Origin of the sequence: Rummeliibacillus suwonensis, from assembly GCF_007896435.1 — a bacterium.
Taxonomy (GTDB): Bacteria; Bacillota; Bacilli; order Bacillales_A; family Planococcaceae; genus Rummeliibacillus; species Rummeliibacillus suwonensis.
Genome location: NZ_VCBL01000003.1, coordinates 149487 through 207157, shown reverse-complemented (window position 1 = coordinate 207157; position 57671 = coordinate 149487). Strand labels below are relative to the sequence as shown.

Sequence of the window (57671 nt, the reverse complement as noted above, 5' to 3'; positions counted from 1 at the left end):
TGTATTGATCCGTTTGTTGTAATACTTCAGCATCTACATTTGGTACTGGAATGAACGACCCTATACGGAAAACCACCAACATCAAAAGGGTGAAAATGATTTTATTTCTTATATCTCTCACGCTCATAAAGTTAGAGATTGTTCGAAACATTAAATCACCTCAATGTTTCCGCCGACATTTTCAATTGCTTCTTTTGCAGATGTAGAGAATTTATGAGCTTTGACTGTAAGCTTTTTATCAAGAGTTCCGTTACCAAGAACTTTAATGCCTGCTTTTTCTTTACCCACAACACCAGTTTCAATAAGTAAAGCTGGTGTAACTTCTGTGCCTTCTTCAAAACGATTTAATGCATCAAGATTTACGATAGCGTATTCCTTGCGATTAATGTTAGTGAATCCGCGTTTTGGTAAACGACGAAAAATTGGGTTTTGACCACCTTCAAATCCAGGGCGTACACCGCCGCCTGAACGTGATTTTTGACCTTTTTGTCCTCTACCTGAAGTTTTACCATTACCAGTCGCAATACCACGGCCAACACGGTTACGTTCTTTGCGTGAACCAGCTGCTGGTTCTAACTCATGAAGTTTCATTAGATGGCACCTCCTTGTATTTAAATTTAAGATTATTTTTCAGTAACTGTTACTAAGTGAGCAACTTTAGTAATCGCACCGCGAATAGCTTCGTTGTCAGCATGTTCAACAGTTTGATGCATTTTACGTAAACCTAGTGCTTCAATTGTTTTACGTTGAGCTGGTTTAGCACCAATTAAACTTTTAGTGAGGGTAATTTCTAGTTTATTTGACATGTTATTTCCCTCCCTTAACCTAATAGTTCTTCTACTGATTTACCACGAAGTTTTGCAACTTCTTCAGCTTGTTTTAATTCAGATAAACCTTTAATAGTTGCACGTACCATGTTGATTGGTGTGTTTGAACCTAAAGATTTAGATAGAATATCAGTAATACCAGCAAGTTCAAGTACGGCACGTACTGGACCACCAGCGATAACACCTGTACCAGGAGCAGCAGGTTTGACCATGATATGACCTGCACCAAAGTTACCAATTACTAAGTGAGGTGTAGTACCACCAACACGTGGAACTTCAATAAGGTTTTTCTTAGCATCTTCTACAGCTTTACGAATAGCATCAGGTACTTCTTGTGCTTTACCAGTACCAAAACCTACATGACCATTACGATCTCCAACTACAACTAATGCAGTAAAGCGGAAACGACGTCCACCTTTTACAACTTTAGCAACGCGGTTAATTGTAACAACGCGTTCTTCAAGTTCTAGATTGTTTGCGTCAATATTAAGACCCATGAAAAGTATACCTCCTTCTTATTAAAATTCTAAACCGTTTTCGCGAGCAGCTTCAGCCAAAGCTTTTACACGTCCATGATATAAATAACCACCACGGTCAAATACAACAGCTTTGATATTTTTTTCTGCAGCACGTTTAGCGATTGTTTCACCAATTTTTGTTGCAGCTTCCACATTGCTTGCAGCACCTTCAAAATCTTTATCCATAGTTGAAGCTGAAGCAAGTGTTACGCCTTGAGTATCGTCAATGATTTGAGCGTAAATGTGTTTATTTGAACGGTATACATTTAAACGTGGACGTTGTGTAGTACCTGAAATTTTAGCACGTACGCGAGCATGACGTTTTTTACGAACTTGATTTTTATCTTGTTTCGTAATCACAAAGGTTCACTCCTTTCTAACGCTTAAGCAGCATTATTTACCTGTTTTACCTTCTTTACGGCGAACATATTCGCCTTCATAACGAATCCCTTTACCTTTATATGGTTCTGGCGGACGTACGTCACGAATGTTTGAAGCAAGAGCTCCCACTTTTTCTTTAGAGATACCTTTAACGACTACTTTAGTGTTAGAAGGTACTTCAAATTCTAAATCTTCTTCTGGTGTGAATTCTACTGGGTGAGAGTAACCAACGTTCAATACAAGTTTTTTACCTTGTAATTGAGCACGATAACCAACCCCAACTAATTCTAAAGATTTAGCGAATCCTTCAGAAACACCTGTAACCATGTTAGCAAGTAAAGCACGAGTTGTACCATGAATTGTACGGTGTTCTTTAGATTCAGAAGGACGTGATAAAGTGATCACATTACCTTCTTGTTCGATTTTAATATCTTTGCTAAAAGCACGAACTAATTCGCCTTTTGGTCCTTTTACAGTTGCTACATTCTCAGCATCAATTGATACAGTAACACCTGCAGGTACCTCGATTGGCTTTTTACCTATACGAGACATTTAATGTTGCACCTCCATTCCTTTGTTGCTAATTACCAAACGTATGCTAAAACTTCGCCGCCAACTTTTTTAGCGCGAGCTTCTTTATCTGTTAATAAACCTTGTGAAGTTGATACTAAAGCGATACCTAGACCGTTCAACACTTTAGGCACTTCATCAGTTTTCGCATAAACACGTAGACCTGGTTTAGAAATACGTTTTAAGCCTGTAATAACACGTTCATTATTTTGACCGTATTTTAAGAAGATACGGATAATACCTTGTTTGTCATCTTCAACATATTCAACGTCACGAACGAAACCTTCACGCTTAAGAATTTCAGCGATTTCTTTTTTAATATTAGAAGCTGGAAGCTCTAATTTTTCGTGACGGACCATGTTCGCATTACGAATGCGTGTAAGCATATCTGCAATTGGATCTGTCATAGTCATTACAATTTACCTCCTTCCCAAATTAGGGGATTACCAGCTGGCTTTTTTAACGCCAGGAATTTGTCCCTTGTAAGCAAGTTCACGGAAACAAATACGGCAAAGTTTAAATTTGCGGTATACAGAGTGTGGACGGCCACAGCGTTCACAACGAGTATATTCTTGAACTTTATACTTTGCACCACGTTGTTGTTTAATGATCATTGATTTTTTAGCCACGTTCTCGCCTCCCTATATTATTTTTGGAATGGCATACCGAATTGTGTTAACAACTCGCGAGCTTCTTCATCTGAGTTCGCAGTAGTAACGATAACGATATCCATACCGCGTACTTTTGAAACTTTATCATAGTCGATTTCAGGGAAGATTAATTGTTCTTTCACTCCAAGAGTGTAATTGCCGCGACCATCAAATGCTTTTTTAGAAATCCCATGGAAGTCACGTACACGTGGAAGAGAAATAGAAATTAATTTGTCCAAGAAGTCATACATACGTTCACCACGTAATGTAACTTTTGCACCGATTGGCATGCCTTCACGAAGACGGAAGCCTGCAATTGATTTTTTAGCTTTAGTAACAACTGGTTTTTGACCAGTAATTAATGTTAATTCTTCAACAGCAGCATCAAGAACTTTTGAGTTTTGAACTGCATCACCAACACCCATGTTGACAACAATTTTTTCAACTTTTGGTACTTGCATTGTTGAAGTATATCCAAATTTACTCATAAGAGCTTTAGAAACTTCATTTTCATATTTTTCTTTTAGGCGGTTCATGTTTGTACCTCCCTTCTCTTTTAAACTTATTTATCGATTACTGCACCTGATTTTTTTGCTATACGAACTTTTTTGCCATCTTCTACTTTATAACCTACGCGAGTCGGCTCGCCAGATTTAGGATCGATTAGCATTACGTTCGAAACGTGAATTGCTGCCTCTTGGCTGACAATTCCACCTTGTGGATTAAGTTGGTTAGGTTTCACATGTTTTTTTACGATGTTAACACCTTCAACTATTACACGGTCTTTTTTAGGAAAAGCAGCTAAGATCACACCTGTTTTTCCTTTATCTTTACCTGTAATAACCACTACTTTGTCGCCTTTTTTAACATGCATTCTGTCGCACCTCCTTGATTGGCACTGTCATGTAATTAAAGAACTTCCGGAGCTAATGAAACAATTTTCATAAAGTTATTATCACGTAATTCACGTGCTACTGGTCCGAAAATACGTGTTCCGCGTGGTGATTTATCATCACGAATGATTACACATGCGTTTTCATCAAATTTGATATAAGTACCGTCTTTACGACGAACACCGCTTTTCGTACGAACGATAACAGCTTTAACTACTTCGCCCTTCTTGACAACGCCTCCTGGTGTTGCTTTCTTAACTGAACATACAATAACATCACCGATATTAGCTGTTTTACGTCCAGAACCACCAAGTACTTTAATAGTTAGTACTTCTTTTGCACCTGAGTTGTCGGCAACTTTCAAACGAGTTTCTTGTTGAATCACTTAGGTTACCTCCCTTCGGATGTATATTCCGAAATATATTAGATAATAACCGCTTTTTCTACAACTTCAACTAAACGGAAGCGTTTAGTAGCTGATAGCGGACGAGTTTCCATGATGCGTACGATATCTCCAACTTTAGCTACGTTGTTTTCATCATGCGCTTTGAATTTTTTAGAGTATTTTACACGTTTACCATAAAGCGTATGCTTCTTGTAAGTTTCAACTAAAACAGTGATTGTTTTGTCCATTTTGTCAGAAACTACGCGACCTGTGTAAACTTTGCGTTGGTTACGCTCAGTCATGCTTGCAAACCTCCTCTTTATCAGTTATGTGCACTGATTTCTCTTTCGCGAATCACAGTTTTCATTCGCGCAATCGCTTTGCGTACTTCACGAATGCGAGCTGTGTTTTCTAATTGACCAGTCGCCAATTGGAAGCGAAGGTTGAAAAGCTCTTCTTTCAGTGATTTTACTTTTACTTCGATTTCTGCAGTTGTAAGTTCACGGATTTCATTAGCTTTCATTAGATTCACCACCAATTTCTTCACGTTTAACAATCTTACATTTAACAGGTAATTTATGTGCTGCTAAACGAAGTGCTTCACGAGCAACTTCCTCTGAAACGCCACCGATTTCAAACATAACTCTACCTGGTTTTACTACGGCTACCCAACCTTCAGGAGCACCTTTCCCTGAACCCATACGTACTTCAAGAGGCTTTTTAGTGTATGGTTTGTGTGGGAAGATATTAATCCAAACTTGACCGCCACGTTTTGTATAACGAGTCATAGCAATACGTGCAGCTTCAATTTGGCGGTTAGTAATCCAGCTAGCATCTAATGCTTGTAAACCAAATTCCCCAAATGTTACTTTAGTGCCGCCTTTTGATTGACCACGCATTTTGCCACGATGTACACGACGATATTTAACGCGTTTTGGCAATAACATATTATTTGCCTCCTTCCTCAGAGTTCTTCTTAACTGGAAGGACTTCACCACGATAGATCCATACTTTAACACCTAATTTACCATAAGTAGTGTCAGCTTCTGCATGAGCATAATCAATGTCAGCACGAAGAGTATGAAGTGGAACAGTTCCTTCGCTGTAGTGTTCAGCACGAGCGATATCAGCGCCACCTAGACGCCCAGATACTTGTGTTTTAATACCTTGAGCACCTGCACGAATTGTGCGTTGGATTGCTTGTTTTTGTGCACGACGGAATGATACACGGTTTTCTAATTGGCGAGCAATATTTTCAGCTACTAATTTAGCGTCAAGATCAGCACGTTTGATTTCAACGATGTTGATGTGAACGCGTTTACCAGTCATTTCGTTAAGGTTTTTACGAAGTGTTTCTACTTCTGTACCGCCTTTACCGATAACCATACCTGGTTTCGCTGTGCTAATTGTAATGTTGATTTTATTTGCAGCACGTTCGATTTCAACTTTAGAAACCGATGCTTCTTTTAAACGAGTTTCAATGAATTTACGAACTTTAATGTCTTCGTGAAGTAATGTAGCATAGTCTTTTTCAGCGTACCATCTAGATTCCCAATCACGAATGACACCGACACGTAATCCTATTGGATGTACTTTTTGTCCCACGTATTATCCCTCCTTCTTCTCAGATACCACGATTGTAATGTGGCTTGTACGTTTGTTAATAGCGCTTGCACGTCCTTGAGCACGTGGACGGAAACGTTTTAACGTTGGACCTTCGTCAACGAATACTTCTGAAATTACTAAGTTATTAACATCTAAATCATAATTGTGTTCAGCGTTTGCAACTGCAGATTTTAGTACTTTTTCTACTACAGGAGATGCTGTTCTTGGAGTATGACGTAAAATTGCAACCGCTTCGCCAACTTGCTTGCCTCGGATTAAATCAACTACTAAGCGGACTTTACGAGGAGCAATTCGAACTGTGCGAGCAATAGCTTTAGCTTCTTGCATCAGGATTTACCTCCTCTCAAATTAGCGTACTGAAGTTTTCTTATCATCTGCACCATGTCCTTTGAAAGTACGTGTTGGTGCAAATTCGCCTAGTTTATGACCTACCATATCTTCAGTCACGTATACAGGCACGTGTTTACGTCCATCATATACAGCGATTGTTAAACCGATGAAATTCGGGAAGATTGTAGAGCGGCGAGACCAAGTTTTAATCACTTGTTTTTTTTCTGAATCTTGTTGAGCTTCTACTTTTTTCATTAAGTGTTCATCAACAAAAGGCCCTTTTTTCAAGCTACGACCCATTTTGGAACCTCCCTCCGTGATCCTACCACGGCTCTCTTGTTGAACCGTAGTCTAATCACATTATTTTTTGCGACGACGAATGATAAGTTTGTCGGATTTGTTTCTCTTATTACGAGTTTTGTAACCAAGTGCTGGTTTACCCCAAGGAGTCATTGGTGATTTACGTCCTACAGGAGCTTTACCTTCACCACCACCATGTGGGTGATCGTTAGGGTTCATAACAGAACCACGAACAGTTGGGCGTTTACCTAACCAACGAGTACGTCCAGCTTTACCAAGGTGAATAAGTTCATGTTGTTCATTACCAACTTCACCGATAGTAGCACGACATGTACCTAGGATCATACGAACTTCGCCAGATTGAAGACGAACGATTACGTATTTACCTTCTTTACCTAAAACTTGAGCAGATGTACCAGCAGAACGTACTAGTTGACCACCTTTGCCAGGTTTTAATTCAATATTATGGATTGTTGTACCCATTGGGATGTTTGATAATGGTAGAGCGTTCCCTACTTTAATATCAACTTCTTGACCAGATACAATTGTCATTCCAACTTCTAGACCTTTTGGTGCTAGAATATAACGTTTTTCACCATCAGCATAGTTGATTAATGCGATGTTAGCAGATCGGTTTGGATCATATTCGATAGTAGCAACGCGTCCTGGAATGTCATCTTTTACACGTTTGAAATCAATGACACGATATTGACGTTTGTGGCCACCACCATTATGACGAACAGTGATTTTACCTTGGTTATTACGACCAGCTTTGCTTTTTGTAGATTCTAACAAAGATCTTTCAGGTTTGTTAGTAGTAATCTCAGCAAAGTCAGATGATGTCATATTACGACGACCATTTGAGGTAGGCTTATACTTTTTAATCGCCATTTGTGTTCCCTCCTTCTTTATTGTTCATATTGAACGATCAATTACTTTTCAAATAATTCGATTTCGCCTTCAGATAATTTTACAATTGCTTTACGACGTTTGTTTGTGTAACCACCAAAGCGTCCAACGCGTTTGTATTTACCTTTGTAGTTCATAATGTTAACTTTTTCAACTTTAACGCCAAAAATTTCTTCAACAGCGTCTTTTACTTCTGTTTTGTTGGCACGAGTGTCAACTTCAAAAGTATATTTGTTTTCTGCCATTAGTTCTGAAGAACGCTCAGTAATGACAGGACGTTTTAATACTTCACGTGCTTCCATTAACCAAGCACCTCCTCAACTTTTTGTACAGCTGCTTGAGTGAATACAACTTTATCATGACCTACAAGATCAAGAACGTTGATTCCAGCAGCAGTTAGAACTGTTACACCTGGGATGTTACGAGCAGATAATGCTACATTTTCATCAAGGTCAGCAGTTACAAATAATGCTTTAGATTCGATAGAAAGATCAGTAAGAACTTTCACGAATTCTTTCGTTTTTGGTGCTTCTAATTTAAGAGCATCTAAAACTACGAAATTTGTTTCAGCAACTTTAGAAGATAGTGCTGATTTAAGAGCTAAGCGACGAACTTTTTTAGGAAGTTTATAGCTGTAGCTACGAGGTGTAGGACCGAATACAGTACCACCGCCACGCCATTGTGGAGAACGGATAGAACCTTGGCGAGCACGACCTGTACCTTTTTGACGCCATGGTTTACGACCACCACCAGCAACTTCTGAACGGTTTTTAACTTTATGTGTACCTTGACGTAGTGAAGCGCGTTGAGCGATTACAGCGTCAAATAATACTGATTGATTTGGTTCAATTCCAAAGATTGCATCATTTAAATCGATTTCACCTACAGAAGAACCTGTTTGACTAAGTACGTTAACTTTTGTCATTCCTGTTTCCTCCTTTCTTCGAAAAATTAGTTAGATTTAATAGCAGTTTTAACTGTCACTAATGCTTTACGAGAACCAGGAACATTACCTTTAATAAGTAGCAAATTACGTTCAGCATCAATTTTAACAATTGTTAAGTTTTGAATTGTTACTGTGTTGCCACCCATTTGACCAGGTAATCTTTTTTGTTTAAATACGCGGTTTGGAGCAACTGGTCCCATTGAACCAGGACGACGGTGATAGCGAGAACCATGAGCCATAGGTCCACGAGATTGTCCGTGGCGTTTGATAACACCTTGGAAACCTTTACCTTTCGTAACACCTGTTACATCTACTACATCGCCTTCTGCGAAAATTTCAACTTTGACTTCTTGACCAACTTCGTACTCAGCTAAGTTTACATCGCGAATTTCGCGGATGAAGCGCTTAGGAGTAGTGTTTGCTTTAGCTACATGCCCTTTTTCAGGTTTGTTTGAAAGTTTTTCACGTTTATCATCGAAACCGATTTGGACTGCTTCGTAGCCGTCTGTTTCAACTGTTTTCTTTTGAAGTACTACGTTTGGAGCAGCTTCAATAACAGTTACAGGGATCAAATCACCATTCTCAGCAAAAACTTGCGTCATACCGATTTTTCTACCTAAGATTCCTTTGGTCATTCGTCACACCTCCTGTGGATTTTATCATTTTATTTTACTTTACCATTATAGTTTGATTTCAATATCAACGCCTGATGGTAAATCTAATTTCATTAACGCATCAACAGTTTGTGGTGTTGGGTTAACGATATCGATTAGACGTTTATGAGTACGCATTTCAAATTGTTCACGAGAATCTTTATATTTGTGAACCGCACGAAGAATAGTGTAAACAGATTTTTCAGTTGGAAGTGGTATCGGACCTGATACACTTGCACCTGAGCGTTTAGCAGTTTCCACAATTTTTTCAGCGGATTGATCGAGAATCTTGTGATCATATGCTTTTAAACGAATACGAATCTTTTGTTTTGCCATTATTTTCCCTCCTTTTCGCCTATTTCCTAGACATTCTCCACGGAAATTTCCCACACACTCGCCATGGCAATGCGGCCGGGTGTGCCGGCAACCTCCCGCTTCATCGCAGTCAAAGACCAACATTTATCATTATACACATATCATAATGAATAAGCAAGGAATTTCACTATATTCTTTTCAATGTTGGAGATTTTCTTGACTCTTCTTTAATGCTCTGTTTTCACGTTTCTCAGTATATTAAATATTATTGATTTTGACAATGATTTTATATTCTTTTTTCGTCATACATTTTTTCGAAAATCTTCTGAAAAATTATTGATGGAATAACTTATTTTGAACATACAAAAAGCCATCCCGTGTGCACTCGGGATGACTTTATAAAAAATAATGATCGATTGTTATCTAAAATTATTTTTCGATAGCTGATACGACACCTGAACCTACTGTACGGCCACCTTCACGGATTGAGAAACGTGTACCTTCTTCAATAGCGATTGGGTGAATCAATTCGATATTCATTTTAGTGTTATCGCCAGGCATTACCATTTCAGTACCTTCTGGTAAAGTGATAACACCAGTTACATCAGTTGTACGGAAATAGAATTGTGGGCGGTAGTTAGAGAAGAATGGAGTATGACGGCCACCTTCTTCTTTTGATAATACATAAACTTCAGCTGTAAATTTAGTATGTGGAGTGATTGAACCTGGTTTAGCTAATACTTGTCCACGTTGAATGTCTTCACGAGCAACACCACGTAATAAAGCACCGATGTTATCGCCTGCTTCAGCATAGTCTAATAATTTACGGAACATTTCAACACCAGTTACAGTTGTTTGTTTAGTATCTTCTGAAATACCTACGATTTCAACTACGTCACCAACTTTTAATTGACCGCGTTCTACACGACCAGTAGCAACTGTACCACGACCAGTAATAGAGAATACATCTTCAACTGGCATCATGAATGGTTTATCAGTTTGACGTTCTGGAGTTGGGATATATTCGTCAACAGCGTCCATCAATTCAACGATTTTTTCTTCCCATTTTGGATCTCCTTCAAGAGCTTTAAGAGCAGAACCTTTGATGACTGGAACATCATCGCCAGGGAAACCATATTCAGATAATAGGTCACGTACTTCCATTTCAACTAATTCTAGTAATTCTTCATCGTCTACCATATCACATTTGTTTAAGAATACTACGATGTAAGGTACACCAACGTTGCGTGATAAAAGAATATGTTCACGAGTTTGTGGCATTGGACCATCAGCAGCAGATACTACTAGGATCGCACCATCCATTTGAGCAGCACCAGTGATCATGTTTTTAACATAGTCAGCGTGTCCTGGGCAGTCAACGTGAGCATAGTGACGTTTTTCAGTTTCATATTCAATGTGAGAAGTATTGATAGTGATACCGCGTTCCTTTTCTTCAGGAGCGTTATCGATTTGATCGTAAGATTTAGCTTCTCCACCTAATTTTTTAGAAAGAACTGTAGCGATTGCAGCAGTTAAAGTAGTTTTACCATGGTCAACGTGTCCAATTGTACCAATATTACAATGTGTTTTAGAACGATCGAATTTTTCTTTAGCCATTTTAAATTGCCTCCTCAGTGTTTTAAGTTTTGATTTATAGCTTATGCACCTTCAAGAAATAGAGGCCTACTTCTTAAAGATGACATAGCTTACATGTTATTTATACTTGATAAGTAGGTAAAATTCAATCAAAAAATGATGGAATCTTATTCACCTTTGTTTTGTTTAATGATTTCTTCACTAATAGATTTTGGAACTTCTTCATAATGGTCAAACACCATTGAGAAAGTACCGCGACCTTGTGTAGCTGAACGTAAAGTTGTTGCATAACCAAACATTTCAGCAAGTGGAACCATTGCACGAACAACTTGAGCGTTACCGCGAGCTTCCATACCTTCTACGCGACCACGGCGAGAAGTGATGTTACCCATAATATCACCAAGATATTCTTCTGGCATTACAACTTCTACTTTCATAACTGGTTCTAATAGAACTGGGTTACATTTAGAAACTGCATTTTTAACTGCTAGTGAAGCAGCCACTTTAAATGCCATTTCATTTGAATCGACATCATGGTAAGAACCATCGAATAATTTTGCTTTTACGTCGATTACTGGGAATCCGGCAAGTACACCATTTTGTAAAGCGTCTTTAAGACCTGCTTCTACAGCTGGCACATATTCACGAGGAACTACCCCACCAACGATTCCATTTTCAAACTCGAAGCCTTTACCTGTTTCGTTTGGTTCAAACTCGATCCAAACGTGACCATATTGACCACGACCACCAGATTGACGTACGAATTTACCTTCAACTTGGGCACCAGTGCGGAATGTTTCACGATAGGATACTTGTGGAGCACCTACGTTAGCTTCAACTTTGAATTCACGTTTCATACGATCAACGATGATATCTAAGTGAAGTTCACCCATACCAGAGATGATGGTTTGACCAGTTTCAGTATCCGTATGTGCACGGAAAGTAGGGTCTTCTTCTTGTAATTTTTGTAAAGCTTGCCCCATTTTATCTTGGTCAGCTTTTGATTTTGGTTCTACAGATAAAGAAATAACTGGTTCTGGGAATTCCATAGATTCAAGAATAACTAAATTATTTTCATCACATAGGGTGTCACCAGTAGTAGTTGCTTTTAAGCCGACAGCAGCAGCAATATCTCCTGCGTATACTTTGTCGATTTCTTCACGGTGGTTAGCGTGCATTTGTAGGATACGACCTACACGTTCACGTTTACCTTTTGTAGAGTTTTGTACGTATGAACCTGATTCAAGAACACCAGAGTACACACGGAAGAAAGTTAATTTACCAACATAAGGGTCAGTCATAACTTTGAATGCTAATGCAGCAAATGGTTCTTCATCTGAAGAATGACGTACGATTTCTTCGTCACCGTCCACTGAAGTACCTTTGATAGAAGCTACGTCAGTTGGAGCTGGTAGATAATCAATTACAGCATCTAGCATTAATTGAACACCTTTGTTTTTGAATGCAGTACCACAAGTTACAGGGAAGAATTCTACTGATAAAGTAGCTTTACGAATAGCAGCTTTTAATTCTTCTTTTGTAATTTCTTCACCAGAGAAGTATTTTTCCATCAAATCTTCGTCTAGTTCAGCAACCGCTTCAATTAACTTTTCATGATATTCTTGTGCTTGTGCTTTGTATTCTTCTGGAATTTCACCAATTTCAGCGTGAGAACCATCATCGCCTTCTTTGTAGAATGTTGTATTCATTTCTACAAGGTCGATGATTGCGTGGAATTCATCTTCAGCACCAATTGGTAATTGGATTGGGTGAGCATTGGCTTCTAAACGTTCATGCAAAGTTTTTACAGAATATAAGAAGTCGGCACCGATTTTATCCATTTTGTTAACAAATACGATACGTGGTACGCCGTATGTTGTAGCTTGACGCCATACAGTTTCAGTTTGTGGTTCTACACCTGATTGTGCATCAAGTACAGTAACAGCACCATCAAGTACGCGAAGAGAACGTTCAACTTCAACAGTGAAGTCTACGTGTCCTGGTGTGTCGATGATGTTAACTCGGTGACCTTTCCATTGAGCTGTTGTAGCAGCAGAAGTGATTGTAATACCACGTTCTTGTTCTTGCTCCATCCAGTCCATTTGAGAAGCACCTTCATGAGTTTCACCAATTTTGTGAATCTTACCAGTGTAATAAAGGATACGCTCAGTTGTTGTTGTTTTACCAGCATCAATATGAGCCATGATTCCTATATTACGAGTTTTCTCAAGAGAGAACTCTCTAGCCATGCTGTCTTTCTCCTTCCATAATGGATTAAGATTAAATTGCGATTACCAACGGTAGTGAGCGAACGCTTTGTTTGCTTCTGCCATTTTGTGCATATCTTCGCGTTTTTTAACGGATGCACCAGTATTGTTAGAAGCATCTAGGATTTCGTTAGCTAAACGTTCTTCCATCGTTTTTTCACCACGAAGACGAGAATAATTTACTAGGTAACGAAGACCAAGTGTTGTACGACGTTCTGGACGTACTTCTACTGGTACTTGATAGTTGGCACCACCTACACGGCGAGCACGAACTTCAAGAACTGGCATCACATTGTTTAATGCAGCATCGAATACTTCTAGTGGATCTTTACCTGAGCGTTCTTTGACTAATTCAAAAGCTCCGTATAAGATTTTTTGAGAAGTACCTCTTTTACCATCTACCATCATTTTATTGATTAAACGAGTTACTAGTTTTGAATTATAAATTGGATCTGGTAACACGTCACGTTTGGAAACAGGACCTTTACGAGGCATTTGTTTTCCTCCTTTCAGTTAAAAACTTTTTTTCATTATTTTTTTTCTTTTGGTTTTTTAGCACCATATAAAGAACGAGATTGCATACGACCGTTTACAGCAGCAGTATCCAATGCACCACGTACAACGTGATAACGTACCCCTGGTAAGTCTTTTACACGACCACCACGAATAAGAACAACACTGTGTTCTTGTAGGTTATGACCTTCACCAGGAATGTAAGCATTCACTTCGATTTGGTTTGTTAAACGCACACGAGCATATTTACGTAATGCTGAGTTTGGTTTTTTAGGAGTCATTGTACCAACACGTGTACAAACACCGCGTTTTTGTGGTGAGTTAACATCAGTCAATGATTTTGCAAAGCTGTTATAGCTTTTGTTCAATGCTGGTGATTTTGATTTTTTACTTTTGGATTGGCGAGGCTTACGTACTAATTGGTTAATTGTAGGCATCGATTTTTCCTCCCTTCATCATAATTCTTAAATCCACACATCCAGGTGGTTCATTTTAAGGCAAAAAACAAAGCCTTTGCGTAATCATCGCAAAAACTGTTATTCAGCGATCGCACAAACTGCAGCATCTACATGAATTCCGCAGGCTCTACCGAGTTCTCTTTTCGAGTCTACTAATACGACGGGAATGCCCTTATTTTGTGCTAATTGCACTGCGCGCTTGGTCATTCGAACGTCTGCATCTAGAGCAACGAAAACTTCAGTAACATGACCAGTCTGTAATGCTTTAACTGTTTGTTTCATACCAACGATTGTTTTGGTAGCCTGTTTGACTTTTTCATAAGACATTTGCATATCCTCCGAAATGATAGACAATCAACTATCAACCTGAAATATAATACCATTCATATTGACCATTGTCAATAATTTTATTCAGTGCTTAAAGTCAATAAATGATTTGAAAAAATTTTTCAAGGAGAAGTGATTAGCTTCTCCTTGAAAGTTTAACTACTACTCAGCAGCAAGTGTTTCTTCGGTTTTTTCTTCTTTAGGTTCTGCAATTTTAATTTGACGATAACGTTGCATACCTGTACCAGCTGGAACAAGTTTACCTAAGATAACATTTTCTTTAAGACCAAGTAATTCATCACGTTTACCTTTAATTGCAGCGTCTGTTAGGACACGTGTTGTTTCTTGGAATGATGCAGCAGATAAGAATGATTCTGTTTCAAGCGAAGCTTTTGTAATACCAAGGATAACCGGACGACATGTTGCAGGGATCTTTCCTTCCTGTACGGCTTCAGCATTTGCTTCAGAGAATTGGTGGATATCAAGTAAAGTACCTGGAAGTAATTCTGTTTCACCAGCTTCGATAACACGCACTTTACGAAGCATTTGACGAACCATTACTTCGACGTGCTTATCACCAATTTCAACCCCTTGCATACGATATACTTTTTGAACTTCTTTTAATAAGTATTCTTCTACAGTTGAAACATCTGTTACTTTCAATAATTCTTTAGGGTCAATAGAACCTTCTGTAAGAATTTGACCATGTTTTACTTCATCGTTTACTTGTACTTTTAAACGTGCATTGTAAGGAGCCAAATATTTACGAGTTTCTACTGCACCTGTAACTGTAATTTCTTTTTGACCTTCGCGAACTTCATCAATTTCAGATACAACCCCAGCAATTTCTGTGATGACAGCTTGCCCTTTAGGGTTACGTGATTCGAAAATTTCTTGAATACGTGGAAGACCTTGAGTGATATCGGCACCTGCCACACCACCTTGGTGGAATGTACGCATGGTTAATTGTGTACCTGGTTCACCGATAGATTGAGCAGCAATGATACCAACTGCTTCACCCACTTCAACTTTGTCACCAGTTGCTAAGTTCATACCATAACATTTTTTACATACACCATGTTTTGTATTACATGTAAATGCAGAGCGGATGGTTACTTCTTCGATACCAGCTTCAGCGATTTGACGAGCCAATTCTGGTGTGATCAATTCATCTCTAGCTACAATTACCTCATTCGTTTCTGGATGGCGAATGGTTTTCTTAGCATAACGACCAGTAACACGTTCTTCTAATGTTTCGATGATTTCTGTTCCTTCTTTTAAAGAAGTAATAGTCAAACCACGGTCAGTACCACAATCATCTTCACGAACAATAACATCTTGCGCAACATCCACTAAGCGACGAGTAAGATAACCTGAATCGGCTGTTTTAAGGGCTGTATCGGCAAGACCTTTACGAGCACCGTGAGTAGAGATAAAGTATTCCAATACCGTTAAACCTTCACGGAATGAAGATTTGATTGGAAGTTCGATAATACGACCAGCCGGGTTAGCCATCAGACCACGCATACCAGCAAGTTGAGTGAAGTTAGATGCGTTACCACGGGCACCAGAGTCACTCATCATAAAGATTGGGTTATCCGCAGGAAGTGAGTCCATCAATTTAGATTGGATTTCATCTTTTGCAGCACTCCAGAATGAAATAACACGATCATATCGTTCTTCTTCCGTAATTAAACCACGACGGAATTGCTTCATTACTTTATCTACTTGTTCTTGTGCATGATGCAAAATTTCTTGTTTACCAGGTAATACGATGATATCTGAAATACCAATTGAAATACCGGCTTTAGTAGAATAGTGGAAACCAAGATCTTTTAGACGGTCAAGCATTTTAGATGTTTCAGTAATATGATAACGAGCAAATACTTCAGCAATGATTTTACCTAGATATTTTTTCGTAAATGGTTTAATAATTTCTTGAGCAGCTATGTGTTCTTTCACATTAGTTGTAGTCGGAACAAAATATTTATCTGGTGTTCCATTTTGTAAGTTTGCAGTTGTTGGCTCATTGATATATGGGAAAGCATCATCAAGGATTTCATTGAAAATAACTTTACCTACCGTTGTAATCAATAACTTTTGGTTTTGTTCTTCAGTAAATGTTTTATTGTTTAAAGAAGAAGCTTTGATCGCGATCCGAGAATGCAAATGTACCTCGTGATTTTGATAAGCAATATTTAATTCTTCTGGTCCGAAGAAAATTGTACCTTCCCCAACAGCACCTTGACGTTCAAGTGTTAAATAATAGTTACCTAATACCATATCTTGAGAAGGTGTTACAACTGGTTTACCGTCTTTAGGGTTCAAAATGTTTTGTGCTGCAAGCATTAATAAACGTGCTTCAGCTTGTGCTTCAGCTGATAATGGAACGTGAACCGCCATTTGGTCACCATCGAAGTCGGCATTATATGCTGTACATACTAATGGGTGAAGGCGAATTGCTTTTCCTTCCACCAAAGTTGGTTCAAACGCTTGGATACCAAGTCTGTGAAGAGTCGGTGCACGATTTAGTAATACAGGGTGTTCCTTAATGATATCTTCAAGGACATCCCATACTTCTGGATGCATACGTTCAATTTTACGTTTTGCTGATTTAATGTTGTGCGCTAAACCGCGTTCAACAAGTTCTTTCATCACGAAAGGTTTAAACAACTCGATTGCCATACCTTTTGGAAGACCGCATTGGTACATTTTCAAATATGGACCTACTACGATAACAGAACGACCGGAATAGTCAACACGTTTACCAAGTAAGTTTTGACGGAAACGACCTTGTTTCCCTTTTAACATATGTGAAAGAGATTTTAATGGACGATTACCAGGACCAGTAACTGGTCGGCCACGACGTCCATTATCGATTAAAGCATCTACTGCTTCTTGAAGCATACGTTTTTCATTTTGAACAATGATTCCAGGTGCTCCAAGATCAAGAAGGCGTTTTAAACGATTGTTACGGTTAATGACACGACGATACAAATCATTTAAATCGGATGTTGCAAAACGGCCACCATCTAGTTGCACCATTGGGCGTAATTCTGGAGGAATTACAGGTAGTACATCTAAAATCATCCATTCAGGGCGATTACCTGAGTGGTGGAATGATTCAACAACTTCTAATCGTTTAATAGCACGCGTACGACGTTGACCTTGAGCAGTTTTCAGTTCCTCTTTAAGAGCTTCTGATTCTTTATCAAGATCAATTTCTTGAAGTAATTGTTTGATTGCTTCTGCACCCATTGCTGCTTCAAAAGTATTACCATATTTTTCACGATATGCACGGTATTCTTTTTCTGTAAGCAATTGTTTTTTCTCAAGCGAGGTATCTGCTGGATCAATTACTACATAGGAAGCAAAGTAGATTACTTCTTCAAGTGCACGAGGTGACATATCTAAAATCAGTCCCATACGACTTGGGATACCTTTAAAGTACCAAATATGTGAAACTGGAGCAGCTAATTCAATATGGCCCATACGTTCACGACGCACTTTTGCACGTGTTACTTCTACACCACAACGGTCACAAACTACGCCTTTATAGCGTACACGTTTGTATTTACCACAATGACATTCCCAGTCCTTTGTAGGTCCGAAAATGCGTTCGCAGAACAAACCGTCTTTTTCTGGTTTAAGTGTACGATAGTTAATAGTTTCTGGTTTTTTGACTTCTCCATAAGACCATGAGCGAATTTTATCAGGTGAAGCTAAACCGATTTTCATATACTCAAAATTATTAACGTCTATCAAGGAGCCTACCTCCCTTTATTATGAAGTCTTAAATGACTTTTCTTAGCTCGACGACTGATTTATTGATAAAACAGGAAGGAGGACAGCCCATAAATGATCTGTCCAACATCCCCAATACTGCAAATATAAATTATTCAGGAGACACTACTGATGCTTCTTTATCACTGTTTGAAGTAATATTAAACGAATCATTTGGTTGAAGATCGTCATCCTCACTATCACGTAATTCAATTTCTTCATCATTGATTGTTAGCATTTTCACATCTAAACCTAAAGATTGAAGTTCTTTGATTAATACTTTGAAAGATTCCGGAACACCTGGTTCGGGGACGCTTTCACCTTTAACGATAGCTTCGTAAGTTTTCACACGTCCTACTACGTCATCGGATTTTACAGTTAAGATTTCTTGAAGCGTATAAGCAGAACCATATGCTTCAAGAGCCCAAACTTCCATTTCACCGAAACGTTGTCCCCCGAATTGCGCTTTACCACCAAGCGGTTGTTGCGTAACGAGTGAGTAAGGACCTGTAGAACGAGCATGAAGTTTATCATCGACCATGTGAGCCAGTTTGATCATATACATAACCCCGACGGATACACGGTTATCAAATGGTTCACCTGTACGTCCATCATAAAGAATCGTTTTACCGTCACGATTCATGCCAGCTTCTTCCATCGTTTTCCATACATCTTCATCTGTAGCACCATCGAATACAGGTGTTGCCATATGAATTCCTAAGTAACGAGCAGCCATACCTAAATGCAACTCTAAAACTTGTCCGATATTCATACGAGATGGCACACCTAATGGATTTAACATGATGTCAACTGGAGTACCATCTGGAAGGAATGGCATATCTTCTTCAGGTAAGATACGAGAGATTACCCCTTTGTTACCATGACGTCCAGCCATTTTGTCCCCAACGCGGATTTTACGTTTTTGAACAATATAGACACGAACCATTTGGTTAACACCAGGAGATAATTCATCGCCATCTTCTCGATTGAAGACTTTAACATCAAGAACAATACCACCAGCACCGTGAGGAACACGTAAAGAAGTATCACGAACTTCACGAGCTTTTTCACCAAAGATCGCATGTAGTAAACGTTCTTCAGCAGTTAGTTCGGTCACACCTTTAGGAGTTACCTTACCCACTAAAATATCGCCATCATTTACTTCAGCACCAATGCGGATAATACCACGTTCGTCAAGGTTACGTAACGCTTCTTCTCCGACATTTGGAATATCACGAGTAATTTCTTCAGGTCCAAGCTTTGTATCACGAGCTTCAGATTCGTATTCTTCGATATGGACAGAAGTATAAACGTCATTTTTCACAAGGCGTTCGTTCATAATAACGGCATCTTCATAGTTATAGCCATTCCAAGTCATAAATGCTACGACTACGTTTCGACCAAGTGCTAATTCTCCGCGTTCCATTGAAGGACCATCTGCAAGAATATCACGCGGTTGAACACGTTCGCCCACTTTTACTAATGGACGTTGGTTGTAACTTGTACCTTGGTTAGAACGTACAAATTTTTGTAATTTATATTTTGTTAAATCGCCTTTTACTTCTTTACCATCAATGACTTCAATACGACGCACATGAATGGAACGAGCTTCAACGTGTTCAACAATACCTGCATATTTTGCAACTACTGCAGCACCTGAGTCACGCGCATTTACATGTTCCATACCAGTACCAACGAATGGAGCTTCCGGATTTAACAAAGGAACTGCTTGCCGTTGCATGTTGGCACCCATAAGAGCACGGTTTGAGTCATCGTTTTCTAAGAATGGGATACATGCTGTTGCCGCAGATACTACTTGTTTTGGAGATACATCCATGTAGTCGATTGTTTCACGTTTGAATACAGAGTTATCACCACGGAAACGACCAACAACTTCTTCTTCAGTAAAAGAACCATCAGGATTTAATGGTGAGTTTGCTTGAGCAACTACATAGTTGTCTTCTTCGTCTGCAGTCAAATAATCAATATGATCCGTTAAACAACCTGTTTCAGGATCTACACGTCGATATGGTGTTTCAATAAAACCAAATTTGTTCACTTTCGCATAACTTGAAAGTGAGTTGATCAAACCAATGTTTGGACCTTCTGGCGTTTCAATCGGACACATACGACCATAGTGAGAATAGTGAACATCACGTACTTCAAAACCAGCACGTTCACGTGTTAAACCACCAGGTCCTAGAGCTGATAGACGACGTTTATGCGTTAATTCGGCTAGCGGATTTGTTTGGTCCATGAATTGGGACAATTGAGAACTACCAAAGAATTCTTTAATAGCTGCAATTACTGGACGAATATTGATTAATTGTTGCGGTACGATAGACGCCGTATCATTGATAGACATGCGTTCACGTACGACACGTTCCATACGAGATAGCCCGATACGGAATTGATTTTGTAGAAGTTCACCTACAGAGCGTAGACGACGATTACCTAAATGGTCGATATCGTCTGTGCCTCCTACACCGTACAACAAATTAAAGAAATAAGAGACAGATGCTACTACATCAGCAGGAGTGATATGTTTCACTTCTTCAGCAACATAAGCATTACTGATTACTTTTATAATTTTTTGTGATTCGTCATTTGGAGCGTAAATTTTAATTTCTTGAAGTTGAATATCATCTTCAAGCACGCCACCAACTTTAGAAACCGTTTTGAAGCCAACACCGTTTTCTAAATATGGGATTAAACGATCTAATACACGACGATCGATTAATGTTCCAGCTTCCACTAAAATTTCGCCTGTTTCAGGATCCGCTAAAGTTTCAGCGATGGTTTGGTTGAATAGACGATTTTTGATATGAAGCTTTTTGTTCATTTTGTAACGACCAACATTGGCTAAATCATAGCGTTTTGGATCGAAGAAACGAGAATACAACAGATTTTTTGCGCTTTCTACTGTTGGTGGTTCACCAGGACGTAGACGTTCATAAATTTCTAATAGCGCTTTTTCTGTGCTATCTGTATTATCTTTTTCTAATGTGTTACGTAAAAATTCGTTATCACCGATTAATTCGATGATTTCTTGGTCAGATGCGAAGCCTAATGCACGTAAAAGCACTGTGATCGGTAATTTACGTGTACGGTCGATACGAACATAAACGACATCTTTTGCATCTGTTTCGTATTCAAGCCAAGCACCACGGTTAGGAATGACTGTTGCACCAAAACCTTTTTTACCGTTTTTATCTGTTTTATCATGGTAGTATACACTTGGTGATCTTACTAATTGTGAGACAATAACTCGTTCTGCGCCGTTGATAATGAAAGTACCAGTTTCTGTCATAAGCGGGAAATCGCCCATGAATACTTCTTGTTCTTTCACTTCTTCTGTTTCTTTGTTAAGAAGACGTACTTTTACACGTAATGGTGCTGCATAAGTCACATCACGTTGTTTACATTCATCGACATCATATTTTGGTTCTCCGAGATTGTAGTCGACGAATTCCAGTGATAGATTTCCTGTAAAATCTTCAATCGGCGAAATGTCACGGAACATTTCACGCAAACCTTCTTCAAGAAACCACTCGTTAGATGCAGTTTGAATCTCAATCAGATTCGGAAGTTCTAGCACCTCTTTAATACGCGCAAAGCTTCTACGCTGGCGGTGTTGTCCGTACTGAACTAGTTGACCTGTCAACTCATTCACCCCTCATAAAGCGATAATAGATCTTTCAGAAATCATATAAATGTTGTATGATAACGAAAGACAAAAAGAAAACGAGTTCGTTTGAGCTCATTTTCGATTAACTAAAGTTAAATTCGAAAGCTCTTGCTATTACATTCTCAGTCAATAGGCAAACGCCCTCAAATTAATATTTTTGCATTGTATTATATTATCACAGCGTTTTTGTCAAGTCAATCCATAAGTTTTAACAAATTTATTTTATTGCTTTGATAATCCAATATCCTTTTCTCTTTTCTACTATTTCCACTTCCGAAAATTTTAATTTCAAATGTTCTATAGTAGATGGCGCACCCTGTTTTTTCTGAATGACAATCCATAATTCGCCTGAATTTGCTAGTTTTTCATGAGCTTCGTCATAAAATTTAAAGATTGTTTTTTTTCCTGCTCGAATCGGAGGATTTGTCAAAACAGCAGCGATTTGTTCTTCCTGAACAGATGAAAGTGCATCACTCTCATAGATCTGTACATTTTGAACCCCGTTCAATTCAGCGTTTTTCTTTGTTAGATGAACCGCTCGTTCATTAACATCCATCATATGAATTATACGATTCGGATAACTTTTTGCAATTGACAATCCAATCGGTCCGTATCCACAGCCTACATCTAAAATACATCCTGCAACAGCTGGCATCTCAAAACTATCAATTAACACACGGGAACCAAAATCTACTTCGCTTTTACTAAAAACCCCTGCATCTGTTTCAAAAACAAAAGAAAATCCCCGAAGTGTAAAATTCCATCTACGCGGTTTGCTCTCTACTTGAGGCTTTTTGGAATAATAATGTTCTGACAAGAATAATACCCTCCATCATCTAAAGGTAAAGAAAAAGCCCGCCAGAATTGACGAGCTTTTTACAATCAATAGAAATTATTTAACTTCTACAGATGCGCCAACTTCTTCAAGTTTAGCTTTGATTTCTTCAGCTTCTTCTTTAGCAGCGCCTTCTTTAAGAGCTTTAGGTGCATTGTCAACTAATTCTTTAGCTTCTTTAAGACCTAAACCAGTGATTTCACGAACCACTTTGATTACTTTAATTTTTGAATCTCCAGCTCCAGTTAAAACAACATCAAATTCTGTTTTTTCTTCTGCAGCAGCAGCAGCGCCACCAGCAACTGCTACAGGAGCAGCAGCAGTAACTCCAAATTCTTCTTCGATTGCTTTTACTAAATCGTTTAATTCAAGAACTGTCATAGCTTTAACAGCTTCTAAGATTTGCTCTTTACTCATTATAAATTTCCTCCTATACAAATGTATATTTTATATGATATTCATTCTTCAAAACTAAGCAGCAAAAAATATTAAGCGCCTTGTTCTTCTTTTTGTTCTGCAACAGCTTTTGTTACAAGAGCTAAATTGCGGATTGGTGCTTGAAGTACAGAAAGTAGCATAGATAGTAAACCTTCGCGAGATGGAAGTTCTGCCAATGCTTTAATTTCTTCAACACTTGCGTATGCACCTTCGATTAAACCAGCTTTAATTTCTAGTTGTTCATTTTCTTTCGCAAATTTGTTGATAATGCGTGCTGGTGCAACAACATCTTCTGCAGAAAATGCAATTGCGTTAGGGCCTGTAAGAACTTCATTCAATTCTTCATGGCCGACTTCTGTAGTAGCACGGCGAACTAAAGTATTTTTATATACTTTTAATTCCACGCCAGCTTCACGTAATTGTTTACGTAGTTCAGTAACTTGAGCTACTGTAAGTCCGCGGTAGTCAACTACTACTACGGATGCTGCACTTTTAAATTTGTCAGCGATTTCTTGAACAACAGCTTGTTTAGCTTCAACTGCTTCGCTCATCTTGACACCTCCTATAAGAATGGGTCATTTATACCGACAAAAGAAAAGCCTCTTGCCATAGTAGACAAGAGGCGGAAATTCATCATCTAAAATAAGAATCCGAGTTCCTTTGACCTCGGTAGGATGATTAAGCGATGTTCTATCGCCCCTACGGTCTACGGTACAAATGGATGATTCACAACGCTATCCATCATAACAAATGATAAATACTTTGTCAATCAAAAATTATTTAGCTGCTGATAATGGATCAACTTTAATAGATGGCCCCATTGTAGTAGTTACATGTAAAGATTTGACGTAAGTACCTTTTGCTGCAGCAGGTTTTGCTTTAAGGATTACGTCAATTAAAGTTGATAAGTTTTCAGCTAATTTGTCAGCTTCGAATGATACTTTACCAACAGGAGCGTGAATGATACCTGCTTTATCAGCACGGTATTCAACTTTACCAGCTTTAATTTCATTAACTGCTTTTGTTACATCAAAAGTAACTGTACCCGTTTTAGGGTTTGGCATTAAGCCTTTAGGTCCTAATACACGACCGAGTTTACCAACTTCACCCATCATATCTGGAGTTGCAACGATTACATCAAAGTCAAACCAGCCTTGTTGGATTTTTTGGATATATTCTGCATCGCCTACGTAATCAGCACCAGCTGCTTCCGCTTCTTTAATTTTTTCACCTTTAGCGAAAACTAAAACGCGTTGAGTTTTACCAGTACCATTTGGAAGTACAACTGCTCCACGAATTTGTTGGTCATTTTTACGAGTATCGATGTTTAAGTTAAATGCTACTTCAACTGTTGCATCAAAGTTAACAGTGCTTGTTTTTTTAGCAAGTTCAGCTGCTTCAGCAACTGTATAAAGTTGGTTACGTTCAACTAATTTAGCTGCATCTTGCAATTTTTTACCTTTTTTAGCCATTTTATATTTCCTCCTTGATTGTGGTTGTAACGGATTAAAACCTCCCACGAATAAAGGCTGCGCGTTTCAAATATCACTATAAGAAACAATCGCAACCTCCAAAAACAATACTTTATCAAGTAATGGGATTAGTCTTCGATCACAATACCCATGCTACGTGCAGTACCTTCTACCATTGACATAGCAGCTTCTACTGATGCTGCATTTAAATCAGGCATTTTTGTTTCAGCAATTTCGCGTACTTTATCACGTTTCACTGTAGCTACTTTCTTACGGTTCGGTTCACCTGAACCTGATTTAATACCAGCTGCTACTTTAAGTAATACTGCTGCTGGTGGAGTTTTTGTAATGAAAGTGAATGAACGATCTTCAAATACAGAAATCTCAACTGGGATAATTAACCCTGCTTGATCTGCAGTACGAGCATTGAATTCTTTACAGAATCCCATGATGTTAACGCCTGCTTGACCCAATGCAGGTCCTACCGGTGGTGCTGGGTTTGCTTTACCAGCTGGGATTTGAAGTTTTACAACTTTAACAACTTTTTTAGCCACGAGACACACCTCCTTAAGTCCGTGATGTGGTAATTGGGTTGCCCCTCCCACTCAATATCTGTCTGTCGGCTTAATCCGATAACATTAAAAATTACTATATCACATGTGATAGATTTTCACAGTATGACCTATGAAATGATACCACTTTTTAAAATGCAAGGCAAGTGCCTTATATTTAAACTTTTAGGACTTGATCAAAATCAAGTTCCATTCTCGTTTCGCGTCCAAACATATCCACCGTTACATTGACTTTACCCTTATCAGTAATAATCTCATTAACGATTCCTTGGAAATGAGCAAAAGGTCCTTCTAGAACTTCTACTAGGTCACCAACATTAAAATCTAGATCAACATTTGCTTCGTTTTCACCCATTTGTTGTAGAATTGATTCAACTTCTTCAGGTAATAATGGTGTTGGTTTTACCCCACCACCTGAGGAACCTATGAATCCGGTAACACCTGGTGTATTACGAACAACATACCAAGCATCATCTGTCATCACTAGTTCGACTAGAACATAACCTGGGAAGGTTTTGCGCATATATGTTTTTTTGCGACCGTCTTTTATTTCAGTTTCTTGTTCTTCCGGAATAATGACACGAAAGATTTTATCTTGCATCCCCATTGTTTCAACACGTTTTTCTAGGTTTGCTTTTACTTTGTTTTCATAACCTGAATAAGTATGAACGACATACCAATTTTTCTCCATAATAGATAGGACTGTTCGTCCTTCCCTCCTTTTCTAAAAGGCAAAATGAAAAAACCCGTTACAACACACGGGCTATCCAAACATATTAATTTTATTAAATCACAACTCTAAATACCAGCGCAATAATTTAGAAACACCTAAATCAATTACCATGAAAAATGCAGCCATGAACAATAAAGTTGTCACAACAATAATTGTATATTTCGTCAACTCTTTACGTCTCGGCCAACTTGTTTTTCTCATTTCCGATAGAACACCACGGAAAAATTTACCTAATTTTCCCATCCAACCAAACCTCCGAATATAATTATCTATAACGAATTGTATTATTTAGTCTGTTTATGTAATGTATGCTCATTACAATGCGAACAATATTTTTTAAGTTCCATTCTCTTTGAGTTGTTTTTCGCTACGGGCACATGATAATTTCTAGCCCCGCATTTCTCACAGCTTAGAGCGACCTTTTGTACCATGGTTATCACCTTTTACGGATTTGTCCTTTTAAAAGCCTATCATCTATTATACAAGCTGTCAACTAACCCCTTAACCTTATAAAACTACTATTCTACTTCTAGATGGCGCTCTAATTTTCGCTTAATGCGTTGCAATGCATTGTCGATTGACTTTACATGACGATCTAATCGTGCAGATATTTCTTGATAAGAACATCCCTCTAAATAAAGGGCCAAAACTTGACGCTCTAAACTACTCAATACTTGACTGATTTTTTCTTCTAGACGATTAAACTCTTCGCGATGAATCATTAACTTTTCAGGATCATCTATAGTCGCCCCCGTAAGCATATCCATCAATGTTTTTGCCGATTCTTCTTCAAATATGGGCTTATCTAACGAAACATATGAATTAAGTGGAATATGCTTCTGCCTTGTAGCTGTTTTAATCGCAGTAATAATCTGACGCTTGATACAAAGTTCGGCAAAAGCTTTGAAAGAAGCCAGTTTATCATCTTTAAAATCTCGAATCGCTTTATATAATCCAATCATACCTTCTTGCACAATATCTTCTTTATCAGCACCAATTAAAAAATAAGATTTTACTTTTAAACGCACGAATGGCTTATATTTGTTGATCAGAAAATTCAATGCCTCTGTATCCCCATTACGTGCCAACTCTACTAATTGCTCATCCATCAAATTTTTTAATTTTTGATGCTGAACATGTAAATGATCACTTGTTAACAAAGTATCACCCCAATTGTGCGAACTATTTAGAAACAGTATAACGGAATTGGAAAATATCAGTCAATCGATCATTTATTCCCTCTCCGCATTTTTTCGAATTTTTCTAAAACTTCATCTGATAACGGTATTTTAGAACTCGGTCTTTGAACCTGAATTTTTTTTACTTTTTGAGAAATTTGAGTACGTACATTTTGCAATTCGATTTCAAATTCACGGGCTGATTTTCGCAAAGCCCCGTTTCCAAATATAACATTTTGCTCAGCCATATCTGAAGTAGCTACATAAATTTTGCTCCGCTTATTGGCCAGTTCTGCTGTAAGCTTTTCAATACGGTCATCTGCAGTTTCTTTTGCTCTAGTATAAATGATTTCGACATTATGTTGCTTTACCTTTGTTGCAGTACCAGGGACTAGATATGCATCAAAAACGACGATGACACGCATTCCTGAATAGGCTTGATAGTCTGCCATTAACTCTATCAGTCGATCTCTTGCATCTATTAGCTTATGTTTTTTTAATATTTGTAATTCCTTCCATGCACCAATAATGTTATAGCCATCAACTATGAGTATGTTCATCAGCAGTCACCTTAAACTTTTTGACGTTTACGGAATACTTCATACATCAATAAAGAAGCAGCTACAGAGGCATTTAATGATGTAACATGACCTATCATCGGTAAATTGTATAGAAAATCGCACTTTTCTTTTAAGATACGGCTCATGCCACGACCTTCGCTACCAATAATGATAGCAAGTGGAATTGTGGCATCCATTTGACGATAATCGATAGATCCTTTTGCATCTGTACCTGCAATCCAAACACCACGTTCTTTTAACTCTTCCACCGTTTGCGATAAATTGTTGACACGCACAGTTGGAATATATTCAATAGCACCCGTTGAAGCCTTAGCAACAACCGCTGTTAAACTAACCGAACGGCGCTTTGGAATAATAATACCATGCGCACCAACGGCATCAGCTGTCCGCATAATGGAACCCAGATTATGTGGGTCTTCTAATTCATCCAAAATGATGAAAAACGGATCTTCTCCTCGCGCTTCCGCCAATTTAAAAAGATCATCTAATTCCGCATAATTATAAGCAGCTACAGAAGCAACAATCCCTTGGTGATTTTCAGAAGATAATTGGTCAATCTTTTTCTTTGGAACGAATTGTACGATTATGCCACGTTCTTTTGCTAAATGAAGCAATTCGTTAATACCACTTTTTTTGACACCTTCTGCGATCCAAATCTTATTGATATCTCTTGTAGATCGAAGTGCCTCAAGTACTGGGTTTTTTCCTGCAATGATTTCTTTTGATGATTCAGCCATTTTTCGACACCTCTCTCTTATTTTCGACTATTTGAATAGCATATCGGATAATCCCATCAACGCGTGCCTGTTGCCCTGTTAAGTATAAAAAACCAAGAACTGCTTCAAAAGCCGAGCTATAATTATAGGTTTGGACATCTGTATTTTTAGGTACAGAACCTGATTTAGCATTACGGCCGCGTTTTAACACAGCCATTTCTTCTTCTGTAAAATAATGCTCATCTATCATTTGATGAATGACCATGGATTGTGCTTTTGCAGAGACATAATGTGTTGCCTCACGATGAAGAATATTAGGTTTCACACGTCCAGCTCTAAGTAAATGTTCACGAATGGCTATTTCTAATACTGCATCGCCCATATACGCTAAAGCTAGTGCATTCAACTGTTTTACATCTGCATGACGAAGTTCTCCCACTTCATTGACCTCGTTTCCATCGAACGCCTTGGCGCGTATCTTCTAAAATAATATTCATGTCTTTTAGTTGATCCCGAATTTCATCAGCCCGTTTAAAATCACGATTTTTCCTTGCTTGCTGACGTTCTTCTATTAATGCATCAATTTCTTCATCCAACAACTCTTCTTTTTCTTCAAGTTTAATACCTAGCACATTGGAAAGCTCATTTAATGTATGGATAAATGCTTTTAATATTTCTTCGTTTGTATTCGTCTCATTGAGATATTTATTGGCCTCTGTAGATAGGCTAAATAGAGCTGCAATTGCATTTGCCGTATTAAAGTCATCATCCATTGCCACTTCAAAATTTTGACGTTCTTGCTGAATGGCATCTAACCAAGATTGTTCTTTTTCACCTAAATTAGCAGTAGCATTTAGGCGGTATTTTAAGTTGTTATAAGAAGTACGGATACGTTCCAAACCAGCTGCCGCTGCCTCCACTAGATCTTGTGAAAAATTAATAGGATGACGATAATGGACTGACAGCATAAAGAAACGTAATACTTGTGGGTCAATTTGTCGAATAATGTCATGTACTAAGATAAAATTACCAAGAGATTTTGACATTTTCTCGTTATTGATATTAATATAACCGTTATGCATCCAATAACGGGCAAAAGTTTTACCAGTATAAGCTTCTGATTGGGCGATTTCATTTTCATGATGGGGGAATGTCAAATCTTGACCACCTGCATGGATATCAATCGTATCACCAAAATGACTGTGTACCATGACAGAACATTCGATATGCCATCCTGGACGACCATCGCCCCAAGGACTATGCCAGAAAATTTCACCAGGTTTTGCCGCTTTCCAGAGTGCAAAATCTAGTGCATCTTCTTTCTTTTCCCCTGCTTCAATTCGAGCGCCAATTTTCAAATCATCAACAGATTGATGTGATAATTTACCGTAGTCTTTAAATTTCCGAGTACGATAATACACATCCCCTTGAGATTCATAAGCATAGCCTTTTTCAATCAGCACACCAATGAATTCAATAATTTCATCCATATGTTCTGTTACACGAGGGTGTACATCTGCTTTTTGACATCCAAGAGCTGTAATATCCTCAAAATAAGCTTTAATAAAACGTTCTGTTAGTTCTGAAACTTCTTCTCCTAACTCATTTGCCGCTTTAATAATTTTATCATCCACGTCCGTAAAGTTGGAAATATAAGTAACTTTATAACCGCGATATGTTAAATAGCGACGCACTGTATCATAAACGATAACAGGACGTGAATTTCCTATATGAATGTAGTTGTATACAGTTGGACCACATACATACATTTTAACCTTACCTTCTTCAAGAGGTACAAATGGTTCTTTTTCACGTGTTAATGAGTTAAAAATTTGAATACCCATGAGAAATTATCTCTCCTTTTTCGTCTGCTCAAGTTCTCTATTTAAAGCGCTGACTCTTTGTTCAATTTGCTGGATACGATCTCCAACGGGATCTGGGATATTTTGATGGTCTAGCTTTTGTTCATGATTTACACGGATACCATCTTGGATCACGACTTTCCCCGGAATACCAACAACTGTAGCATTAGCAGGCACTGGTTTCAAGACAACTGAACCAGCACCAATTTTACTATTCTCTCCAATTGTAATAGAACCGAGTACCTTTGCACCAGTGGCAACTAATACATTATCTTCTAGCGTAGGATGTCTTTTGCCTTTTTCTTTCCCGGTTCCCCCCAATGTTACACCTTGATACAGGGTGCAATCATCTCCGATTTCGCAAGTTTCACCAATGACAATCCCCATGCCATGGTCAATAAAGAAGCGACGACCGATTTTTGCACCTGGATGAATTTCGATACCAGTAAAGAAACGACTAGTTTGTGAAATAACTCTTGCTATAAAATAAAGTTTATGTTTATAGAAAGCATGTGCAATTCTATGCGACCATATTGCATGCAAACCTGAATAAGTTAATACCACTTCTAGTGTACTACGAGCTGCTGGATCATTTTCAAAAATTGTTGCAATATCTTCTTTTATTCTTTTAAACATGTAAAAGCCTCCTTTTTCACATAGAAAAAAGCACCTCTATCTAACGAAGACAGAGGCGCTTCAATACGCGGTTCCACTCTGGTTGAAAGCACAACAAAACACTTTCCACTCTAATGTCCATAACGGTAACAACCCGGCTTAAGCCTACTTATTCGTGAACGTTAACGAGGTACGTCCCACTTTTATTTCAGCTTAGCACTCAGAGGTGCATTTCTGTTTTACATTGGCTCAGATCACTTTCAGCCGGTGATGATCCTCTCTTTAGAGCATGTGCCACATACTTCTCCTCTTCAACATTTTTATCATTTACTAGCTTAATTGTACAGTGAGGTAGAAAAAAAGCAACTAAAATTATTTTACATATTTTCCAACACGATTTAGCACGGTTTCTTTACCAAGTAAAACAAGTGCATCGTTTAGTTCTGGTCCATGCATTTCGCCAGTAGTTGCCACGCGAATTGGCATATAAAGATTTTTACCTTTATGTCCTGTTTCTTTTTGCACAGCTTTGATCGCTTTTTTGATCTCTGCCGGTTCAAATGTTTCTAACGCTTCTAGTTTTTCTTTAAACGCAGCCATAACTTCTGGCACCTGTTCTCCAGCTAAAACTTCTTTTTCGTCATCATTAAAATCAAGTTCTTCTGTAAAGAACATTTGAGATAATTCTACAATTTCAGCACCATAACTCATTTGTTCATGATACAGTCCGATTAACTTATCAGCCCATTCCAATTCTTCATCTGTTGGATTTTCTGCTACTAAGCCTTCTTTTTGTAAGAATGGTAAGCAAAGTTCAACCACTTGTTCATGAGATAATTTTTTCATGTATTGGTTATTCATCCATTTTAATTTATGCATATCATACATTGATGGTGATTTAGAAAGTCGTTTTTCATCAAACTGTGCGATCAGCTCGTCCATTGTAAAAATTTCCTCTTCACCTTCTGGAGACCAACCAAGTAATGCCAAGAAGTTTAACATGGCTTCTGGTAAATAACCAAGTTCTCTATATTGAGAGATGAATTGGATAATGGATTCATCTCGTTTTGAAAGCTTTTTATGATTTTCGTTTACGATTAATGTCATATGGCCGAAACGTGGTGCTTCCCAACCAAAAGCATCATAAATCATTAGTTGTTTAGGTGTATTAGATAAATGTTCTTCTCCACGGAATACGTGTGTCATTTCCATTAAATGATCATCAAGTACAACCGCAAAGTTGTATGTTGGAATACCATTTGCTTTTACAATTACCCAGTCACCAACATCCTTTGATTCGAACGTTACTTCACCACGAATCAAATCATCAAATTGATAAGTAACATCTTCTGGTACACGGAAACGAATGGTATAAGGTATACCAGCTGCTTCCTTTTCAGCGACTTCTTCAGCAGATAAGTAGCGACAAGTCCCCTTGTACATTGGAGCAGCAACACCTTTTGCGCGTTGTTCCTCACGATCAGCTTCTAATTCTTCTGGTGTACAGAAACATTTGTAGGCTAATCCCCTATCGATTAATTTTTGAGCATATTCTGTGTAAATGTCTAAACGTTCCATTTGACGGTAAGGAGCATATGGACCACCAATAATTGGTGACTCTACTGGGTGAATACCTAACCAGGCCAAGTTTTCAATTTGTGATGATTCACCATCCTCGATGTTACGAGCCACGTCTGTATCTTCAATACGAAGAATAAAATCCCCATCATAATGTTTTGCATATAAGAAATTAAATAGAGCTGTACGTGCGCCACCAATATGTAAATGTCCTGTTGGGCTTGGTGCATAACGAACACGAACTTTGTTAGTCATGATTAAAATCCTCCTATTTGTCGGTCAAAAATTCAACTTTTTTCATTTTACCACTGCAAGTATAAAAATTAAAGAAAGTCAATTTTTAATAAGTAAAATGGTTGCCAATGTGGCTATTCCTTCTTCACGACCCGTAAATCCTAGCTTTTCTGTTGTTGTTGCTTTTACATTCACTTGTGAAGGTTCCGCATGTAAAAGTTCTGCAATACGTTTTCGCATTAGCTCAATATATGGGGCTAATTTCGGGCGTTGTGCCATAATCGTACAATCTACATTGCCTAAAGAGTAGCCTTTATCCTCCACCATTTTCCAAATATACGCTAGTAATTGGGCAGAATCTGCATCCTTAAACTCAGGATCAGTGTCTGGAAAATGACGACCGATGTCTCCTTCTCCTATCGCACCAAGCGCTGCATCGGTTACAGCATGTAACAATACATCCGCATCTGAATGACCAAGTAATCCTTTATCATGGGGAATGGTAATCCCTCCAATGATTAATGGACGTCCTTCAGCAAACGCATGTACATCAAACCCTTGTCCTACTCGAAACATAGTTAACCTCCTATACGTTGATTTAGAATGGCCTCGCCAATTACTAAATCCTCCTTAGTAGTTATTTTAACGTTTTCATAGCTACTTTCAACCATATATACAGATTGTCCTAAACGTTCGACAAGCATTGCTTCATCCGTTCCTAAGAAATGATCTTTTTCTGCTTGTTGTTCTGCACGCTTTAATACTTCAAAATCAAATGCTTGGGGCGTTTGAATCATCCATAAACTAGAGCGATCCACTGTTTCTTCAATAACACCATCTTTTACTCGTTTCATCGTATCCTTTGCGCGAACGCCTGCTATTGCTGCCCCTTTAGTATATGCTGTGTCCACTAACTGATGAATAATCGATCTCGTTATAAAAGGTCTCGCTGCATCATGTACCAATACAATTTTCCCATCTTCCACCTTTTTTACACAATTATTAACGCTATATTGTCTTTCTGAACCCCCATCAACAAGCGCTTTTACTTTTGTAATATGATATTTTGTCAAAAGCATTTCAATATACGAACGCTCTTCTGATTTTACAGCCAACCATATTCCCTTACATTCCTCATCTTGTTGAAATACTTCCAATGTATGTATCAAAATCGGCTTTTGATGTAATTCTAAAAATAATTTATTTTGACCCGCAGCCATTCGTTTGCCACTGCCTGCTGCCGGTAATATAACATCATATTGCATGGTTTCCTCTCACTTCCTCGCCTCATCATAAAAAGGACAAGGCATTTTTGCCCTGTCTCTTTTTATATTTTTAGTTTTACATATGTGCGTCCATTTCATCAATACTTTTTTGAGTTTAAAAATACAATCATCAACTGATTTCCGCTATTAGATAACTTGCCTTCCAACAAATCTAGCCACCCTTAGCTAGATTTAATATACGAGAAAAGCAATCATAGCGGGTAACAGCAGCAAATGTTGAATTACGCTATTCTTCCGCTTTGTTTGGGTTTCGCAAAAATCATACGACCTGCCGAAGTCTGTAACACGCTCGTTACTGTCACAACAATTGTTTGACCAATATAAGATTTACCTTCCTCAACAACAATCATTGTACCATCATCTAAATAAGCGACACCTTGGTTGTGTTCCTTGCCATCCTTGATCACAACCACATTCATTTCTTCACCTGGAATAACAACCGGTTTCACAGCATTAGCTAAATCATTTATATTAAGCACTTCCACATTATGCAGATCACACACTTTATTTAAATTAAAATCATTTGTTAAGATTTTTCCACCCATTTTTTTAGCTAAACGCACTAATTTCAAATCAACCTCTGGAACATCTTCGAAATCGACTTCCGTGATCAAGACCTGTGAAGCTCTTTCTTCCTGTAGTTTTCTTAAAACATCAAGACCACGGCGTCCCCTCGTACGTTTTAATGTATCAGACGAATCAGCTATATGTTGCAATTCTGTCAATACGAATTGGGGAACAACCAAAATCCCTTCCACAAAACCCGTTTCAGAAATATCCGCTATACGCCCATCGATAATAACACTTGTATCTAAAAGCTTATACAAGGAACTAGAAAAATCCACTTCCTCTGTAGATTTTTTTCTCAAACTATTATGGGATCTGCCTGATGTAAAAACATTGATCAATTCATCACGTTTTTTAAATCCCACTTGGAACCCCAAATATCCCAGTACAATTGACAGTAATATCGGTAAGATAGTTGTGATAATCGGAATCTTTACACTGTCGATCGAAAAACCGATCAAATAAGCAACGATTAACCCAATGATTAGCCCCAAAGTACCAAACAATAAATCTCCACTAGGTGCCTTCAATAATTTTTCTTCCATCCATCGAATAAATTTCACAAAATAATCTGAGAACAAAAATGAACAGCCAAATAATATTAAAGCACCAATGGCAACTGAAGTATACGGATTATTTAACCATGGGTTTGAAGATAAATGAATCAGTTTGTATAATGGCGGTAAAATAAATAAACCCATCGTCCCTCCGATAAAAAGAAACGCAATTTGAATAATTTTTTTAAGCATTTAACGCACCTCCCCAAGTGGTTTCATTATACATAGTTTCTCTGATTAACGCCTTGAATAGCTATTAACACGATTTAATTTCATAAAAATAGCTGCACAGCCGACAATAGCTTAAAAACTTGTGATAGTTTATAACTCTTTAAAACTCAACTTTAACGCTTGGTTTACTGTATCTACTCCAAGTACTTCGATATCGCTTGGATAATCCCAGCCTTCTAGGTTCGATGATGGAATGATAGCTCGTCTAAAACCTAATTTAGCAGCTTCTTGGACCCTCTGCTCGATACGTGAAACACGGCGTACTTCCCCTGTCAGCCCTACTTCCCCGATGTAGCAATCCATTGGCTTTGCCGCAACATCTCTAAAACTAGAGACAATGCTCACTAAGATAGCTAAATCAATAGCAGGTTCATCTAATTTAACACCGCCCGCCACTTTAATATAGGCATCCTGTGCTTGTAATAGCATACCCATTCTTTTTTCTAACACTGCCATCAACAGCGATATACGATTCTGATCCACACCTGACGCCATTCGTTTTGGATAATTAAAGCTTGATGGCGTTACGAGAGCTTGAATTTCTACTAAGATAGGTCTTGTTCCTTCCATCGAAGCAACAACCGTCGAACCTGGTGCTCCCTGCGAACGCTCTTGTAAAAATAATTCAGATGGATTCAATACCTCTTTTAAACCGTTCTGAAGCATCTCAAAAATAGCAATTTCATTTGTTGAACCAAAACGGTTTTTTTGACTGCGTAATATACGATACGTATGATGGCGTTCACCTTCAAAGTATAATACGGTATCCACCATATGCTCTAAAATACGCGGTCCTGCAATTTGACCTTCTTTTGTGACATGACCAACTATGAAGATAGCAATATTCTTGGTCTTTGCGATTCTCATAAATTCTGCTGTACACTCTCGAACTTGAGATACACTTCCTGGTGCACTTGTTATATTTGGATGGTAGACTGTTTGAATGGAGTCCACAATCACAAACTTTGGTTGTACCTCATCGATTGTTTGATTTAAAAATTCCAAATTGGTTTCTGAGTAAATATATAACTCGGGTGACTTAACACCAAGACGTTCTGCTCTAAGCTTTGTCTGATGAATCGATTCTTCTCCAGATATATAAAGGACACGGTGACCCTTATTAGATAATAGAGCGGATACCTGCAGTAATAATGTAGATTTACCAATACCCGGATCTCCACCGATTAATACAAGTGAACCTGGTACTACTCCACCTCCTAGGACGCGATTTAACTCTTTAAGTTCCGTTTTAACTCTTGGCGCTTCTGCTGATTTTACAGAAATAATGGGGGCAGCCTTTTGCGAAACATTCACAGAATGCTGAAACGCACCTCTAGGGCCTTTCGAAATAACTTCTACTTCTTCAACCATCGTATTCCATTCGCCACAGCCTGGGCACCTGCCAAGCCATTTGGGTGATTCATATCCACATGAATTGCAAAAGAATTTTGTCTTCTTTTTGACCATTTTTTTCTCCTTATATTGTAGTTTTATTCTCAAATTAACAGATTCAATTATCTCCAGTAAAAGGTGAAGGAAACTCCTATTGGATGAAATTGCACTTTATTACCTTATATTATAAAACAAGGCATCCCAAATTTCGCATTTGGAATGCCTTTTTACGGCGTACATGGCCTTTTGTCAAAATACGTTCATTATTTCGTTACGAGTTCTTTTACATTTACAACGAATTGATCATCTTTCACATCAAATACAACACGTTGACCTGTTAACACCGTACCTTTTAAGATTTCTTCAGAAAGTCGATCTTCTACATGTTTTTGAATAGCTCGACGTAATGGACGTGCCCCATATTGAGGATCATAGCCTTCCTTCGCGATCTTTTCAATAGCGGCTGGCGTTAACTCAAGTGTAATATTTTGTTCTTCCAATCGTTTTGTTAAGGTTTTTGCCATGAGAACAACAATTTGGCTTAACTCTTCTTTTTCTAATGAATGGAATACGATCATTTCGTCAATACGATTTAAGAACTCAGGTCGGAATGCTTTTTTCAATTCTTCCATCATCACGTTTTTCGCAGTTTCTTGACTTTGAGTTGCGCTTTGTGCACCGAATCCAAGAGACTTACGATATTTTAACGCTTCTGCACCAATGTTAGAAGTCATGATTACTACTGTGTTACGGAAATCAACTACACGGCCTTTTGAATCTGTCAATCGACCATCATCAAGCACTTGTAAAAGGATGTTGAACACATCTGGATGTGCTTTTTCGATTTCATCAAGTAAAATAACAGAATATGGTTTACGACGAACTTTTTCCGTTAATTGACCACCTTCATCAAAGCCTACATATCCTGGAGGTGAGCCGACAAGACGTGAAGTCGAATGTTTTTCCATATATTCAGACATGTCAATTCGGATCATCGCGTCTTCATCACCGAACATAACTTCTGCTAATGCACGAGCAAGCTCCGTCTTACCTACACCTGTTGGACCCAAGAAGATAAATGAACCAATTGGACGTTTTGGATCTTTTAACCCAGCGCGTGCTCGACGAATAGCTCTTGAAATGGCTTCAACTGCTTCACTTTGGCCCACAACACGTTTGTGTAGTTCTTCTTCAAGATGTAGTAGTTTTTCAGATTCTTCTTGTGCTAGTTTTGCAACTGGCACTCCTGTCCACATCGATACAACTTCCGCAATATCATTGACTGTTACTTTTGATTCTGATTTACCTTGTGCTTCTTTCCATTCTTTTTTAGTCGTATTCAACTTGTCTTTGAGCTTTTGTTCTGTATCACGCAATGATGCGGCTTTTTCAAATTCTTGTGATTGAACTGCAGCCATTTTCTCGGAATGGATAGAATCCAATTGCTGTTCTAATTCTTTCAAATCAGGCGGTGTTGTAAATGAACGTAAACGCACTTTTGAACCTGCTTCATCGATTAAATCAATGGCTTTATCTGGTAAGAAGCGGTCTGAAATATAACGATCTGACATTTTAGCAGCTGCTTCAATCGCTTCATCTGTAATTTTGACACGATGATGTGCTTCGTAGCGATCACGTAATCCTCTAATAATTTGAATAGCTTCTTCCACAGTAGGTTCATCCACTTGGATCGGTTGGAAACGACGTTCAAGTGCTGCATCCTTTTCAATATACTTACGATATTCATCTAATGTCGTAGCACCGATACATTGTAATTCACCACGTGCAAGAGATGGTTTTAAAATATTAGATGCATCGATTGCTCCTTCTGCGCCACCTGCACCGATTAATGTATGCAATTCATCGATAAATAAGATCACATTACCTGCTTGACGGATTTCATCCATTACCTTTTTCAAACGATCTTCAAATTCACCACGGTATTTTGTACCTGCTACTACCGTTCCCATATCTAAAGTCATGACACGTTTATCACGCAATGTTTCTGGAACTTCATTGTTAACAATTTGTTGGGCTAGACCTTCAGCGATGGCTGTCTTACCTACACCAGGTTCACCGATCAATACAGGGTTATTTTTTGTTCGGCGTGATAGCACTTCGATGACACGTGTAATTTCCTTGCTACGTCCAATAACAGGATCTAAACTGCCTTCTCTAGCAATTTGTGTAAGATCACGCGCTAAGCTATCCAAAGTCGGTGTATTTGCAGCTGGAGCCGCATTCGTATTCGCTTGCGGATGATCGCTACTACCTAAAAGCTGTAATACTTGTTGACGAGCTTTGTTTAGACTGACACCCGCATTGTTTAAAACTCGTGCTGCTACACCTTCGCCTTCACGGATTAATGCTAAAAGTAAATGCTCTGTACCAATATAGGAATGACCTAATTTACGTGATTCATCAACCGATAACTCGATAACCTTTTTAGCTCTAGGCGTATAATGAACGATTGGGCCAACATTCTTTGTACCAATTCCTACTAATTCTTCAATACCTTCTTCAATCATTTCAGGACTTACATCGATCGCTTCAAGTGCTTTGGCAGCAATTCCACCACCCTCGCGAATCAGTCCTAACAATATATGTTCAGTACCAATTGCCTCATGTTTCATGCGAATTGCTTCTTCTTGAGCAAGTTGCAAAACCTTTTGAGCACGCTGTGTAAAACGATTATACATCATAAAAATTCTCCTCCTCTTCAACGCTTAATTAGAATCTGTATCATTTAACTGCAATTTTTCTCTAATGATGGATGCACGATAAACATCTCTTTCATTGGCTTGGAGTGTTGTACCTGCATGTTGTTGTAAAAAACCTGGTTGCATGATTAACATACACTCATTTAATACTTTATCGGGGATCGATGGTATTAACCCTAAATCGATACCTAATCGCACATTTGATAAACAATTGGCGGCTTCTTCGCTCGATAAAATTCTGGCATATCGCAAAACACCTAAAGAACGATTCAACCGATCAGATACTGCAATGGATGCATGTTCTAATAATGCTCGTCGTGCACCAATTTCCTTTTGAACGATTTGTTCAGCCACACTTTGCAAATCTAAAATAATATCTTCTTCAGGCTTACCCAATGTAATCTGATTTGAAAATTGATAATAATTACCGACAGCTTCTGTGCCTTCACCATAAATCCCTCGCACAACCATTCCTAGCCGTACCATCGTATTAATAAGAGGTCCCATTTGGTTGGTCACTGTTAATGCTGGTAAATGCATCATGACGGAAGCTCTAAGCCCAGTCCCCGTATTGGTTGGGCAACTTGTTAAATAACCAAATGAATCATCAAAAGCATAAGGTAAATTTTTTTCTAATAAGCGATCCACTTCATCAGCTAACTGATAGGCTTTGTCTAGCTGTAATCCCGGTTGCAAGCATTGAATTCGAATATGATCCTCTTCATTTATCATAATACTAATCGTTTCATCTTCTGATACTAGGATTGAGCCAAATTTTGTTTTATTTGCTAATTGCGGGCTTATTAAGTGTTTCTCCACCAATACTTGCCGTTGTATTGCTGGCATATCATGAAGGGAGAAATAGGAAAATGGGATACCAAGACTATTTTCTCCATCCATTACTGCATTTGAAACCATCTTGTCAATTTTGGATGCCTCTTCATCTGAAAAAGCTCTTGGAAAACGGAAACCGTTTAAATTTCTAGCCAATCGAATACGTGTGCTCATGATAATGTCACCATAATCAACATCACCACGCATCCAAAGAGGTGGTTTGCTTTTTAGAAAATGATCAATGCTCGTCACTTTCCTCACCCCCTGTTTGTAGCTTCTTCTCTAATTCTCGTACTTGATCTCGAATATGAGCGGCATCTTCAAAACGTTCTGCTTCTACAGCTGATTTCATATCTTGGCGTAGCGCTTCAATTTGCCGTTTCATTTGATAACTTTGATTGACAGAACCGGGTACTTTTCCAATATGCTCTGTTGCACCATTATGCAGTCGTTTAAGTACTTGGGGTAGCTGTTCTTTGAACGTTTCATAACAAGTTGGGCAATTAAATTTCCCCTCTTCAAGAAACTGTCTATAAGTCATCCCACATTGTGAGCAGCTATCATTTGGCACTTTCGTTTGCGTATTATTAATCGGTACTGATTGAACAGACCAACTTGGTGTTCCAAACCAATTGGCAAACAATTTTTGCATTGCATTTGAACCTTCTTCTGAATCGAGGTTCAAGTGAAAGTGATCCATCTGCTTATTGCATACATCACAATAATGTCTGGTAATTTTTTTACCATTTTTCATTTGCGTAACTGTGATCGTAGCCGGCCGCTGTTTACAATTTTCACAAATCATACCTTGCACCTCTTTATGTTTTCTTATCATACTTTAATGTTAATACCATAGCGTGTAATATTCGTGCACGTAATTCATCCCGTACCGGCAAATTGATGCATAGCACCGAACGATCAATTGCCGTGATCATCATCTTCGCCTCTCTACGAGTAATCACATCCTCGTCAATCAAACGGAAAATAAAATCTTGTGCTGTTGCTTGAGAGATCGAATCACCTATCTGTTGTAAAATTTCATCGATTAACTCTGTTTCAGAATCAGCTTTTACACGTAATATTCGAATATAACCGCCTCCACCACGTTTACTTTCGACTATATATCCACGTTCGGCAGTAAATCTCGTATTAATCACATAATTTATTTGCGATGGTACACACTGAAATTTATCTGCAATTTCACTGCGTTTAATTTCAATATGTCCTTTACCACCTAATTCAATAACTTCCTTCAAATACCCTTCAATAATGTCAGAGATATTTCGCATTTTTAGCTTCCACCTCACTTACATCACTGACTTTGACTATCTTTGACTATATTATATAAGGCTATAAAAATTGACGCAAATATTCTGCACTTCTTTTTATGAATTTTAAATATTTTTTACTATACGTAAAAAGCATACCGCTATATGCAGTATGCTCAAAAGTAACTTATTAAATCCATTTACCGACGATTGGATATTCCCAATGTACATCTTGTAACGCATTGATAATACCAATGATCGGTACAATGATACCCATAAGGCCAAAGACAACTATCATCGGAATACCGATAATCGCTAAGACAATCGTGGCTGATAGCACAGCTCCAACTCCCACTAGCACCCACATGACAAATTGAAACAGCAATGCTTGAATGGATAGACGTTTTATTTCTTCATCCTTTATCAAAAGAAAGAAGGCTATTGGCACTAAACATGGGGCAAAAAATGCACTTGCATGCAAAATTACTTTTAGTCCTTTTTCCTCCATATTCTAATCACTCACTTTCACTATTCTGAAACATTTTCTTATAGCTAATCTACGTTCTTTCCTTTGAATAAGTTTCACTTCTTTTAAAAGTTCTTTCATTTCTACATGCAACATTTCCATGATTGTTACGTCTTTTCTACTATAACGATTCTATTTAATCCTATTGTTTATACACATTCATATTCGCTATAGATGATAGCCTTTCTTGAACAATTGTAGAAATCGTCACCTTTCACTTTATTATAGTAAGTAGGGAGTTTTTTATCCCTAGCTGGAATTCGTTGAGCCATCAGGATTTTTAATAGATAGGCAATTCTTATTCTCTGCTTGTTACTTAAGTCTTGAAGTGTTAGGAATCTGACTACCCGTTAAAATTGGACTAAAGTTTAAAATAACATATAACAGAGCTAAGGTAAGGGGGAGACTTCCTTGAAAAAAATCTTTTTGTTAATAGGAACCATTCTACTCGGCTTACTTATTTTCATCGGTATGCCATACTGTTTGCTAAAAAGTTCATTGATGCATCATTGCGACGAACCATCATCAGTATGTACCAAAACTGTTCAACATAAATTATCTCACGAAATCTCCATTCACTCTGATTTTCAAGATTCTTATATACCAGAAAAACTGTCAACCAATATATTCCCTAAATATTGGATCACTGATCACTAACCAAAAGAAAGAAAATCCTCATCTAATGGGGATTTTTTCATCTTCTGATGGATATCCGTTGAACCAATCGGATCTTGGCAGAAATATTCTTCTATACTTGTTTTACCTGTTAAAATGGAACAAAACTAGCTACTCTTCTTTACGGGGAGCGGCGTTTTTTATTCAATTATGGAAACATTAGCATTTTTATGAGAGGATAGGTATAACAACAGTTGAAATGAGGTGTGGTAATGATTCGAACTCTTGGAGTGACAACTGACCAACAACTTAAAATGGATTTCCCACTAGATGAAATTAAACAAGGCAAATTTGATTGGTATTGGGTAGATTTTGAAAAGCCTAACGATACAGAAGACCTTCTATTAGATCAATTTTTTCATTTTCACCCTTTAGCAATTGAGGATTGTTTAATGCGACTGCAACGTCCAAAGGTAGATTATTACGACGATTATCACTTCCTAGTTGCCCACAAGATCAATGAGGAAACATTTGAAGCTGAAGAAGTGAACTTGTTCGTATCTCCCAATTTCATCGTAACTTACCATAAATCTTCTGTACCTGAATTCGATGTTGTGCGGAAACGATTAGTGAGCCGTCCTCAAATATGGGAACGAGGAGCACTTTTTGTCATGTATCAAGCGATTGATAAAATCGTCGATAGCTATTTTCCTATGGTATATAACATTGAAGATCATTTAAACGAAATCGAAGACCAATTGAATTATCAAAATAGCACCAAATCAATGCGTTATGTATTTGATTTGAGAAGTGATTTACTTCATATAAGACGAACCATCCTACCAATGCGCGATTTACTTTATCGCATTTTAAATTCTTACCGATTCAATTTGGATGATCAGGAAAGAGCCTACTTTGGAGACATCCATGACCACTTAGTCAAGCTGACTGAAATGGTTGAATCAAACCGTGAGCTTACAGCAGATATGCGAGACAGCCACATGTCCGTAAATGCTAGTCGCATGAATGGTATTATGATGATTTTAACGATTATTTCATCTATTTTTATCCCCTTAACATTCATTGCTGGTGTTTATGGTATGAATTTTAAGCATATGCCCGAACTTGAATGGCACTATGGCTATTTTTTCATTTTACTAATTATGTTTGGAATTGCGATTTCAATGATCACATGGTTTAAACACAAAGGCTGGTTTGACTTATTTAGACCGTAAAACGCCCTCTATATTTGGCGGATCCCACCAAAATAAAGGGCGTTTTTTTACGTGTATGCTATTTATTTATTTATCTTATCTTCCATACCAAACAAAATAAATGCCAATATATAAGTTACGATTGTTGCACCAGCTGCGATCAAAATACGATTCGTCATTGTCACTGAAGTATAATTAGCATTTAGTAACATCATTGATGATACTGCAACAACAGCGGCCAATGGTAATGCAAATCTCCTACCTCTCTCTTTATCCATCTTTTAGTACATCCTTTTCTTCATAACTTTTTCTTTATTGTAGCACGCTCATATCTAAACGCAACTTGAAAACTGTGTCAAATTTTTGTTTTTCCTTTAGCATTTCGTATCGAATTCCCATCTTTTCTCTCAGATTATCACACAAAATTCATTTACCTAATTTCTTAAATATGCTTTTACAGTAAAAATTGACTAGTACATTTTTTTCATGTTATCTTGTTATCAACTAAAAAAATGATAAAATAATAATAAGTATCATTAAGTTAATATAGCAAAGATTAATTGTATAAAACGGAATGGAGAATTACAGTGGCATTTTGGTCTAGTAAACAAAACAAAAATGAAAGATATTTCAATACGAATCAATACATTGGACAAGTCACATTGGATTTATCAAAACATCCAGAATTACAAAAACAAATTCAATTATTGCAATTAACTACAGAAGATTTAGCAATTATTAAACAATTACAACCTATTTCAAAAGAATTAATAGTGGAAATGGTAAATAATTTTTATGCTTCCATTACCAAATCAGACGATTTAGTTCAGATTATTAATCAATATTCCAATGTCGAAGCTTTAAAAGTAACACTCACACGTCATATTACGGAAATTTTCGATTGCCATATTGATGAAAAATATATTCAACAAAGAATCAGAATCGCCCATGCACATGTGCGTATTGGCTTAAAATCAAAGTGGTATCTTAATTCATTTCAATCTTTAACAACAACGTTCTCAACATTTATACGCCAATTAGATTTGCCAACATATGACGCAACTATAGCGATGAATGCTTTTTCTAAACTCATTAACTTAGAACAACAGCTTGTCATTGAAGCTTATGAAAATAAGGAAGAAGACGTAAGATTGAAAGCCAATGAATTACAGCATAATATTATTCTTTCTGTGCAAAGTACAGCACAAGAATTGAGTGCAATTAGTGAGGAAACAACTGCTTCCTTGCATTCATTAGCAAGTCAATCCGACGATATTGCTCAGTCCACAAAAAAAGGGCTTGTGTTCGTTACTTCTACTCAAGAAAAATCAGAAAGTGGCAAACAATTGCTTGAAACACAAACAGAACTAATGAACCAAATGTCAAAAAGTGTGGCAATACTCGACAATACAATGAGCCAATTGCGTGTATCTTCACATAAAATCAATGAAATTGTACATCTTGTAACAGACATTGCAGACCAAACAAATTTACTAGCATTAAATGCATCCATTGAAGCAGCTCGTGCTGGCGAACATGGTAAAGGGTTTGCAGTTGTTGCGGATGAGGTTCGAAAGCTCGCTGAGGAAACAAAAAAGGCAGTTCAAAATGTATCGCAGCTTATTGAAGATACCGAAAACAATATTGAAAACATGTCTAGTTCGGTTAAAAGTGTAGATACACAAATTACAAACGGAGTTAATATGCAAAATGATTTATCACAATCATTCCATCAAATTGCTGAAGCAGTCGCTGGAATCAAAGTGATAAATGAAGATACAATGGAAGACATTACAACGATCTCTCAATTATTAAATGATTTAAGCGATGGGGCTGCCCAAGTTTCTGCATCAGCTGATCAATTGACCAATATTGCTAATAATTTAGCCTAATGGATCAAAAAGAAAAGCAATTTTGCAGAATGAAAAAAGAGGAACAGATACTGAAAAAAATTCATAAGATCTTTTTAATCCCTTCCTCAACATAAGAACAAGAAAAAACGTCAACTCCTAATCATTAAGGGTTGACGTTTTGTTTTTTTACAAAAAGTGAAACTTCACATAGTGGAAGTTTTCTTGATCCCCTATTATGTGTTCGTTAAACTGAATAATAAACTTTGTTCAGATAATTGAACCTTTAACTTATCCTCCTGCTCTTGCTTGAGTCTTGAAGTAAATATCTTACTATCCATTAATGTGGTATCAAAATCTTCCAAGTCGGAGCGACTACAATGTAAAGAATTTATGTGGCATATTACGTTTTTCTTTACGATGTTGCCGGCGTTGCGGCCCTGTTTCAAATAATCGCTTTTCTTCTTCCGTTTCCGGGTATACTGGCGCAACTTCTTGCGGCTTACCGTTTGCATCCACCGCTACCATTGTTACAAATGATTCAGTCGTTAATCTTTTTTTACCCGTATGAATATCTCTAGACTGTACGACAATATAAAGTTCCATAGAAGTTCGGCCTGTGGAACTAACGATTGCTTCAAGTTCTAATATCTCTCCGGAATGAACTGGCGAGAAAAAATCAACAGAATCAAATGATGCGGTAACTGTTTGCATTTTAGCATGTTTCATAGACGTTACGGCAGCGATTTCATCAATATACGCTAACACTTTACCACCGAAAATAGTATCCATATGGTTTGTATCTGGCGGTAAAACTAATCTTGTTTGAACGGTCCTTGATTGACTCATAGGAATCGGTTTAAGCATAGACAACACCCCTTTAAAATATGTCTGTATCTATGCTAACCTTAATTCTGTATCAGTGCAATAATAAAGTATTATTTACATATAATTTATTGTTATATATTATTTTTATAAAATAATATCACAGTTTAGTCTTAATGGTTATGAATTTCAATTCTGTCATTTCATTCACTGCATATTTAATTCCTTCACGACCATAACCACTTTTTTTGACACCACCATAAGGCATATTATCCGTACGGAATGTCGGAACATCATTAATAATGACAGCCCCTGCCTCCAGCTCTTCTGCTGCTTTCATGGCATCTTCTAAATTGTTAGTAAAGATACCAGCATTTAACCCTAAGTCGGAATTGTTCAATAAAGCAATAGCTTTGTCTATTGTTTCATATGAAACAATCGACACAATCGGTGCAAATGTTTCCTGACATACAATTTTCATATCAGATTCGACATTCGTCATGACGGTTGGTGTCAAAGTACGTTCTGTAAATGTTCCACCCGCTGCAACTGTGGCACCTTGCGCTTTTGCCTCTTCAATCCACTCAGCAATACGAGTGACTTCTTTGGGATTAATCATTGCACTTACATCTGTACGCTCATCCATAGGATCGCCAACAACTAATTTTTCAGTCGCTGTCACAAATGCTTTTACAAATTCATCGTAAATAGATTGATGAACAAATATACGTTGCAAAGAAATACATACTTGACCAGCAAAACCAAATGCACCACCAACACACCGATTAACGATTTTATCAATTGGTGCACTCGGTTCAATGATTAAACCTGCATTAGAACCAAGCTCTAATGTTACTTTACGCAAACCAACCTTTTCTTTGATCTTCAGTCCTACAGCACCGCTACCTGTAAATGTTACCTTTTTGACAAGAGGATGTGTCACTAAAGTATCGCTAAGTTCGCTTCCACTACCTGTTACAATTTGTAGCATACCATCAGGTAAACCAGCTTCTTTAAAAATTTCAGCCATTACAATACTGCTCAAGGGCGTTTGCGTAGCTGGTTTTAAAACGACAGCATTTCCAACTGCAAAGGCTGGTCCTAACTTATGTGCTACAAGATTAAATGGAAAGTTAAATGGAGTAATCGCTGAAACAACACCTAAAGGGACCCGTTTCGTCCATCCAATACGATCTGATCCCCCTGGTGCAGCATCCATTGGTACTGTTTCACCACTTAACTGTTTTGCCGCTTCACCGGCAAATTGATACGTCGCAATTGTACGATCGATTTCGGCTAATCCGGCCGTTAAAGGTTTCCCCGCTTCTTGCGCGAGAATTTCTGCAAATTCCTCGCGACGACTTTTCATAATAGCGACTACACGATATAAAATTTCAGCTCTTTCATAGGCAGTGGAAGACTTAAATTTCTTAAATGCCGCTTGTGCACCTTCAATAGCAATTTCCACATCGTGTGGCGTTGCTTTTGCTACTTTAGCGATCACTTCCCCACTATATGGAGAAGTTAAGTCATAGCTTTCACATGTATCTACCCATTGTCCATTAATCCATAACTTCGTTTCTTTCAATCTAAGCACCTCCAATATTGTTATACCCTCTTTTATCTATACTATCACCAATCATTGTTTTAAACTTATTTTACAATCGCCTACAATAAGATGATAATAAAGTAAAGCTTCCATCAGTGGGGGTTTTCTTCATCCCCCACTGAAGTAGAGGAACGAAAGTGAAAAGCGCCACGTCTTGTGGCAACACCTGAGTGCCCAACATCATGTTGGCCCGAACCAATCGGACACATGCGGCAGTTGATCCCCCATCTATCTTTCTCGTTTCTCTCTAAATCTTGAGATGGGATCTTACTGCCCGTTAAAGCGGGATAAATATAAAGAGGTGATTATTATGACTGAGTTTGACGTGATCCAATCAACCGATGAATTTCAAAACAAGGATACACTTGTTGAACAGCTACAGGCATTAGGAATTCAAAAAGGTGATTCGATTATTGTACATTCATCACTTAGCAAAATGGGCTGGATCGCTGGAGCTGAACAGGCAGTTGTTGAGGCATTGATGCAAGTTATCACAAGACAAGGCACTATCGTAATGCCTTCTCAATCAACTGCAAACTCCGAACCTTCTTATTGGTCGATGCCCCCTATTCCTAAAGCTTGGCAACAACCAGTTCGTGACACTATTTCAGCTTATGATCCACATTTAACACCTTTACGTGGTATGGGGAAAATAGCGGAATGTTTTTTAAGACATCCCGAAACGATGAGAAGTCCTCATCCTGCACATTCTTTTATGGCATGGGGCAGGCATGCAAAGAATTGGATGCACGATCATCCATTAGAGGATTCATTTGGGTTAGCATCACCCCTTGGCAAAATGTATCATGCATCTGTGAAAATCATGTTAATAGGTGTTGACTATGATTCGTGCACATCACTCCATCTTGCTGAATATTTAGCACAACAAAAAACCTATTCGTCGCAAGGGGCCGCAATGCTTGTCAATGGTCAAAGAAAATGGGTTACCTATGAACTGTTAGATATGGATTCCGAACGCTTTCCTGCTATTGGCAAAGCTTTTGAGGCTATAGCCCCTTCTTCTGTTCGCCTTGGCAAACTGGGGCAAGCCAATACTCGTGTCATTTCTTTAAAACCTTTAGTCGACTTTGGTGTAGAATGGTTAAATGCTCATTCTATAAAAATAGAATAATCAAAACGACTAAAAAATCTCCAGCCATCAATGACTGGAGATTCCTTATTTTATAGAAGCTTTTTTACTTCTTCATATTCTTTATCTGTAAATACTCGTGAATTCAAGATAAAGTGTTTATCTTCTACGTTATCCAATGAAAACGTAGCTCCTCTACCCTCAATTGCGTTAATGATCAATTGGGTATGCTTCCAATAATCATATTGACTTCTATGCATATAGAATGGGACATCGCCTATCGAACCAAGATAAATATCTGCGGAACCTATTTGAAAATCCCCTTCTGCATAGCACATAGGGACAGAGCCATCACAACATCCACCAGATTGGTAAAACATGATAGGTCCATGGATGCCTTTTATATGTTCGATTAAAGCAAGCGCCTTATCTGTTGCAACTACACGTTCTACCATGCTTTTTCCTCCTTATGGCTTAGAAGAATCCTTGTGGTTTACGGTTATAATTGACAAGTAAACATTTCGTTTGTTGATAGTGTTCAAGCATCATTGCATGGTTTTCTCGACCAATACCAGATTGTTTGTAACCACCGAATGCAGCACCTGCTGGATATTGGTGATAAGTATTCGTCCATACACGACCTGCTTGAATAGCACGACCAGCACGGTAAGCAATATCACCAGAACGAGACCATACACCTGCACCTAAACCGTATAAAGTATCGTTTGCAATTTGAATAGCTTCGTCAAAGTCTTTGAAAGTTGTTACACCAAGTACTGGGCCAAAGATTTCTTCTTGGAAGATACGCATTTTGTTATTACCTTTGAATACTGTTGGTTTGATGTAATAACCATCTTCTAAACCTTTGACATGGTTTTCTTCACCACCAATTAAACAATCAGCGCCTTCTTCTTTACCTAGTTTGATGTAAGATAGAATTTTTTGTTTTTGTTCATCAGAAGCTTGTGCTCCCATCATGACTTCTGTATCTAATGGGTTACCGATTTTAATAGCTTCCACACGTTTTAATGCGCGTTCCATAAATTTATCATAAATGGATTCTTGAACTAATGCACGGGAAGGACAAGTACAAATTTCACCGGAATTTAATGCGAACATAACTAAGCCTTCAACTGCTTTATCTAAGAATTCATCATCTTGATCCAGAACATCTTCAAAGAAAACGTTTGGTGATTTACCACCAAGTTCAAGTGTTACTGGAATAATATTTTCAGTTGCGTATTGCATGATCAGACGACCAACTGCAGTCGAACCTGTAAATGCAATTTTAGAGATACGTGGGTTTGTTGCAAGTGGTTTACCAACTTCAACACCAAAACCATTGACAACATTTAGTACGCCAGCTGGTAGTATATCTTGGATTAATTCAAGGACAACCATAATAGAAACTGGAGTTTGTTCTGCTGGTTTTAAGACGATACAGTTACCTGCAGCTAATGCTGGAGCAATTTTCCAAACAGCCATTAAGATTGGGAAATTCCATGGAATGATTTGTCCGACAACACCTAGTGGTTCGTGGAAGTGATAGGCTACTGTATCATTGTCAATTTGAGTAGTACGGCCTTCTTGCGCACGAATAGCACCTGCAAAATAACGGAAATGGTCAATTGCCAATGGAATATCGGCATTTAAAGTTTCACGTACGGCTTTCCCATTATCCCATGTTTCTGCAACTGCGATTTTTTCTAAGTTTTCTTCCATGCGATCTGCAATTTTATTTAAAATTTTAGCACGTTCTGCTGCAGAAGTTTTTCCCCAAGCATCTTTTGCTGCATGTGCGGCATCTAAAGCTAATTCAATATCTTCAGCAGTTGAACGAGCAGCCTTTGTGAAAACTTTTCCCGTAACTGGTGATTTATTTTCAAAATATTGACCTTTTACTGGTTGTACCCATTTACCACCGATAAAGTTGTCATATTTATCTTTGAAGTTTACAACTGCACCTTCAGTATTAGGATTTGCGTAAATCATTTTAGAATCTCTCCTTTAATATTTATTGAAAACTCATTCTCTCAAATTTCTAATTGAGAACGTTTTCAATTATATAATGTTCCAACACTCTCTATTAATCAAGTAATTTGCACTTTTTTTTAGAGTTTCTGAATTTTGTAGAAATCATGCAAATAAACACTAATAACTCAAATTTTTCATAAATTTCTGCAAAATAAAGTGAACAAAGCTTATCATCCATTACGCACCAGCGTAATTGTGCCCGGATTTTCTTGAGTTTGCTTGAAAAGTTCCTCTTCAAAATCCGTAACATCCTCCAAAAGCTTTATTCACATTAATATACATGAATCAATTTCATAATGTAAAATTCAGATAAAAAACACGAACATTTTAAATCAACATGAATATTAATATTCAGAAATTTTTGTTCCGCTCCAGACGGCGCTTTCCACGGGCTTGGCTTCAATCTCCTCGGGTCGACACGATGTTGACCCCGAAGCCGTTGCCACAGGACGTGGCGAACTTAGGCTTTGTCCCTTAAATTGTTCCTGCGGGGCTTTCAGCTCAAGCTTTTCCCGTAGGACTTTGAATAAGCCTCCTTGAACTCACACCGCACGAAGGAAATGCGCATGCATTTTCGAGGAGTCGCCGTCTTCCGCTCCACAACTATAAAATTAGCTATTATTAAATGTTCGTATTTTTTAAGAAGAAAATGATTTATGGAATTGATTTACATATTAAACAAATTAAGAAATTATTCGATATCCCCACTGATCAAGCATTAATGGCTATAGTATCCTTACTTCAGGGCATAAGGAAAGTAAGACACACATATCTGTTCGTCATCTGACCTTTATCGGTACTGGTAATTATACTGGTTGTGGGGTAAGGTAGAATTGTTTAAAACAACTCCCATAATTTTAGCTTGAGAAGCATGAAGGGAAGCCTTTGCCTTTAAAATATCTGCCTTTTTTGTCGCATTTCGATCTACAATCAATACTGTGCCATCACATTTATTTGATAAAATTCGTGCGTCTGTTACTGGTAGTAATGGGGGCGAATCAAAAATAACTAAATCATATTCTTGTCTCAGAACCTTTAACAATGTATCCATTGCTTTTGAGGCCAGCAACTCTGATGGATTAGGAGGAAGAGGTCCACTTGTTACAATATCTAATCCAGCTATTGAGGTTTCTTGTATTACGTTTTGAATCGTCTGCTGTTTGATTAATACACTAGATAATCCATCTATATTTAATAATCTAAAAGTATGATGTAATGTGGGTCTTCGCATATCTGCATCAACGATCAATACTTTTTTGCCCTCCTGTGCGAAAACAACACCAATATTGGCGGCATTGGTCGACTTTCCTTCACCCGGGATCGATGATGTCACTAATATGGTTTTTAACTCCTGATCAGGTGCAGAAAATGTAATATTTGTACGTATTGTCCGGAATTGTTCTGAAACGACGGATTTAGTGTCTGACATGGTAATAAGATTTCTCTCTAATTTCAAAAAACGCTTCTTTTTGTTTTTTTTATAGTGAAACATGTGAAATCCTCCTTCCCCTATGAACCTGAGCGAATCATCTTTTTTGTAAAGTGATCATTTTTTATCAATGATAGGACTGACCAAACCAATCACCGGAATATTCCCCAGAATTTCTTCGATGTCCTGTTCAGATTTTATTCTCGTGTCAAAGGTTTCGATTAAAATGGCTATCCCGATTCCCAACATTAAACCAATGATAGTTGCAATACCCGTATTCAGTAGTTTATTTGGTTTGACAGGTTTAGAATTTTCACCTAGTTTAGCAGCAGATAATATATTGATATTGTCTACTTTCATCAAAGATGGAACTTCTTTTTCAAATACTTGAGCAACTGTATTGGCAATCTCTACAGCCTTCTCCGCATTTTTATCTTCTACTTGGACCGTCAATACTTGTGAATTATTAGCACTTGATACTGAAATTTGTTCTGTTAGTTTTTCGGGGGTACTCTTTAACTCTAGTTCATCAATAACTTTCGATAAAATGACAGGGCTTTTTATAATGACATTGTACGTATTGATCAACTGTAAATCTGCATCAATCTGTTGTGAAGATAGATATTGACCCTCTTTTTCGTATTTTTGATTAACTAAAATTTGTGTTTCTGCTTTATAAATTGGTGTTAATACAAAATAGCTAACGGCTATCGTTGCTCCGGCAAACACTACCATCATTAGTAAAATTAAAAATATATGTCTTTTTAAAATTTTTATGACATCACTTAATTGAATCGCTGCTTCCAACTTCCTCCCCCTCTTCTAGCTCCCTACTATTTCTTCTCAATGTAGTATAGTGTTCTATCTCTTCAGTTATTCATTCAACTGCACAATATTTCTAAAAAACTATCAGTTTAAGAGATAAGCCCTATTCTATTTATCATGATTGGGGAAAAGGGAAAAGTGAAGACAGTAAGGTTTGCAGTGAAGGTGGCTTACTACTTGTTTAGGCACTATAAAAAATGTTCGAAAAGAAGATTTAAATGGCAAGCTGCCTCCCTAAAAGCAATCAGATTCAGATGCACCCCAACAAAATTGGCATAGAGAAGAGAACACTTTTCTATTAAGTTGGCGCTTTCTTTGAATCCTGCGGAAATTGCTTTGAATCATTACTTCTGAAAAAATATCCCTCGCCATCTTCTCTTGTCAACATTCCTTGGCTCAAATAGAATGACTTCACTATTAGAAATAATTCGTGCATTGTTTTCTAAAAATATATGCACAAAATCAGAACACCTATGTTTTTCTAGATAGGATAATCCTTTCGCAAACAGAAATGGCCGTGCCGCCATATCATGCGCATCTGATCCATATGTGTGTATTAAATTAGCCTTAACTAATTGTAAAGCTGTATGTTGAATTTGTTTTCCAAAATGCCCTACAAGGCTACCTGCATTTAGTTGCGAAATTGCACCCTGACGCACTAATTGTTCTAACAACTCAGGCTTTTGGGCAATCCCAGCATTTCGTTCCGGATGTGCAATCACTGGCACAATATTCATAGCTAATAACCGATTGATGATTTCAAAAGTATATCGTGGTACCCCCTGAGACGGCAATTCCAGCAGTAAATATTTAGAATGTGCTAACGTTAATGCGCTTCCTTTTTCAATCTGCTGACAAAGATGTTCATGTAGTCTTACTTCATGTCCTGTATGAACCGTTAATGGAAGATCGTGAGCTTTTATGACTTCTCGCAATACATCTGTCCTCTCCTTCACAGCATTTGCTTCGGCATGATATTGTGGGTGAAAGGCGTGTGAGGTAAAGATGATTTCAGTAATGCCCTCTGCCACTGCACTATGAAGCATTTGAATGGATTCTTCCAAACTTTTAGGTCCATCATCTACATCAAAAATAACATGGCTATGTATATCGATCATTACCGACACGCCCTCTCCATTTAAACTGTTAAAATACGACGCAGTGGAAATTTTAAGTCACCTCATATGTTAGTTAGACCCATCAGGCTTATACTGGTGACTGATCCCATTATTTATTCCCTGCTTTTTCATATACGGGTTAGAAGCCATATAATTTACTTGAATTTTGCCTTGCTATGTGGGATAACCTCTTACTTCTATACGCTTAGAATATATTCCTTTATTTCGTAAAAATTCCTTCTAAACACAACAAAAAAGCCGTATTCCTAGTTATGTGATGAATAACTAGAAATACGGCTTACCTTTTTTATAGTCCACCCAAATAGGCAGCCTTTACTTGCTCTGTTTCTTGCAGTTCTTTGGCAGTACCGGATAATACAACCTTTCCTGTCTCGATTACATAAGCACGGTCTGCTATAGAAAGAGCCATATGAGCATTTTGTTCGACTAAAAGAATGGTAGTTCCTTCTTTTCTAATTTCTTCTATTGTATTAAAAATCGTTTTTACCATAATTGGTGCTAGCCCCATTGACGGTTCATCTAACAACAGCAACTTCGGCTTTGCCATAATCGCCCGCCCCATCGCAAGCATTTGTTGCTCACCACCTGATAAAGTACCCGATAATTGTTTACGGCGTTCTAAAAGAATCGGAAAAATGTTGAAAACACGTTCTTTATCCTTGGCAATTTCTGCGCGATCGCTTCGTAAATATGCACCTAAATCCAGATTATCTTCTACTGTCATATTGGCGAATACACGACGTCCTTCTGGCACATGTGAAATCCCTGCTTTGACAATAGATTGTGCAGGTTTTCCCGCAATGGACTGACCAAGATATTCAATGGTTCCTTTTTTAGGTTTTAATAAACCTGATAATGTTTTTAAAAGTGTACTCTTACCCGCACCATTCGCACCGATTAATGTAACGATTTCACCTTCATTTACCTCCAAGGAGACACCCTTTAATGCTTGAATATTGCCGTAAAATACATCAATACTATTTACCTTCAGCATCTATTCCGCTACCTCCTCACCTAAATAAGCCTCAATAACTTTTGGATTGTGGCGAATTTCTTCCGGACTACCATGAGCGATAAGCTGACCATGGTCAAGAACATAAATACGTTCACAGATGCCCATGACAAGTCCCATATCGTGCTCGATCAACAAAATCGTTAAATCGAATTTTTCACGAATAAGTGCTATCAATTCCATTAAATCATGTGTTTCTTGTGGATTCATACCGGCAGCCGGTTCATCTAATAGTAATAGTTTTGGCTTTGCCGCTAAGGCCCTTGCAATTTCAAGTCGTCGTTGCATTCCATACGGAAGATTTTTAGCCAATTCATGCATATATTTATCAAGGCCAAAAATCTTTAGAAATTCAATCGACTCTCGTTCCATTTTAGCTTCTCCAGAAAAATGGCTTGGTAAACGTAAAATAGAACTAAACACGGAATGATGTGCAAGCGAATGATTCGCTACCTTTACATTATCTAAAACGGATAGTTCTTTGAACAAACGAATGTTTTGGAATGTACGACTGACACCACTTTTGGTTACTTGGTGTGGAGACATATTATTCATCTTTTTGCCGTCAAACGTAATCACTCCTTCTGTTGGTTTATATACGCCTGTCAACATATTGAAGCTTGTCGTTTTACCCGCACCGTTCGGCCCTATCAAACCAATAAGCTCGCCTTGATACATTTCCATATTCAAATCAGATACAGCTTTCAAGCCGCCAAAATGTATCCCTACATCCTCTACTTTTAAAAGAAGGTTACTCATTCACATTACCTCCTTTAGATTTCTTACCGAATTTGAATAGATCGGTAACTTCCTTCGTACCCATTAATCCAGCTGGACGATATAGCATAACAATGATCAATACCAAGCTATAAATAATCATACGAGTTTCTGGGAAATCTTGTAGATATAATGAAATGACCGTTAATAAGATAGCAGCAATAATCGAACCTGAGAGGCTTCCTAAACCACCAAGTACAACATAGATTAAAATATCGAATGATTTTAAAAATCCAAATTGTGATGGTTGAATGATAAAGAAGTTATGAGAAAATAATCCTCCTGCAAGACCGGCAAAAAAGGAACCGATCGCAAAAGCTAGTACTTTATAATAAGTAGTATTAATCCCCATCGAATCTGCTGCAACTTCATCTTCTCGAACAGCGATACAAGCACGGCCATGACGCGAATTTGTAAAGTTTGAAATGACAACAACCGTAATAAGTGCAACAAAGAATGCATATGTCCAAGTTGTTAGATAATCTACTTGCATACCTGCTGCTCCACCTACATAGTCAATATTCAAGAAAATAATACGAATAATTTCTGCAAATCCGAGTGTAGCGATGGCTAAATAATCCCCTTTTAAACGAAGCGTAGGGATCCCAACGATTAAACCAGCGATTGCAGCGGCAATTGCCCCCATTAATAAAGCGATTGGGAACGGCCAACCCAAATTTGTAGTGAATATGGCTGAAACATAAGCACCAACTGCTAAAAATCCAGCATGACCTATAGAAAACTGTCCTGTAATACCGATAACTAAATGCAAACTAACAGCTAAAATAACATTGATTGCAATTGTAATAAAGAGATTGGAGTAATACATATCAAAATTTCCACTTGAAATCATAAACTGCACAACTGCATAGACAACTAGAGCTATCGCAACATATATCCAAAACACTTTAGACTTTTTCATAAGTACTTTCACCTACACTTTCTCACGGGTATTTTTACCAAAAATACCCGACGGTCTAAAGATCAATATTAAGATTAAAATAACGAATGCAGCGGCATCTCGCCATAAAGAAAAGCCCAATGCACTAACTACTGTTTCGACAACCCCTAGTACCATACCTCCGGCTACTGCACCAGGAATAATGCCAATTCCACCAAGTA

General features: G+C 37.8%; 69 protein-coding genes and 2 other annotated features (2 of these 71 cut by a window edge). Of the genes, 4 read left to right on the top strand and 65 right to left on the bottom strand.

Annotated features, from left to right (window positions below; genetic code table 11):
• From secY to FEU33_RS16200, 53 genes are all read right to left on the bottom strand, one after another.
• On the bottom strand, positions 1-151 hold the 5' portion of the coding sequence (secY, locus tag FEU33_RS16460) for a preprotein translocase subunit SecY (protein WP_146550567.1). It extends 1136 nt beyond the left edge of the window; only the first 151 of its 1287 coding nucleotides appear in the window; it begins with the start codon at positions 149-151; its stop codon lies beyond the left edge, outside the window.
• A complete protein-coding gene (gene rplO / locus FEU33_RS16455; RefSeq protein ID WP_146550566.1) occupies positions 151-591 on the bottom strand; it encodes a 50S ribosomal protein L15 in 441 nt (146 codons plus the stop codon). Before rplO ends, secY begins: the two co-directional genes overlap by 1 nt.
• Positions 592-623: 32 nt before the next feature.
• Complete coding sequence (gene rpmD, locus FEU33_RS16450) at positions 624-806, bottom strand: 50S ribosomal protein L30 (RefSeq protein ID WP_119415288.1); 183 nt, start codon at positions 804-806, stop codon at positions 624-626.
• Positions 807-820: 14 nt separating this feature from the next.
• The gene (gene rpsE, locus FEU33_RS16445; protein ID WP_146550565.1) at positions 821-1324 is read right to left on the bottom strand and encodes a 30S ribosomal protein S5; all 504 of its coding nucleotides are present in this window, start codon (positions 1322-1324) and stop codon (positions 821-823) included.
• A gap of 21 nt (positions 1325-1345) precedes the next feature.
• Positions 1346-1705: a 50S ribosomal protein L18 gene (rplR, locus tag FEU33_RS16440; RefSeq protein ID WP_146550564.1), complete on the bottom strand. Its 360-nt coding sequence runs from the start codon at positions 1703-1705 to the stop codon at positions 1346-1348.
• A 33-nt stretch (positions 1706-1738) separates the two neighbouring features.
• Complete coding sequence (gene rplF, locus FEU33_RS16435; protein ID WP_146550563.1) at positions 1739-2278, bottom strand: 50S ribosomal protein L6; 540 nt, start codon at positions 2276-2278, stop codon at positions 1739-1741.
• A gap of 32 nt (positions 2279-2310) precedes the next feature.
• Positions 2311-2709: a 30S ribosomal protein S8 gene (rpsH, locus tag FEU33_RS16430; protein WP_066790894.1), complete on the bottom strand. Its 399-nt coding sequence runs from the start codon at positions 2707-2709 to the stop codon at positions 2311-2313.
• Positions 2710-2739: 30 nt separating this feature from the next.
• Positions 2740-2925, bottom strand: coding sequence for a type Z 30S ribosomal protein S14 (locus FEU33_RS16425; RefSeq protein ID WP_146550562.1), 186 nt, complete (start codon positions 2923-2925; stop codon positions 2740-2742).
• A gap of 17 nt (positions 2926-2942) precedes the next feature.
• On the bottom strand, positions 2943-3482 hold the full coding sequence (gene rplE, locus FEU33_RS16420) for a 50S ribosomal protein L5 (RefSeq protein WP_146550561.1): 540 nt from the start codon (positions 3480-3482) through the stop codon (positions 2943-2945).
• 26 nt (positions 3483-3508) lie between these two features.
• Positions 3509-3820: a 50S ribosomal protein L24 gene (rplX, locus tag FEU33_RS16415; protein WP_146550560.1), complete on the bottom strand. Its 312-nt coding sequence runs from the start codon at positions 3818-3820 to the stop codon at positions 3509-3511.
• Between the two features lie 35 nt (positions 3821-3855).
• Positions 3856-4224, bottom strand: coding sequence for a 50S ribosomal protein L14 (rplN, locus tag FEU33_RS16410; protein WP_146550559.1), 369 nt, complete (start codon positions 4222-4224; stop codon positions 3856-3858).
• A gap of 38 nt (positions 4225-4262) precedes the next feature.
• Positions 4263-4526 carry a 30S ribosomal protein S17 gene (gene rpsQ / locus FEU33_RS16405; protein WP_146550558.1) on the bottom strand — a complete coding sequence of 88 codons (264 nt, stop codon included), beginning with the start codon at positions 4524-4526 and terminating at the stop codon, positions 4263-4265.
• A gap of 20 nt (positions 4527-4546) precedes the next feature.
• Positions 4547-4747 carry a 50S ribosomal protein L29 gene (gene rpmC, locus FEU33_RS16400; RefSeq protein ID WP_146550557.1) on the bottom strand — a complete coding sequence of 67 codons (201 nt, stop codon included), beginning with the start codon at positions 4745-4747 and terminating at the stop codon, positions 4547-4549.
• Positions 4737-5171 (bottom strand): 50S ribosomal protein L16, encoded by a 435-nt coding sequence (gene rplP / locus FEU33_RS16395; protein ID WP_146550556.1) that lies wholly within the window; start codon positions 5169-5171, stop codon positions 4737-4739. Before rplP ends, rpmC begins: the two co-directional genes overlap by 11 nt.
• A 1-nt stretch (position 5172) precedes the next feature.
• On the bottom strand, positions 5173-5829 hold the full coding sequence (rpsC, locus tag FEU33_RS16390; protein WP_146550555.1) for a 30S ribosomal protein S3: 657 nt from the start codon (positions 5827-5829) through the stop codon (positions 5173-5175).
• A gap of 3 nt (positions 5830-5832) precedes the next feature.
• On the bottom strand, positions 5833-6177 hold the full coding sequence (gene rplV / locus FEU33_RS16385; protein WP_146550554.1) for a 50S ribosomal protein L22: 345 nt from the start codon (positions 6175-6177) through the stop codon (positions 5833-5835).
• Positions 6178-6198: 21 nt separating this feature from the next.
• Positions 6199-6480 carry a 30S ribosomal protein S19 gene (gene rpsS, locus FEU33_RS16380; protein ID WP_102693547.1) on the bottom strand — a complete coding sequence of 94 codons (282 nt, stop codon included), beginning with the start codon at positions 6478-6480 and terminating at the stop codon, positions 6199-6201.
• Positions 6481-6540: 60 nt separating this feature from the next.
• On the bottom strand, positions 6541-7371 hold the full coding sequence (rplB, locus tag FEU33_RS16375; protein ID WP_146550553.1) for a 50S ribosomal protein L2: 831 nt from the start codon (positions 7369-7371) through the stop codon (positions 6541-6543).
• A 41-nt stretch (positions 7372-7412) separates the two neighbouring features.
• Positions 7413-7691 carry a 50S ribosomal protein L23 gene (gene rplW, locus FEU33_RS16370; RefSeq protein ID WP_146550552.1) on the bottom strand — a complete coding sequence of 93 codons (279 nt, stop codon included), beginning with the start codon at positions 7689-7691 and terminating at the stop codon, positions 7413-7415.
• Positions 7691-8314: a 50S ribosomal protein L4 gene (rplD, locus tag FEU33_RS16365; protein WP_146550551.1), complete on the bottom strand. Its 624-nt coding sequence runs from the start codon at positions 8312-8314 to the stop codon at positions 7691-7693. The genes rplW and rplD overlap by 1 nt, the downstream gene beginning before the upstream one ends.
• A gap of 26 nt (positions 8315-8340) precedes the next feature.
• Entirely contained in the window at positions 8341-8970 is a 630-nt protein-coding gene (gene rplC, locus FEU33_RS16360; protein ID WP_146550550.1) for a 50S ribosomal protein L3, read from the bottom strand.
• Positions 8971-9015: 45 nt separating this feature from the next.
• The gene (gene rpsJ, locus FEU33_RS16355) at positions 9016-9324 is read right to left on the bottom strand and encodes a 30S ribosomal protein S10 (protein WP_119415300.1); all 309 of its coding nucleotides are present in this window, start codon (positions 9322-9324) and stop codon (positions 9016-9018) included.
• A 408-nt stretch (positions 9325-9732) separates the two neighbouring features.
• On the bottom strand, positions 9733-10920 hold the full coding sequence (gene tuf / locus FEU33_RS16350; RefSeq protein ID WP_146550549.1) for an elongation factor Tu: 1188 nt from the start codon (positions 10918-10920) through the stop codon (positions 9733-9735).
• Positions 10921-11066: 146 nt separating this feature from the next.
• Positions 11067-13148, bottom strand: a complete 2082-nt coding sequence (gene fusA / locus FEU33_RS16345) for an elongation factor G (RefSeq protein ID WP_146550548.1) — start codon at positions 13146-13148, stop codon at positions 11067-11069.
• A gap of 42 nt (positions 13149-13190) precedes the next feature.
• Complete coding sequence (rpsG, locus tag FEU33_RS16340; protein WP_102693540.1) at positions 13191-13661, bottom strand: 30S ribosomal protein S7; 471 nt, start codon at positions 13659-13661, stop codon at positions 13191-13193.
• Positions 13662-13696: 35 nt separating this feature from the next.
• Entirely contained in the window at positions 13697-14116 is a 420-nt protein-coding gene (rpsL, locus tag FEU33_RS16335; RefSeq protein WP_102693539.1) for a 30S ribosomal protein S12, read from the bottom strand.
• Between the two features lie 99 nt (positions 14117-14215).
• A complete protein-coding gene (locus tag FEU33_RS16330) occupies positions 14216-14464 on the bottom strand; it encodes a ribosomal L7Ae/L30e/S12e/Gadd45 family protein (RefSeq protein WP_146550547.1) in 249 nt (82 codons plus the stop codon).
• Between the two features lie 162 nt (positions 14465-14626).
• Positions 14627-18229 (bottom strand): DNA-directed RNA polymerase subunit beta', encoded by a 3603-nt coding sequence (rpoC, locus tag FEU33_RS16325; RefSeq protein WP_146550546.1) that lies wholly within the window; start codon positions 18227-18229, stop codon positions 14627-14629.
• A gap of 130 nt (positions 18230-18359) precedes the next feature.
• Positions 18360-21911 (bottom strand): DNA-directed RNA polymerase subunit beta, encoded by a 3552-nt coding sequence (gene rpoB / locus FEU33_RS16320; protein ID WP_146550545.1) that lies wholly within the window; start codon positions 21909-21911, stop codon positions 18360-18362.
• Between the two features lie 241 nt (positions 21912-22152).
• The gene (locus tag FEU33_RS16315) at positions 22153-22752 is read right to left on the bottom strand and encodes a class I SAM-dependent methyltransferase (RefSeq protein ID WP_146550544.1); all 600 of its coding nucleotides are present in this window, start codon (positions 22750-22752) and stop codon (positions 22153-22155) included.
• 75 nt (positions 22753-22827) lie between these two features.
• On the bottom strand, positions 22828-23187 hold the full coding sequence (gene rplL / locus FEU33_RS16310) for a 50S ribosomal protein L7/L12 (protein ID WP_146550543.1): 360 nt from the start codon (positions 23185-23187) through the stop codon (positions 22828-22830).
• A 71-nt stretch (positions 23188-23258) separates the two neighbouring features.
• The gene (gene rplJ, locus FEU33_RS16305) at positions 23259-23759 is read right to left on the bottom strand and encodes a 50S ribosomal protein L10 (protein WP_146550542.1); all 501 of its coding nucleotides are present in this window, start codon (positions 23757-23759) and stop codon (positions 23259-23261) included.
• A 32-nt stretch (positions 23760-23791) separates the two neighbouring features.
• Positions 23792-23938 (bottom strand) — a sequence feature (ribosomal protein L10 leader region).
• A gap of 46 nt (positions 23939-23984) precedes the next feature.
• On the bottom strand, positions 23985-24680 hold the full coding sequence (gene rplA / locus FEU33_RS16300; protein WP_146550541.1) for a 50S ribosomal protein L1: 696 nt from the start codon (positions 24678-24680) through the stop codon (positions 23985-23987).
• Between the two features lie 128 nt (positions 24681-24808).
• Positions 24809-25234 carry a 50S ribosomal protein L11 gene (gene rplK, locus FEU33_RS16295; RefSeq protein ID WP_146013888.1) on the bottom strand — a complete coding sequence of 142 codons (426 nt, stop codon included), beginning with the start codon at positions 25232-25234 and terminating at the stop codon, positions 24809-24811.
• A gap of 175 nt (positions 25235-25409) precedes the next feature.
• Positions 25410-25943: a transcription termination/antitermination protein NusG gene (nusG, locus tag FEU33_RS16290; protein WP_146550540.1), complete on the bottom strand. Its 534-nt coding sequence runs from the start codon at positions 25941-25943 to the stop codon at positions 25410-25412.
• 99 nt (positions 25944-26042) lie between these two features.
• On the bottom strand, positions 26043-26228 hold the full coding sequence (gene secE, locus FEU33_RS16285; protein ID WP_146550539.1) for a preprotein translocase subunit SecE: 186 nt from the start codon (positions 26226-26228) through the stop codon (positions 26043-26045).
• Positions 26229-26269: 41 nt separating this feature from the next.
• Complete coding sequence (gene rpmG / locus FEU33_RS16280; RefSeq protein ID WP_146550538.1) at positions 26270-26416, bottom strand: 50S ribosomal protein L33; 147 nt, start codon at positions 26414-26416, stop codon at positions 26270-26272.
• Positions 26417-26503: 87 nt separating this feature from the next.
• Positions 26504-27145, bottom strand: a complete 642-nt coding sequence (gene sigH, locus FEU33_RS16275; RefSeq protein WP_146550537.1) for an RNA polymerase sporulation sigma factor SigH — start codon at positions 27143-27145, stop codon at positions 26504-26506.
• A 68-nt stretch (positions 27146-27213) separates the two neighbouring features.
• A complete protein-coding gene (locus tag FEU33_RS16270) occupies positions 27214-27723 on the bottom strand; it encodes an NYN domain-containing protein (protein WP_146550536.1) in 510 nt (169 codons plus the stop codon).
• An 11-nt stretch (positions 27724-27734) separates the two neighbouring features.
• Complete coding sequence (gene rlmB, locus FEU33_RS16265; RefSeq protein ID WP_146550535.1) at positions 27735-28481, bottom strand: 23S rRNA (guanosine(2251)-2'-O)-methyltransferase RlmB; 747 nt, start codon at positions 28479-28481, stop codon at positions 27735-27737.
• Positions 28474-28899, bottom strand: a complete 426-nt coding sequence (locus FEU33_RS16260; RefSeq protein ID WP_280524869.1) for a Mini-ribonuclease 3 — start codon at positions 28897-28899, stop codon at positions 28474-28476. The genes rlmB and FEU33_RS16260 overlap by 8 nt, the downstream gene beginning before the upstream one ends.
• 1 nt (position 28900) lies before the next feature.
• On the bottom strand, positions 28901-30304 hold the full coding sequence (cysS, locus tag FEU33_RS16255; RefSeq protein WP_146550534.1) for a cysteine--tRNA ligase: 1404 nt from the start codon (positions 30302-30304) through the stop codon (positions 28901-28903).
• A 6-nt stretch (positions 30305-30310) separates the two neighbouring features.
• Positions 30311-30958: a serine O-acetyltransferase gene (cysE, locus tag FEU33_RS16250; protein ID WP_146550533.1), complete on the bottom strand. Its 648-nt coding sequence runs from the start codon at positions 30956-30958 to the stop codon at positions 30311-30313.
• A 48-nt stretch (positions 30959-31006) separates the two neighbouring features.
• Positions 31007-31261, bottom strand: a binding site (T-box leader).
• 48 nt (positions 31262-31309) lie between these two features.
• Positions 31310-32770, bottom strand: a complete 1461-nt coding sequence (gene gltX, locus FEU33_RS16245; protein ID WP_146550532.1) for a glutamate--tRNA ligase — start codon at positions 32768-32770, stop codon at positions 31310-31312.
• A gap of 78 nt (positions 32771-32848) precedes the next feature.
• Positions 32849-33325, bottom strand: a complete 477-nt coding sequence (ispF, locus tag FEU33_RS16240; protein ID WP_146550531.1) for a 2-C-methyl-D-erythritol 2,4-cyclodiphosphate synthase — start codon at positions 33323-33325, stop codon at positions 32849-32851.
• 2 nt (positions 33326-33327) lie between these two features.
• A complete protein-coding gene (gene ispD / locus FEU33_RS16235; RefSeq protein ID WP_146550530.1) occupies positions 33328-34014 on the bottom strand; it encodes a 2-C-methyl-D-erythritol 4-phosphate cytidylyltransferase in 687 nt (228 codons plus the stop codon).
• A gap of 242 nt (positions 34015-34256) precedes the next feature.
• Positions 34257-35351, bottom strand: a complete 1095-nt coding sequence (locus tag FEU33_RS16230; protein ID WP_146550529.1) for a PIN/TRAM domain-containing protein — start codon at positions 35349-35351, stop codon at positions 34257-34259.
• 129 nt (positions 35352-35480) lie between these two features.
• Complete coding sequence (gene radA / locus FEU33_RS16225; protein WP_146550528.1) at positions 35481-36857, bottom strand: DNA repair protein RadA; 1377 nt, start codon at positions 36855-36857, stop codon at positions 35481-35483.
• A gap of 188 nt (positions 36858-37045) precedes the next feature.
• Positions 37046-39484 (bottom strand): ATP-dependent Clp protease ATP-binding subunit, encoded by a 2439-nt coding sequence (locus FEU33_RS16220; RefSeq protein WP_146550527.1) that lies wholly within the window; start codon positions 39482-39484, stop codon positions 37046-37048.
• A 24-nt stretch (positions 39485-39508) separates the two neighbouring features.
• A complete protein-coding gene (gene mcsB, locus FEU33_RS16215; RefSeq protein ID WP_146550598.1) occupies positions 39509-40543 on the bottom strand; it encodes a protein-arginine kinase McsB in 1035 nt (344 codons plus the stop codon).
• A 31-nt stretch (positions 40544-40574) separates the two neighbouring features.
• Positions 40575-41141 carry a UvrB/UvrC motif-containing protein gene (locus tag FEU33_RS16210; RefSeq protein ID WP_146550526.1) on the bottom strand — a complete coding sequence of 189 codons (567 nt, stop codon included), beginning with the start codon at positions 41139-41141 and terminating at the stop codon, positions 40575-40577.
• A gap of 13 nt (positions 41142-41154) precedes the next feature.
• On the bottom strand, positions 41155-41625 hold the full coding sequence (locus FEU33_RS16205; protein ID WP_146550525.1) for a CtsR family transcriptional regulator: 471 nt from the start codon (positions 41623-41625) through the stop codon (positions 41155-41157).
• 169 nt (positions 41626-41794) lie between these two features.
• The gene (locus FEU33_RS16200) at positions 41795-42112 is read right to left on the bottom strand and encodes a magnetosome magnetite crystal formation protein family (protein ID WP_146550524.1); all 318 of its coding nucleotides are present in this window, start codon (positions 42110-42112) and stop codon (positions 41795-41797) included.
• A 429-nt stretch (positions 42113-42541) separates the two neighbouring features.
• Between FEU33_RS16200 and FEU33_RS16195 the strand changes: the two genes are divergently transcribed.
• Both FEU33_RS16195 and corA read left to right on the top strand, forming a co-directional pair.
• On the top strand, positions 42542-42787 hold the full coding sequence (locus FEU33_RS16195) for a hypothetical protein (protein WP_146550523.1): 246 nt from the start codon (positions 42542-42544) through the stop codon (positions 42785-42787).
• A gap of 230 nt (positions 42788-43017) precedes the next feature.
• Positions 43018-43980: a magnesium/cobalt transporter CorA gene (corA, locus tag FEU33_RS16190; protein ID WP_146550522.1), complete on the top strand. Its 963-nt coding sequence runs from the start codon at positions 43018-43020 to the stop codon at positions 43978-43980.
• Positions 43981-44042: 62 nt separating this feature from the next.
• Here the strand turns inward: corA and FEU33_RS16185 are convergent, their stop codons facing one another.
• On the bottom strand, positions 44043-44237 hold the full coding sequence (locus FEU33_RS16185; RefSeq protein WP_146550521.1) for an acyltransferase: 195 nt from the start codon (positions 44235-44237) through the stop codon (positions 44043-44045).
• A 309-nt stretch (positions 44238-44546) separates the two neighbouring features.
• Here FEU33_RS16185 and FEU33_RS16180 point away from each other — a divergent pair, with 309 nt between their 5' ends.
• A complete protein-coding gene (locus FEU33_RS16180) occupies positions 44547-45851 on the top strand; it encodes a globin-coupled sensor protein (protein WP_146550520.1) in 1305 nt (434 codons plus the stop codon).
• Positions 45852-46184: 333 nt separating this feature from the next.
• On the opposite strand, the gene FEU33_RS16175 is transcribed toward FEU33_RS16180, so the two are convergent.
• Both FEU33_RS16175 and FEU33_RS16170 read right to left on the bottom strand, forming a co-directional pair.
• Positions 46185-46676: an acyl-CoA thioesterase gene (locus tag FEU33_RS16175; RefSeq protein ID WP_146550519.1), complete on the bottom strand. Its 492-nt coding sequence runs from the start codon at positions 46674-46676 to the stop codon at positions 46185-46187.
• Between the two features lie 118 nt (positions 46677-46794).
• Entirely contained in the window at positions 46795-48222 is a 1428-nt protein-coding gene (locus tag FEU33_RS16170) for an aldehyde dehydrogenase family protein (RefSeq protein ID WP_146550518.1), read from the bottom strand.
• A gap of 331 nt (positions 48223-48553) precedes the next feature.
• Between FEU33_RS16170 and FEU33_RS16165 the strand changes: the two genes are divergently transcribed.
• On the top strand, positions 48554-49375 hold the full coding sequence (locus tag FEU33_RS16165; protein ID WP_146550517.1) for an AAC(3) family N-acetyltransferase: 822 nt from the start codon (positions 48554-48556) through the stop codon (positions 49373-49375).
• Between the two features lie 50 nt (positions 49376-49425).
• On the opposite strand, the gene FEU33_RS16160 is transcribed toward FEU33_RS16165, so the two are convergent.
• The 9 genes from FEU33_RS16160 to FEU33_RS16120 form a co-directional block, all read right to left on the bottom strand.
• Entirely contained in the window at positions 49426-49788 is a 363-nt protein-coding gene (locus tag FEU33_RS16160; protein WP_146550516.1) for a DUF779 domain-containing protein, read from the bottom strand.
• Positions 49789-49807: 19 nt separating this feature from the next.
• Positions 49808-51325: an acetaldehyde dehydrogenase ExaC gene (gene exaC / locus FEU33_RS16155; RefSeq protein ID WP_146550515.1), complete on the bottom strand. Its 1518-nt coding sequence runs from the start codon at positions 51323-51325 to the stop codon at positions 49808-49810.
• Positions 51326-52157: 832 nt separating this feature from the next.
• Positions 52158-52859 carry a CpsD/CapB family tyrosine-protein kinase gene (locus FEU33_RS16150; protein ID WP_146550514.1) on the bottom strand — a complete coding sequence of 234 codons (702 nt, stop codon included), beginning with the start codon at positions 52857-52859 and terminating at the stop codon, positions 52158-52160.
• A 54-nt stretch (positions 52860-52913) separates the two neighbouring features.
• Positions 52914-53603 carry a YveK family protein gene (locus FEU33_RS16145; protein WP_146550513.1) on the bottom strand — a complete coding sequence of 230 codons (690 nt, stop codon included), beginning with the start codon at positions 53601-53603 and terminating at the stop codon, positions 52914-52916.
• A gap of 362 nt (positions 53604-53965) precedes the next feature.
• On the bottom strand, positions 53966-54739 hold the full coding sequence (locus FEU33_RS16140; RefSeq protein WP_146550512.1) for a tyrosine-protein phosphatase: 774 nt from the start codon (positions 54737-54739) through the stop codon (positions 53966-53968).
• Positions 54740-55046: 307 nt separating this feature from the next.
• Positions 55047-55754: an ABC transporter ATP-binding protein gene (locus FEU33_RS16135; protein ID WP_146550511.1), complete on the bottom strand. Its 708-nt coding sequence runs from the start codon at positions 55752-55754 to the stop codon at positions 55047-55049.
• Positions 55755-56531 carry an ABC transporter ATP-binding protein gene (locus FEU33_RS16130; protein ID WP_146550510.1) on the bottom strand — a complete coding sequence of 259 codons (777 nt, stop codon included), beginning with the start codon at positions 56529-56531 and terminating at the stop codon, positions 55755-55757. It lies immediately after the preceding gene.
• Positions 56524-57471 carry a branched-chain amino acid ABC transporter permease gene (locus tag FEU33_RS16125; protein ID WP_146550509.1) on the bottom strand — a complete coding sequence of 316 codons (948 nt, stop codon included), beginning with the start codon at positions 57469-57471 and terminating at the stop codon, positions 56524-56526. The genes FEU33_RS16130 and FEU33_RS16125 overlap by 8 nt, the downstream gene beginning before the upstream one ends.
• A 12-nt stretch (positions 57472-57483) precedes the next feature.
• On the bottom strand, positions 57484-57671 hold the 3' end of the coding sequence (locus FEU33_RS16120) for a branched-chain amino acid ABC transporter permease (RefSeq protein ID WP_146550508.1). 688 nt of this gene lie beyond the right edge of the window; the window shows 188 of its 876 coding nt (coding positions 689-876); its start codon lies beyond the right edge, outside the window; its stop codon occupies positions 57484-57486.

Excerpts from the sequence above, each read along its gene's own strand:
- rpsE (WP_146550565.1), bottom strand. The coding sequence starts at position 1,324 with ATGGGTCTTAATATTGACGCAAACAATCTAGAACTTGAAGAACGCGTT.
- FEU33_RS16165 (WP_146550517.1), top strand. The coding sequence starts at position 48,554 with ATGACTGAGTTTGACGTGATCCAATCAACCGATGAATTTCAAAACAAG.
- FEU33_RS16270 (WP_146550536.1), bottom strand. The coding sequence starts at position 27,723 with ATGAACATACTCATAGTTGATGGCTATAACATTATTGGTGCATGGAAG.
- rpsS (WP_102693547.1), bottom strand. The coding sequence starts at position 6,480 with ATGGGTCGTAGCTTGAAAAAAGGGCCTTTTGTTGATGAACACTTAATG.
- rplL (WP_146550543.1), bottom strand. The coding sequence starts at position 23,187 with ATGAGTAAAGAGCAAATCTTAGAAGCTGTTAAAGCTATGACAGTTCTT.
- FEU33_RS16210 (WP_146550526.1), bottom strand. The coding sequence starts at position 41,141 with ATGATTTGTGAAAATTGTAAACAGCGGCCGGCTACGATCACAGTTACG.
- rplA (WP_146550541.1), bottom strand. The coding sequence starts at position 24,680 with ATGGCTAAAAAAGGTAAAAAATTGCAAGATGCAGCTAAATTAGTTGAA.
- rplP (WP_146550556.1), bottom strand. The coding sequence starts at position 5,171 with ATGTTATTGCCAAAACGCGTTAAATATCGTCGTGTACATCGTGGCAAA.
- rpmC (WP_146550557.1), bottom strand. The coding sequence starts at position 4,747 with ATGAAAGCTAATGAAATCCGTGAACTTACAACTGCAGAAATCGAAGTA.
- rpsH (WP_066790894.1), bottom strand. The coding sequence starts at position 2,709 with ATGACTATGACAGATCCAATTGCAGATATGCTTACACGCATTCGTAAT.
- rpsL (WP_102693539.1), bottom strand. The coding sequence starts at position 14,116 with ATGCCTACAATTAACCAATTAGTACGTAAGCCTCGCCAATCCAAAAGT.
- rplB (WP_146550553.1), bottom strand. The coding sequence starts at position 7,371 with ATGGCGATTAAAAAGTATAAGCCTACCTCAAATGGTCGTCGTAATATG.
- FEU33_RS16160 (WP_146550516.1), bottom strand. The coding sequence starts at position 49,788 with ATGGTAGAACGTGTAGTTGCAACAGATAAGGCGCTTGCTTTAATCGAA.
- rplJ (WP_146550542.1), bottom strand. The coding sequence starts at position 23,759 with ATGAGCGAAGCAGTTGAAGCTAAACAAGCTGTTGTTCAAGAAATCGCT.
- rpmG (WP_146550538.1), bottom strand. The coding sequence starts at position 26,416 with ATGGTACAAAAGGTCGCTCTAAGCTGTGAGAAATGCGGGGCTAGAAAT.
- rplE (WP_146550561.1), bottom strand. The coding sequence starts at position 3,482 with ATGAACCGCCTAAAAGAAAAATATGAAAATGAAGTTTCTAAAGCTCTT.
- tuf (WP_146550549.1), bottom strand. The coding sequence starts at position 10,920 with ATGGCTAAAGAAAAATTCGATCGTTCTAAAACACATTGTAATATTGGT.
- FEU33_RS16205 (WP_146550525.1), bottom strand. The coding sequence starts at position 41,625 with ATGCGAAATATCTCTGACATTATTGAAGGGTATTTGAAGGAAGTTATT.
- rpsJ (WP_119415300.1), bottom strand. The coding sequence starts at position 9,324 with ATGGCAAAACAAAAGATTCGTATTCGTTTAAAAGCATATGATCACAAG.
- rplD (WP_146550551.1), bottom strand. The coding sequence starts at position 8,314 with ATGACAAAAGTTAACGTACTTAGTCAAACAGGTTCTTCTGTAGGTGAA.
- mcsB (WP_146550598.1), bottom strand. The coding sequence starts at position 40,543 with ATGCGTGGTGATGTTGATTATGGTGACATTATCATGAGCACACGTATT.
- rplF (WP_146550563.1), bottom strand. The coding sequence starts at position 2,278 with ATGTCTCGTATAGGTAAAAAGCCAATCGAGGTACCTGCAGGTGTTACT.
- rlmB (WP_146550535.1), bottom strand. The coding sequence starts at position 28,481 with ATGGCTGAATCATCAAAAGAAATCATTGCAGGAAAAAACCCAGTACTT.
- FEU33_RS16135 (WP_146550511.1), bottom strand. The coding sequence starts at position 55,754 with ATGCTGAAGGTAAATAGTATTGATGTATTTTACGGCAATATTCAAGCA.
- fusA (WP_146550548.1), bottom strand. The coding sequence starts at position 13,148 with ATGGCTAGAGAGTTCTCTCTTGAGAAAACTCGTAATATAGGAATCATG.
- FEU33_RS16200 (WP_146550524.1), bottom strand. The coding sequence starts at position 42,112 with ATGGAGGAAAAAGGACTAAAAGTAATTTTGCATGCAAGTGCATTTTTT.
- secE (WP_146550539.1), bottom strand. The coding sequence starts at position 26,228 with ATGGGAAAATTAGGTAAATTTTTCCGTGGTGTTCTATCGGAAATGAGA.
- gltX (WP_146550532.1), bottom strand. The coding sequence starts at position 32,770 with ATGACTAACAAAGTTCGTGTTCGTTATGCACCAAGCCCAACAGGACAT.
- FEU33_RS16175 (WP_146550519.1), bottom strand. The coding sequence starts at position 46,676 with ATGCTTAAACCGATTCCTATGAGTCAATCAAGGACCGTTCAAACAAGA.
- rpmD (WP_119415288.1), bottom strand. The coding sequence starts at position 806 with ATGTCAAATAAACTAGAAATTACCCTCACTAAAAGTTTAATTGGTGCT.
- ispF (WP_146550531.1), bottom strand. The coding sequence starts at position 33,325 with ATGTTTCGAGTAGGACAAGGGTTTGATGTACATGCGTTTGCTGAAGGA.
- rpsG (WP_102693540.1), bottom strand. The coding sequence starts at position 13,661 with ATGCCTCGTAAAGGTCCTGTTTCCAAACGTGACGTGTTACCAGATCCA.
- exaC (WP_146550515.1), bottom strand. The coding sequence starts at position 51,325 with ATGATTTACGCAAATCCTAATACTGAAGGTGCAGTTGTAAACTTCAAA.
- rpsQ (WP_146550558.1), bottom strand. The coding sequence starts at position 4,526 with ATGACTGAGCGTAACCAACGCAAAGTTTACACAGGTCGCGTAGTTTCT.
- cysE (WP_146550533.1), bottom strand. The coding sequence starts at position 30,958 with ATGTTTAAAAGAATAAAAGAAGATATTGCAACAATTTTTGAAAATGAT.
- rplW (WP_146550552.1), bottom strand. The coding sequence starts at position 7,691 with ATGGAAGCACGTGAAGTATTAAAACGTCCTGTCATTACTGAGCGTTCT.
- radA (WP_146550528.1), bottom strand. The coding sequence starts at position 36,857 with ATGGTCAAAAAGAAGACAAAATTCTTTTGCAATTCATGTGGATATGAA.
- nusG (WP_146550540.1), bottom strand. The coding sequence starts at position 25,943 with ATGGAGAAAAATTGGTATGTCGTTCATACTTATTCAGGTTATGAAAAC.
- rplO (WP_146550566.1), bottom strand. The coding sequence starts at position 591 with ATGAAACTTCATGAGTTAGAACCAGCAGCTGGTTCACGCAAAGAACGT.
- FEU33_RS16130 (WP_146550510.1), bottom strand. The coding sequence starts at position 56,531 with ATGAGTAACCTTCTTTTAAAAGTAGAGGATGTAGGGATACATTTTGGC.
- FEU33_RS16140 (WP_146550512.1), bottom strand. The coding sequence starts at position 54,739 with ATGATCGATATACATAGCCATGTTATTTTTGATGTAGATGATGGACCT.
- rplV (WP_146550554.1), bottom strand. The coding sequence starts at position 6,177 with ATGCAAGAAGCTAAAGCTATTGCTCGCACAGTTCGAATTGCTCCTCGT.
- FEU33_RS16230 (WP_146550529.1), bottom strand. The coding sequence starts at position 35,351 with ATGCTTAAAAAAATTATTCAAATTGCGTTTCTTTTTATCGGAGGGACG.
- FEU33_RS16150 (WP_146550514.1), bottom strand. The coding sequence starts at position 52,859 with ATGTTTCACTATAAAAAAAACAAAAAGAAGCGTTTTTTGAAATTAGAG.
- corA (WP_146550522.1), top strand. The coding sequence starts at position 43,018 with ATGATTCGAACTCTTGGAGTGACAACTGACCAACAACTTAAAATGGAT.
- cysS (WP_146550534.1), bottom strand. The coding sequence starts at position 30,304 with ATGGGTATTCAAATTTTTAACTCATTAACACGTGAAAAAGAACCATTT.
- ispD (WP_146550530.1), bottom strand. The coding sequence starts at position 34,014 with ATGCAATATGATGTTATATTACCGGCAGCAGGCAGTGGCAAACGAATG.
- FEU33_RS16220 (WP_146550527.1), bottom strand. The coding sequence starts at position 39,484 with ATGATGTATAATCGTTTTACACAGCGTGCTCAAAAGGTTTTGCAACTT.
- rplX (WP_146550560.1), bottom strand. The coding sequence starts at position 3,820 with ATGCATGTTAAAAAAGGCGACAAAGTAGTGGTTATTACAGGTAAAGAT.
- FEU33_RS16185 (WP_146550521.1), bottom strand. The coding sequence starts at position 44,237 with ATGGATAAAGAGAGAGGTAGGAGATTTGCATTACCATTGGCCGCTGTT.
- rplC (WP_146550550.1), bottom strand. The coding sequence starts at position 8,970 with ATGACCAAAGGAATCTTAGGTAGAAAAATCGGTATGACGCAAGTTTTT.
- FEU33_RS16330 (WP_146550547.1), bottom strand. The coding sequence starts at position 14,464 with ATGTCTTATGAAAAAGTCAAACAGGCTACCAAAACAATCGTTGGTATG.
- FEU33_RS16125 (WP_146550509.1), bottom strand. The coding sequence starts at position 57,471 with ATGAAAAAGTCTAAAGTGTTTTGGATATATGTTGCGATAGCTCTAGTT.